Below are 57,671 nucleotides of genomic sequence, written 5' to 3'. Positions count from 1 at the left end.
CAGACTGAAATTGTGGACCCCGGAGTGCGCTGGCAAGCTGATTTTAATGCGGGGAAACCCCGTTGCACGGCGCTGCAACGCCAACATACGCTCATCAGGGCGGTCCCCGACATCACAAGAAGAGATAGGACAACCGCATGATCGACAAGCTATCCCCCAGCGCCGCCGCCGCGCTGGCCGACATCCCCGACGGCGCCACCATCGCCGTGGGCGGCTTCGGCGGCGCCGGCATGCCCGAAGACCTGATTGACGCGCTGATCGCCCAGGGCGCCCGTGACCTGACCCTGGTCAGCAACAACGCGGGCCAGGGCGATACCGGCCTAGCCGCACTGCTCAAGGCCGGTCAGGTGCGCCGGATCCTCTGTTCCTACCCGCGAATGAGCGGCTCGTACGTGTTCGAGCAGCTGTACCGCGCCGGCAAGCTAGAGCTGGAAATCATTCCCCAGGGCAACCTGGCCGAACGCCTGCGCGCCGCCGGTTGCGGCATTGGCGGGTTCTTCACCCCGACCGGCTACGGCACGCTGCTCGCCGAAGGCAAGGAGACCCGCGAGATCGACGGCCGCCACTACGTGCTGGAGTCGCCGATTCACGTCGACTACGCGCTGATCAATGCCGAGGCCGGCGACCGCTGGGGCAACTTGGTGTACCGCAAAACCGCGCGCAACTTCAGTCCTGTGATGGCCATGGCCGCACGCCACACCATCGCCTCGGTCGGGCGCGTCTGCGAACTCGGCGAGCTCGACCCGGAGCACGTGGTCACGCCCGGCATCTTCGTCAAACGGATCGTCCAGCGCAACGTGCCGGCATCCCTTCAGCAGCAGGCGGGTTAATCGACATGGATAAAGAAACACGCAACGCCATGGCCGCCCGCGTGGCCCGTGACATTCCCGAAGGCGCCTACGTCAACCTGGGTATCGGCCTACCGACGATGGTGGCCAACCACCTGCCCGCGGACAAGGACATCTTCCTGCACAGTGAGAACGGCGTGCTCGGCCGCTGGACCGGTGCGCCGGTTGGCGAGGAAGACTGGGACATGATCAACGCTGGCAAGGAGCCGATCAAACTGGAACCCGGCGCGGCGTTTTTCCACCATGCCGACTCCTTCGGCATGATGCGCGGCGGCCACCTCGACATCTGTGTGCTCGGCGCCTTCCAAGTCTCGTCTAATGGTGACTTGGCCAACTGGCACACCGGCGCGCCGGACGCGATTCCCGCGGTCGGCGGGGCGATGGACCTGGCCATCGGCGCCAAGCGTATCTACGTGATGATGGAGCACCTCGACAAGCAGGGCCGCAGCAAGGTGCTGCCGCGTTGCAGCTACCCGCTGACCGGGCTCGGCTGCGTCAGCCGGGTGTACACCGACCTGGCCACGTTGGAGATCATCGCCGAGGGCGTGAAGGTCATCGAACTGGTCGGAGACATCAGTGCCGCCGCGCTGCAGGAAGTCACTTCCGTCCCGCTGGACTTCTCCGCCCTTGGCGAACGGGCACGGGAGCTCAGCCGCAGCGCCAAGGCCGCGCTGAACGTGCAGTGAGGAACTGACATGGGCATTGCCGTCAACGCCCGCGCCTGGGACCAGCGCGACCTCACCGAACTGCTTTCGCTCGAACACAACGGCCAGAACAGCTACCGCAGCGAGGTCTTCGACACCAACGCCAACGGCCGCGTATACGGCGGGCAACTGCTCGGCCAGGCACTGTGGGCAGCGGCACAGACCGCGCCAGGGCGCAGCCCTAGCATGCTGCAGATGACATTTCTGCAGGGCGCACGCCCACAGGACGGCATCGAGTACGCCGTGGAACCCTTGCAGGACGGCCGACGCTTCTCCACCCGCCACCTTTATGGGGTGCAAGGCACCGGGATGGTGTTCAGCGCGAATGCCTCGTTTCAGGTGGCCCAGGCGCACCCCGGCGATCCCCATCGCCTCAAGCGCCCGGCCCCCGCTCCAGAGGGCCTACCCACCTTGCGCGAGTTGGCGGCACGCTACCCGCAGCACAGCGAGGCGGTACAGCTGCGCTTCTCCGGCAGGCCTGTGCTAGACGTGCGGCCAATCCACCCGGAAGGCTATCTCGAACGCCCCGCCGAGCAGCACGAGATCGCCTACTGGATTCGTCTCAACCAGCCACTGGCTGGCGAAGGCTGTCTGCACCACGCCGCCCTGGCGTACATGTCTGACAGCTGGCTCAACGGCAGCCTGGCACCGCCGCTGGGCATGTTCGAGCTGTGGCAGCATTACTACATCAGCAACCTCAACCACACGCTGTGGTTCCATAGCCTCGAACTCAACGCCAACGATTGGCTGCTGTTCGTCAACAACGCCGTACGCAGCTTATCCGGCCGCGGCCTGGCGATGACGCATATCTATCAGCGCGACGGTCGTCTGGTCGCCAGCATGGCTCAGGACATGCTGATTTCTCCGCGCAATGCCTGATATCGGAGGAACTTAGCGCAGCCGAAAGGCGGGCTTTCGTAAACGCAAATGGGCGGCCGAAGCAATCTGCCGCATGCTCCGAATCGTTGCAAAAAGACACCGCGTACGGGCGCCTCGAAGCGCCCGACGCTCAGCCAGGACGGCACAACGCTCGGCACTGGCCGAGCTCGGAAACAAAACCAAACAGACGTCATGGTTGCCCTACGCCATGAGCCGACATCCAATAACAAGAAGGACGGTCAACATGTTCGAATGGTACAAAACCGGCTCCTCACGGGAGCGCAAGACTTTCTGGGCCTGCTTCTCGGGCTGGGCGCTGGATACCTACGACGCGCAGATGTTCAGCTTCCTGCTGCCCGCGCTGATGGCGGTCTGGCAGATATCCAAGGGCGAAGCCGGCGTGCTCGGCACTGCGGCGCTGCTGTCTGCCTCCCTCGGCGGCTGGGTCGCCGGCATCCTTGCTGACCGCTACGGTCGCGTGCGCATTCTGATCTTCACCATCTGCTGGTTCACCTTCTTCGGTGCGCTGGCCGGCTTCACCACCTCCTACGAGCAGATGCTGGTTGTGCGCACCCTGCAGGGCCTCGGCTTCGGCGGTGAGTGGGCAGTCGGTGCGGCGCTGATGGCCGAGGTGATTCGTCCGCAGCATCGCGGCAAGGCACTCGGTTTCGTGCAAAGCGGCTTTGCTCTGGGCTGGGCCCTGGCGGCCGTGATCATGACCGCGCTTCTGGCCTGGCTGCCGCAGGAACTGGCGTGGCGCGTAGCGTTCTGGGTCGGTGTGATTCCAGCTGGCTTCGTGCTGTTCATTCGCCGTCACGTCAAGGACCCGGAGATCTACAAGCAGGCCACTGCCAAGGTGCAGGAAAAAGCCTCGCTCCTTTCCGCCTTCCGCCCAGGCGTGATCCGTCTGACTCTGCTCGGCGCGCTGCTGGTGACCGGGCTGCAGGCCGCCGCCTACACCATCATGGCCTGGCTGCCGACGCTGATGGTTTCCGAGCGCGGCCTTACGCCCGGCCCGGTGATATTCACCATGCTGATCATGTGCGCAGGCGCCTTCGCCGGCTTCGTCGTCACGGCCTGGCTGGCCGACCGCTACGGTCGTCGTCCGGCACTGCTGCTGTTCAGCGTCGGCGCGTGGATCTTCACCGTGGTTTACATGATGGTGCCGATGAGCACCAACCTGCTGATGACTATGGCTTTCCCGGTCGGCGCCTTCGCCACTGGTATCTTCGCGGTACTCGGCCCATTCCTGAGCGAGCTCTTTCCCACCCATGTGCGCACGACCTGCATGGGCTTCTCCTACAACCTTGGCAAATCGCTCGGCGCGCTGTCCATAGCCGGTGTCGGCGTGCTCTCCGAGCGCATCGGCCTGGCCCAATCGATCGGCACCTTCTGCCTGGTTGCCTACGCCCTGTCGGTTACCGCCGTCCTGCTACTGCCAGAAACCCGCGGGGTACGCCTGGAAGACATCGACGCCAAGGTGCTCGGTGATACCGACGATCCTGATACCCCACTCACCGGCCAACTGAGCCAGAGCAAGATCTGACCCCTGAACAGGAGAGCGACATGCTGTATTGCGTAAAGATGGATGTGAACATTCCACGCGACATCCCGTCGGACGAGATCGACGCCATCAAGGCCGCGGAAAAGGCCCGCGCCATCGAACTGCAGGAGGCCGGCAAGTGGCCGCACCTGTGGCGCGTGGTCGGCCAATACTCGAATGTGAGCATCTTCGACGTGGAAAGCAACGACGAGCTGCATTCCTTGCTGTCCAGCCTGCCACTGTTCCCATTCATGACGATGCAGGTCACGCCGCTGGCCAAGCACCCTTCGTCCATCGTCTGACCCTCGGGTGGTGGCCATCCGGCCACCGCCTCCTCCCCCAGAATCTTTCGCGGCAGGCATTCGCCAGCCGCGCCTTCGCCACGAGTTCGCCATGGCCATGCTGCTGCAGCCCGACACCTTCGATCTGTCCACCCTGATCCGCCGCGGCGACACGGTGCTGTGGGGCCAGGCCAATGCCGAGCCGCTGCCGCTGACCCAGGCGCTGATGGCGCAGCGCCATCGTATCGGGCGTTTCCGGGTAATGCTCGGCATCGCCAACAGCAGCACCTGCCGCCCCGAACACGCCGACTGCGTAGACTTCCTCGCCTACTGCGGCGCCGGTGCCAACCGCGAACTGGACAATGCCGGGGTGCTCGATATCCTGCCCTGCCACTATTCGCAACTACCGGAGATGATCCACAGCGACACCCTGCGCATCGACGTGCTGCTGCTGCAACTCGCCCCTGCCGACACCAATGGCCGCTACAGCCTGAGCCTGGCCCACGAGTATCTGCTGCCAGCCCTGGACAGGGCCCGCGTGGTGATCGCCGAAGTCAACCAGCAGGCGCCGCGTATCCATGGTGAACGCACCCTTGGCCCCGATGACATCAATGCCATCCTCTACACTGATCGCGCGCCCTTGGTGAATCCATCCAGCCGCATCCGCGAGGTGGATGCACAGATCGCCCGGCACATCGCCGGCCTGGTCGAAGATGGTGCCACCCTGCAGATGGGCATCGGCGCAATTCCCGACGCAGTCCTCGGCGCACTCGCCGATCACCAGGATCTCGGCGTGCATTCCGGCAGCCTCGGCGATGGAGTCGCCAGGCTGATGCAGAGCGGTGCCATCACCAACGCGCGCAAGAGCCTCGACCGTGGTGTCAGTGTCGGTGGCATCCTTCTAGGCAGCCGCTTGCTGCACGATTTTGCCCATGAAAATCCGGCGGTCATGCTGCGCTCCACTGCATACACCCATAACCCAGATGTTCTCGCCAGGCAGGAACGCCTGGTGGCGATCAACTCGGCGGTGGAAGTCGACCTGAGCGGGCAGATCAATTCCGAAGTGGCGGCCGGTAGCTACATCGGCGCGGTCGGTGGCGCCTTGGACTTTCTCCGAGGCGCACAGCATTCGAAAGGGGGTTTGCCCATCATCGCATTACCTTCTACGGCAGGCGAAACCAGTCGTATTGTCGCTCGCCTGAATGGGCCGGGCACGATTCCACGCAGTGATGCCGGCCTGATAGTTACCGAGTTTGGTATTGCTGATTTGCGAGGCAAAACCATGAGGCAGCGCATACAGGCCATGCTGGACATCGCTCATCCGGCGCATCGTGATCGCCTGGAGAGCGAGCTGTTTTAGACTGCCCACCCAGAATCTGGTAACGAACCAATCAGGGCTACACAACAGGCATGAAAGCGAGAAGCACGACTCGACGCGCGTGCGCAGGCTTTTTCAGCTTCAGCTGCTTTTCATGGAGCGTATTGCCGGCCTGGGCTGGCCAATGCCTGCACGCGATTCGAGATGACGGACCGCGACCCAGATCCGCTGACGAAATCGGAGGTCGAGGATCTGCTGCAGAAAGGCTGCCTGCATCCCATGGATCGTGCCGCCGTGACGCTTGCGGTCTACACCGGCCTGCGGCCAGGCGAGCTGTGCGCGCTGGCTCATGAGGACGTCGACTTGGTGAGAGGCGTGATCCACGTTAACCGTGCGATCACCAGTTCCGGCACATTCAAGCTGCCCAAGACAGGAAAGAAGCGCACCGTAATGCTCTTTCCGCCGGCTCTGGAAGCCTGTCGCGAGCTGCTGACGTTCAAGCACAACATCGAGCCTCAGACCATTACCGTCCAGCTCACTCGGCACGAATCGATTCAGGAAACCGTCACGCCGTTGATCACGCCAGTCGTCCAGGCGCGCAAGAAGCACGTCAACGTGGTTCATCCCTTCCTCATGGAATTCGAAGTGGGCGAACATCCAACGCCGCGCACAGATCCGCCACCGTCGCCCATACCAGGCCCGGCACACCTACGCCTGCTGGTGCCTGGTAGCGCGTGGTAACCTTGCGTTCATTGCCAAGCAGATGGGGCACAAGGACTTCACGATGCTTGTCCAGGTCTACGCCAAATGGATGGGCGACGAGCCCCCAAACGAGCTGCAGCACATCTGGGCAGGCATGCAAAAGGCAGCGTGAGCTGCCCCAAATTTGCCCCAAAAAATTCGCCACCTCGCTCTAAGTAACTGATGAATAAAGCAATTTCCGACCTGCCTCAGCATACCCCGATGATGCAGCAGTACTGGAGGCTCAAGCGCGAGCATCCGGACCAGTTGATGTTCTACCGCATGGGGGACTTCTACGAACTGTTCTACGACGACGCCAAGAAGGCCGCCGCGCTGCTCGACATCACCCTCACCGCACGCGGTCAGTCGGCGGGCACCGCGATTCCGATGGCGGGCATTCCCTTCCATTCGGCAGAAGGCTATCTCGCGCGCCTGGTGAAGCTCGGTGAATCGGTGGTGATCTGCGAACAGATCGGTGATCCGGCCACCAGCAAGGGACCGGTGGAGCGCCAGGTGGTGCGCATCATTACCCCCGGCACGGTGAGCGACGAGGCACTGCTCGACGAGCGCCGCGACAACCTGCTGGCCGCCGTGGTCGGCGACGAGAAGCTGTTTGGCCTGTCGGTGCTGGACATCGCCAGCGGCCGCTTCACAGTGCAGGAACTCAAGGGCTGGGAAACCCTGCTCGCCGAGCTGGAGCGTCTGAGCCCGGCGGAGCTGTTGATCCCCGACGACTGGCCCCAGGGCCTGCCGCTGGAAAAGCGCCGTGGCGTACGCCGCCGTGCACCCTGGGATTTCGATCGCGATTCGGCCTTCAAGAGCCTTTGCCAACAGTTCGCCACTCAGGACCTCAAGGGCTTCGGCTGCGAGAACCTGACGCTGGCCATCGGCGCCGCCGGCTGTCTGCTGAGCTACGCCAAGGAAACCCAGCGCACCGCCCTGCCCCACCTGCGCAGTCTGCGCCACGAGCGACTCGACGACACGGTGATACTCGACGGTGCCAGCCGCCGCAACCTGGAGCTGGATGTCAACCTCTCCGGTGGCCGCGAGAACACCCTGCAGTCAGTCATGGACCGCTGCCAGACCGCCATGGGCTCGCGCCTCTTGACCCGCTGGCTGAATCGCCCATTACGCAACCGCGAGGTCCTCGAAGCGCGCCAGGATTCGATCACCTGCCTGCTCGAGTATTACCGTTTCGAACAGCTGCAGCCGCAGCTCAAGGACATCGGTGACCTGGAACGCATCCTCGCCCGGATCGGCCTGCGCAATGCCCGCCCACGCGATCTGGCGCGCCTGCGCGACGCCCTTGCGGCGCTGCCGCAGTTGCAGGCCGGCATGCAAGACTTGGTGGCACCGCATCTGCACGAACTGGCGAAAAGCATCAGCACCTACCCGGAGCTGGCCGAACTGCTGGCCCGCGCAATCATCGACAACCCGCCGGCGGTGATCCGCGACGGCGGCGTGCTCAAGACCGGTTACGACGCCGAGCTGGATGAGCTGCAATCGCTTTCCGAGAATGCCGGCCAGTACCTGATGGACCTGGAAGCCCGCGAGAAAGCCCGCACCGGGCTGGCCAACCTGAAGGTCGGCTACAACCGCGTGCACGGCTACTTCATCGAGTTGCCGAGCAAGCAGGCCGAATCGGCCCCGGCCGACTACATCCGCCGGCAGACCCTCAAGGGCGCCGAGCGCTTCATCACCCCGGAGCTCAAGGAGTTCGAGGACAAGGCGCTGTCGGCCAAGAGCCGCGCCCTGGCCCGCGAGAAGCTGCTCTACGACGAGCTGCTGGAGATGCTCATCGGCCACCTGGCACCGCTGCAGGAAAGCGCTTCGGCATTGGCCGAGCTGGACGTGCTGAGCAATCTGGCCGAGCGCGCGCTGAATCTCGACCTGAATCGCCCGCGCTTCGTCGAACAGCCCTGCATGCATATCGAGCAGGGCCGCCATCCGGTGGTCGAGCAGGTGCTGGAGACGCCCTTCGTGGCCAACGACCTCGGCCTCGACGATGCCACCCGCATGCTGGTTATCACCGGGCCGAACATGGGCGGTAAATCCACCTACATGCGCCAGACCGCGCTGATCGTGCTGCTGGCACAGATCGGCAGTTTCGTTCCGGCGGCAGCCTGCGAGCTGTCGCTGGTCGACCGCATCTTCACCCGCATCGGCTCTTCGGACGATCTCGCCGGCGGGCGCTCCACCTTCATGGTGGAAATGAGCGAAACCGCCAACATCCTGCACAACGCCAGCGACCGCAGCCTGGTGCTGATGGACGAGGTGGGCCGCGGCACCAGCACCTTCGATGGACTGTCGCTGGCCTGGGCGGCGGCCGAACACCTGGCGAAACTGCGCGCGTTCACCCTGTTCGCCACTCATTACTTCGAGCTGACCGTGCTGCCGGAAAGCGAGCCGGTGGTGGCCAACGTTCACCTCTCGGCCACCGAGCACAACGAGCGCATCGTCTTCCTGCATCACGTGCTGCCGGGGCCGGCCAGCCAGAGCTACGGCCTGGCGGTGGCGCAACTGGCCGGCGTGCCGGGCGAAGTGATCCAGCGTGCGCGCGACCATCTGTCGCGCCTGGAAACCACCAGCCTGCCCCACGAAGCGCCGAGAATGGCGCCCGGCCAGCCGGCACCGCCGATGCAGAACGACCTGTTCGCCAGCCTGCCGCATCCGGTGATCGAGGAATTGGGACGGATCAATCCCGATGATGTGACGCCGCGCCAGGCGCTGGAGCTGCTATACAGCTTGAAATCGCGCATTTGATACGCGCAGAAAGCTGCTAGAATCGCGCGCATTTTTTTGATAAGCGGCATTTTGCCTGGTGCCGCCTAAGCCGCAGGGGCGTCGCCGTAACGCCTACCTGACACGCCTGAGGAGATAGCTAGAAATGACCTTCGTCGTCACCGACAACTGCATCAAGTGCAAATACACCGATTGCGTGGAAGTCTGCCCGGTGGACTGCTTCTACGAAGGCCCGAACTTTCTGGTGATCCATCCGGACGAGTGCATCGATTGCGCCCTGTGCGAGCCGGAGTGCCCTGCCCAGGCGATCTTCTCCGAAGACGAAGTGCCTGAGGATCAGCAGGAATTCATCGAACTGAACGCCGATCTGGCGGAAGTCTGGCCGAACATCACCGAGAAGAAAGACGCCCTGGCCGATGCCGAAGAGTGGGATGGCGTTAAGGACAAGCTGCAGTACCTGGAGCGCTGATCGCTAGCCGCGCCCCGACAAAAAAATGCCCGCAGCGATGCGGGCATTTTCTTTTCTGCTGCAAAAGGCAGCGGTGTCAGGCTTTGTCGACGCCCTTTTTCAGAGTGTCCTTGGCCTCACCCTTGACCTGCTGGGCATCGCCCTTGACCTCCTGGCGCTGGCCCTCGCCTTTCAGGCGCGAGTTGTCGGTGGCTTCGCCGACGCCCTGCTTGATCTTGCCGACGGCCTCGTTGGCATTGCCCTTGACCTTGTCTCCAGTGCTGCTCATGGCTGACCTCACTTCGTTGATTTCATTGGTGACACAGGAGTGGACCGGGCAAGCGAAACGTTAGTTTCGCTCCGACCATCGGATCAGGCCTGGCGCGAGCGCAGCAACCGGCCCAGCAAGGGGCGGCCAGCCAGGTGCAGGAACAACGGCGCGCCGACGATCAGATAGAAGTAATAGGTAACGAAACGCCAGATCAGAATCGCCGCCGCAGTCGTCGACTTGCCCACCATGGGGGTCAGCAGCGCTGCCGAGGCCAGCTCGGCGCTGCCAGCGCCACCGGGCAGCAGGCTGAGTTGGCCAGCGGTCAATGCCAGCAGTTGCACGAGGAAGGTCCAGGCCCAGGCCAGTTCACTGCCCAAGCCTCGCAGTGTCAGATAAAGCACGCTAAAGCGCAGCAGCCAGTGCATCGTGGTCAGCACGAACACCACGAGCAGGGTCCGACGCGGCAACCGGAAGCAGTCGACCAGCGCATTGCGAAAGCCGAGTATTTTGCGCGCCCAGCGGCGCTTGCGTGATTCCTTCATGCCCAGCCGGGTCACCAGCCAGCCATTGAGCAGGAATACCTGCCGATGAAAGCGTCCGAGCAGTCCCAGCAGCACCATCACGCCGATCAGCAGCGCCGCACTGAACCCCAGCAGGCTGGCGATGTAAGCGTTCAGCGCATGGGTCAGTGCGTAGAACAGCACACCGACCAGCGCGCAGGCGAAGAACAGCAGATCGCTCAGTTGCTCGACCGCATAGGTTGCGGTGCCCTTGGCCGGCGCCACGCCCTGACGCATGAGCAGCGCCATCAGCGTCAGCGGCCCACCGGCACCGCCCGGCGTGGCACAGATGGCAAATTCGGTGGCCACCACGATGCCGAAAGCACGGCGCTGGTCCAACTGCTGGGCGCGCCCCAGCAACAGGCGCAGCCGCAGTGCATTAAGGTTCCAGCCAACTAACACCATGCCGAGCATTGCAGCCAGCAAGCCACCGGGGAAGTGCCATAACCGCTCGAACAGACCGCTGCCGCCAAGCAACAATGGCACCAGCGCAGCGGCAAGCAGGGCAGCCGCCAATAACCACCAGCGCCGGTTCACGCTACCGCACCCAGCGATTGCTGTTCGCGCAGCCAGTCGATCTTGGTCACAGGCCGCCTCCCCTCACTCAGCAGCCGGACCAGCACGTCGAGCCAGTAACGCCGGGAAAACCCGTGGCGCATGTCCACCGGATGCAGTCCAAGGCGCAACAGGGGCGCCTGTCGATAGCGGCGCAGATGATGTTCGCTGACCAGCCGGGAAACACCGCGCCGCCAGGCGCTGCGAGCGCTCCAGACCAGGCCTGGGGCGACGATAGGCGCGAACTCGGGAAGCAGATAGAGGTGCCCGGGATCGCTGGTGTAGAGCAGTCCGCTGTCGGCCAGCGCGCGACGTGTGCCCTGACTCATCAGCCAGGCCGGTGCGACAAACCCATGCAATGGCCAGCGATGGCGTCGAAAGAGGTCGATGCCACGTTCCAGCCGTTCGCACGCGGCCGATTCGTCAAGGTCATAGAACTCGCCCTCATGGGTATAGACGCGGCGCATGAACCAGTCCCTGGCCGACGTCGGAGCCGGCTCGAGGTCGGCGTGATAGCAGCCGTGCAACACCAACTCGTCACCACGCTGCAGGCGCCGGTCGAGCAGGTGCCGAAAATCGGCCTGCTGGTCGAGCGGATTGCGCCGGTGGAAGTTCGGCACCACCAGCCAGGTGATGGGTACGCCCCCCATGGCGTCCACGGCTTCGACGAACGGTCGGTAATCCGCCCAGGTTTCCTCTGCCACATCATGCAGCACCAGCGCAAATGCAGGCTCAGCCATGCACGGCTACCGGTAGATCGGCCGTGCCCAGCACCGCGTGATAATGGGCGAGCAGCCCGGCGACCACGGCATCCCAGGCATGGTGAGCCTCTACGTGCTGACGCGCCTGCTGCCCGAGCAGCCGGGGATCGTCCTCGAACAATTCGCGTACCGTGTGAGCCATCGCCCTGGCATCCAGCGGTCGGCAGAGCCGACCGCTGTAGAACGGCACCAGTTCCGGCAGTGCCCCCGCCCGCGCAGCCACCACCGGTATTCCGCAGGCCATGGCTTCAAGCACGACCAGACCGAAGGTTTCCTGATTCCCCGCATGCAGCAGCACATCACTACTGGCCATGTAGCGCGCCACGTCGCTGGCCGGGCAGAAACGATCGATCACCGTGACGTTGTCCGGCACCCGTTGCGGCATGCTCGAGCCCACCAGCAGCAGGTGATAGGGCTTGCCTAGCTGACGCGCCGTTTCCAGCAGAATGTGAAGGTTCTTCTCCCGCGAGCCACGCCCGGCAAAGACCATCAGCCGGGTGTCCTCGGCCAGCCCCAGCTCGCGCCGCAGCTGCGGATCACGCCGTCCGGGGCAGAAGGTATCCAGATCCACCCCCAGCGGCTGCACGAACACGTTCTTCACGCCGAGATGGATGAGTTTGTCAGCCATGACCTCGCTGGGCGCCAGCACGCGATCGAAGCTGCCGTACAGGCGCGAGACGTAACCGTTGAGATTGGTGCCCAACCAGCTGCCAATACGGTTGCTGACCAACAGCGGCAAATCGGAATGATAGAAACCGATAACCGGCACGTTAAGCCGCCGCCCGGCATCGAGGGCGGCCCAGGCCGTCATATAGGGGTCACCAACCTCGATCAGATCGGGGCGCAGGGAACGCAACAGGTTGCACCACGGTGCCCGGCGGATTGGAAAGCGATAGCCCTTGCCGAACGGCAGAATCGGCGAAGGCACCTGATACAGTCCGTCACTGTGGCTATATGCATTGCCCGGCACCAGGATGCTGTGGCGAACCCCGGAATAGAGCTGCAGGCGCCTGTGCTTGGCCTCTAGGTAAGTGCGCACACCACCACTGGCAGGCGCGTAGAACATGGTCATGTCCGCGATATGCAAGGTACTTCTCCGTTCGGTCCCGTTGCAGAAATCCGGTCTTAGCCGGACGAGGTTGCCCATCGGCGAACCCGTTCCGCAGTCCCTGCGGAATAAATCTGTAATGAAATGAATGGACCGTTACGCTGGAGGGACGTTCGCGCCGGACGGCAGCTCAGGCATCGGGCACTTTGTCGCCGGGGTCCTTGCCCTCCACCGAGGCGTGTTCGATGACCGCATTGAGTTCGGCACCGAATAGCAGAACGGCGGCAGAGATATACAGATAGAGCAGCAGCACGATGATGGCGCCGATGCTGCCGTAGGTGGCGTTGTAGTCGGCGAAATTCTGTACGTAGATGCCGAACGCGATCGAGGCCAGGATCCACACCAGCACGGCCACCATCGACCCCGGCGTAATGAAGCGAAACTCCTGCTTCACATCCGGCGCCACGTAGTAAAGCAGCGCCACCACCAGCATCAGCATGATTACGATCATCGGCCAGCGCAGCCAGGTCCAGAGCAGCACGACGACATCCTTCAGGCCGACCTGCGAGGCGAGCCATTCGATCACCTGCGGTCCGATGATCATCAGCCCGGCCGACAGCAGCAACAGCACGGCCACCCCCACGGTATACGCCAACGAAAGAAGGATCAGCTTCCAGCTGGGCCGTCCCTCATCCACATCGTAGGCGCGGTTCATCGCATTCATCAGCGAGCGAAAACCGGCCGAGGCCGTCCATAACGCCACGACGATACCGAAGGACAGGAGCCCGGCTTTCTGCTCCTGCAACTGGTCTATGACCGGATTTATCTGCTCCATCGCCATCGGCGGCAAGGCCAGCTCCGCCTGCATGCGCAACCAGTCGAAGAAATTCTGCAGATCGAGAAAGCCGAGCAAGGCGATAAGAAACAGCAGGAACGGAAACATCGAGAACAGGCCGCGGTATGCCAGCGCCGAGGCATAGGTCGACATATCGTCGTTGCCAAATTCCTTGAACGTACGCTTGAGCAAGGTCACGGCCCCGATGCCGCGGGTGTCCAGCATGGCCATTGGCAAAATTCCCCGGTCAGTGAAGTGTGGTCTAGCAAATGGGACGACCGCACTGCCGCAGAAGTTCGCCACTAGCCGGGCTCGAGCGCCACCCGGATGTCGTCGTCACGCAGCGACGCTCGCCAGACACGCCCGTCGGGATGGCGCAATACGGCATCCGCCAGGACGGGCTCCAGCCGAACCCGCAACTGCCGCGCAAGATCCCGTGCGCCGAAGCGCGGATCATGCAACTGGCAGATCGCCTGCTTGACGGCGGCATCGACCTGCAACCGCACTCCCCGGCGCGCCAGGCGCTGCTCGAGCCTGGCCAGCTCGACCTCGAGCACGGCCATCAGGCGATCGCCTTCGATACGCGAGAAATGCAGGATTCGGTCGATCCGATTAAGGAATTCGGGATCGAAATGACGATGCAGCGCCCGCTCGACGATACCGCCAGCGCGGCGCCTGTTCAGCCAGGGCCAGCGCATGGCATGAGCAACCTGCTGTGCGCCGATATTGCTGGTCATGAACACCAGCGCATTGCGGAAATCCAGGGTTCGGTTACCCGCTGCCAGCGTAAGGCGTCCACTATCGAGCACATTCAGCAGACTGCGCACGACCTCCCGGCTGGCTTTTTCCAGTTCGTCGAACAGCACGATTCCAGGCCGATTAAAGGTCCCGGCAATGGCCTCGGCATCGAACAGGGTCGTGCCTTCCTTGCTGCCCACATAACCGGGCGGAGCCCCGGTGAGCGCGGCGGCATAGTGCTCCTGCGCCAGGGTATTCATGTCGATGCGGCAGAAGGCATCCGGTTTGCCGTGGATGGCCTGCGCCAGCAGGCGGACGATTTCGGTCTTGCCGACTCCGGTAGGCCCGAGGAACAGGTTGACGGTCAGGGGGCGTTCGGGGTCGCCGATGCCAGCCTTGACCACGCGAAGCATGGCGTCCATCTGGTCCAGCACGGCATCCTGGCCGACGATGCGGCTGCGCAGTAGGCTCATGACCTCAGCGGGGTCGAACAGGAAGCGCGAGGTCTTGGCCACCTTGGCACGAGTACGCTCGGCTTCCTGCCCGGCCTCGGCGCGGTTGTGTTCGATCAGATCGTTGACGAAGGGCATGGGAGATCCCGTAGATACAAGGTTGGGTTGAGGAGCGCAGCGACGAAGCCCAACGAGCGGATACCGTCCCAACTCCGAGCTGCGCCGAATGCGCGCCATGCCGGATGTACTGCAGTTTGTGGGCGTAGGGTGGGCTTCAGCCCACCCTACGTGCCCCCTGGATGGTGGGCTGAAGCCCACCCTACGCGGAACGCCGCCCGGCCCACCCTAAGGCGATGCGGCCTGGTCACCCCGCCGTTTTTTCCTTGCCTGCGTGCGGCAGCTCATACACCGGGCAATCGGCAACGCCAACGGTCTGGCGGGTGAGTTTCTCGACGTCCTCCTGCGCCTTCTCTGCATCCAGCACCCAGGTGCGGTAGAACTCGAACGGACAGTCGGCCACACCCTTGTCGCCATCGCCGGAGTTGTAGACGCCGGTGTAGCCGCGGTGCAGCAGCTTGAACAGGTGGTTCTGCGACTGGTCGTTGGCACGCGCGTCGCGGATCTGCGAGATGGACAGCTGGGCGTACTGGATGCCCATCTCCTCCTCGCCGCATTCGCCCAGGGTGCGGCCGTCGAAGCCGATGATCGCCGAGTGGCCGAAGTAGCTGTACACGCCATCGAAGCCCGCCGCGTTGGCTACCGCCACGTAGCAGTTGTTGGCCCAGGCCATGGTCTTGGACATCAGCACCTGCTGCTCCTTGGCCGGGTACATGTAGCCCTGGCAGCGCACGATCAGCTCGGCACCCTTCATCGCACAGTCGCGCCAGATCTCCGGATAGTTGCCGTCGTCGCAGATGATCAGGCTGATCTTCATGCCCTTGGGGCCATCGCTGACGTAGGTGCGGTCGCCTGGGTACCAACCCTCGATCGGGCACCAGGGGATGCACTTGCGGTACTTCTGGACGATCTCGCCCTGATCATTGATCAGCACCAGAGTGTTGTAGGGCGCCTTGGCCGGATCCTCGTTGCGTTCGCCGGTCAGCGAGAAGATGCCCCAGGTCTTCGCCTCGCGGCAGGCGGCGGAGAAGATCGCGGTCTCCTCGCCGGGGATGGTAGCGGCGGTTTCCATCATCTCGCCGGGGTCGTACATGATCCCCATGGTGCTGTACTCGGGGAACACCACCAGGTCCATGCCGGGCAGGCCGAGCTTCATGCCCTTGATCATCTCGGCGATCTTGCGCGCATTGTCGAGGACTTCCGCCTTGGTGTGCAGGCGCGGCATCTTGTAGTTGACCACGGCGACACCGACGGTGTCCGGGCTGCTTGAAATATCTCCGTGACGCATGGGAATTCTCCTTGGCTTATAGCTTGTCGCTGCTTTTAGTGGCTGATCATCCAGGGCCGGTTCGACGGGCTGGCCTTGAGTGCATGCGGATTGGCCTTGGTCGGCTCCACCGGCCTGCTCGGGCCGCAGCAGCTGCAGCCGGCCGGATGGCGCTTGCTGGCGGCGTACTCGGCGACCGTCTTGGGCGCATGGCTGGCGCGTTCATTGGTCTCGTGCGCCGCGCGGGTACTGCCGGCCATGGTTGCCAGGCCTGGGGCGGTGCGAATCACTCGCGGGCTGGGCGTGCCGCAGGCCGGGCAATCGCAGGGTTCGCTACGCACACTCATCGGGCGCAGCGCGGTGAAATCACCGCAGGCGTCGCAGTCGTATTCATAGATCGGCATCGCGTCATCCTCCGTGTCCCTCCATCCGGGCGGGCCAGGCCGCCGTCCAGAGCACCTGCCCCGCCCGGATGAACGAACTCATTTGTCGTAGGCGATCGGCAGGTCGATGCTGCCGTCGAGGAACCGGGTCGGCCCGGACGCGTTCGGGTGGATGTCGAACTCGAAGATCTCGGTCGGCAGCCAGAGCGTGGCGCAGGCGTTGGGGATGTCCACCACGCCGCTGATATGTCCCTGCACTGGCGCCGAACCGAGCAGCGAGTAGCCCTGTGCCGGCGTGTAGCCGAACTTGGTCAGGTAGTTGATGGCGTTCAGGCAGGCCTGCTTGTAGGCGATGTTGACGTCCAGGTAGTGCTGCTTGCCGCTCTCGTCCACCGAGATGCCTTCGAAGATCAGGTAATCCTTGTACGCCGGCACGATGGGGCTGGGCTTGAAGATCGGGTTCTTGATGCCGTATTTGGCCATGCCGCCCTTGATCAGCTCGACCTTCATGTGCACCCAGCCGGCCATCTCGATGGCGCCGCAGAAGGTGATCTCGCCGTCACCCTGGCTGAAGTGCAGGTCGCCCACGGACAACCCGGCGCCGTCGACATAGACCGGGAAGAAGATCTTCGAGCCGCGCGAAAGGTCCTTGATGTCGCAGTTGCCGCCATGCTCCCGGGGCGGCACGGTACGCGCGCCCTGGGCCGCGGCCTTGTCACGCGCCTCGCCGGTCAGCTTGCCCATGTGCGCGGTGGCGGCGAATGTCGGATTGGCCAGCGGCGGGACGCGGTTGGGATTGGTGTCGATCAGGCCCTGCTCGCGCTCGTTCCAGGTGGCGAGCATCTTGTGGTCCGGCAGGCAACCGATCAGGCCCGGGTGGATCAATCCGGCAAAGCGCACGCCCGGAATGTGCCGCGAGCTGGTGAACATGCCCTGGAAGTCCCAGATGGATTTCTGTGCATGGGGGAAGTGATCGGTGAGGAAGCCGCCGCCGTTCTGCTGCGAGAAGAATCCATTGAAGCCCCACAGCGAATCCTGCTTGGCGCCGATGTCGAGCAGGTCTACCACCAGCAGGTCGCCCGGCTCGGCGCCCTCGACCCCGACCGGACCGGATAGGTAGTGCACGGTGGTCAGGTCGACGTCGCGCACATCGGACGCGTCGTCATCATTCTTGATCGCGCCGGCGGTCCAGTCATATGTCTCGAGGATGAAGTCGTCGCCCGGCTTGACCCAGCAGGCCATCGGAATGTCCGGATGCCAGCGGTTGTGGATCTGCTCGTTCTCGGTGGCGGGCTGATTCAAATCGACTTTGATCAGGGTATCGGTCATGACGAAGCTCCTGGAGTGGTAGGAAGTCAGCGTTGCGCTGAGTACGGGCACTAGTCTTTGCCGCATCGGTCGGCGGGAAAATACGTTGGATGACGTATGCCGCAGGCCAGCGCTGACGGGGCTCCCGGCGGATTTCATGCAGACGGCCGAAAGCCGGTGCGCAGAGCCTGCGCACCGGCCCAAAGCTGGAAGGCATGGCGGACAGGGCTGCGCCGTTGTCCGCCCTACGGCCCTGCAGTAAGTAGGTTGGGCTTCAGCCCGCCAATCAAGCGGTCGCGAAGGACGCTGCCACCCTACGGCACTGTGGCTTGCAGCTTGCCGCTGCTGCTAAACCGACAGATACCGACTGATGGTCGCCTCGTCGGCATTGGCCGCACTTTCCTCCAAGACGAAGCGGCCCTTCTCGATGACCAGGAAGCGGTCGGCGATCTCCATGGTGAAGGACAGCACCTGCTCGGACACCACGATGGTGAGGTCGCGCAACGAGCGGATCTCCTTCAACGTGCGCGCGATGTCCTTGATGATCGACGGCTGTATGCCCTCGGTCGGCTCATCCAACAGCAGCACCTTGGGATTGGTCGCCAGCGCACGGGCAATGGCCAATTGCTGTTGCTGTCCGCCGGAGAGATTGCCGCCCTTGCGCTTGCGCATGTCGTGCAGCACCGGAAACAGCGCGTAGAGATCATCCGGTACCTTGCCGCCAGCGGCTGCCGGCAGTCCGGTCTGGATGTTCTCCAGCACCGTCATGCTGGGGAAGATCATCCGCCCCTGGGGCACGTAGGCCACACCGTTGGCGACCCGCTGATGGGTTTCCAGCCCGGCGACTTCCTGGCCGTCCACCTGCACGCTGCCTGCGGTCTGCGGGACGATGCCCATCAGCGTCTTGAACAGTGTGGTCTTGCCCATGCCGTTGCGGCCCATAACCGCGACGATTTCCTGCTTCTCGACCTTGAGATTGAGGTCGTGAAGGATCTGACTCTGGCCGTAGCCCGAGGCGAGGCTGCTGATCTGGAACATGCTGAACTCCTTTTTTACCTGATGGGGTGCGACACTCGTGGACATGCCTGCGGCGATGTCCACCCAACGGTGTGCGGGCCAGCCGTCGGCGTAGGGTGGATAACCGCGAAGCGCTATTCACGCCTGCCAGGGCCCGTACCGCCTCAATGCCCCAGATAAACCTCGATGACCTTGGGGTTGCTCTGCACCGCTTCCATGCTGCCCTCAGCCAGCACCTTGCCCTGATGCAGCACGGTGACCTTGTGGGCGATGCTTTTGACGAACTCCATGTCGTGCTCGATCACCAGCACCGAGCGGCCCTGGCTGATGCGCTTGAGCAGCTCGGCGGTCTGTGCCCGCTCGCTGACGCTCATGCCGGCCACCGGCTCGTCGAGCATCAGCAACTCCGGGTCCTGCATCAGCAGCATGCCGATCTCCAGCCACTGCTTCTGGCCATGGGAAAGCAGCCCGGCTTCACTGTGCAGCTGTTCGGCAAGGCCGATTTCCGCCGCGATCTCCGCCACCCGCGCGACGACCTCGGCGCTGCGCTTGAAGAACAGCGCACCGAACACCTTGCGCCCGGCCGGATAGGACATCTCCAGGTTCTCGAACACGCTGAGGTTTTCGTAGATCGACGGGTTCTGGAACTTGCGCCCTACCCCGGCGCGAACGATGTCGAACTCCTTCATCTTCGTCAGCTCGCGCCCGTCGAACTGGATCGAGCCGCCGGTGGCACGGGTCTTGCCGCAGATCAGGTCGAGCACCGTGGTCTTGCCGGCGCCATTGGGGCCGATCACCACGCGTACTTCGTTGCGGTCCAGATAGAGGTTCAGGTCGTCGACCGCCTTGAAACCATCGAAGGAAACGGTCAGGCCCTCGATGGCCAGCACCGGTTTGGGCATCTGAAATCCGCTCATGGGGTGCTCTCCAGTTGCTTGGCGGGAACCGCATCGATCGCTCCGGCTCTCGAGGCCGGCGGCCGCTCGGCTGGTTGCGCCGCCGCGGCCGGTGGTTGACGTCGGCTCGGCAGTCGCAGCCGTACCAGCCATTTGCTGGCATGGCTCTGCCAGAGGCCGGCCAGGCCGTTGGGGAAATACATGACCACGGCGATGAACAGGCCACCCATGAAGTACAGCCAAAGTTCGGGGAAGCTCTCGGAGAACACCGTCTTGCCGTAGTTCACCAGCAGCGCGCCGTACACCGCGCCGAGCAGCGACATGCGCCCGCCCACCGCAGCAAAGATCACCATCTCGATCGACGGCACGATGCCGACGAAACTCGGCGACATGAAGCCCACCTGCAGGGTGAACATCGCCCCGCCGATGGCCGAGAAGCTCGCCGCCACGCAGAACACGAAGATCTTGAAGCTGGCCACGTCGTAGCCGGAGAAGCGCACCCGCTCTTCCTTGTCGCGCATGGCCATCAGCAGACGCCCGAGCTTGGACGCAAGGATGAAGCGGCCGATCAGGATGCAGCCGAGCAGCAGCGCCGCATTGACGAAGTACAGGATGATCTTCGCCTCGTCGGTACGGATGTCCCAGCCGAGCAGGGTCTTCAGGTCGGTGATGCCGTTTACCCCGCCGGTCAGGCCCTGTTGGCCAATGATCAGGATCGTCAGGATCGCCGCGATCGCCTGGGTGACGATGGAGAAGTACACGTCGCCCACGCGGCGCTTGAACATCGCCATGCCGATGATCAGCGCGAGGATCGCCGGCACCGCGACCACCGCCAGCAGGGTGAAACCGAAGCTCTGGAACGGTTGCCAGAACAACGGCAGTTCGGTGATCTGGTTCCAGTCCATGAAGTCCGGGATGCCCGGCGTGGACTGGATCTTCGTACTTTCCGGGTCCGACGCCTCAAGCTTGAGAAACATGGCCATGCAATAGCCACCGAGGCCGAAGAAGATCCCCTGCCCCAAGCTGAGAATGCCGCCGTAGCCCCAGCAAAGCACCAGCCCCACCGCGACGAAGGCGTAGGTCAGGTACTTGCCCACCATGTTCAGGCGGAAGCTGTCGAGCAGCAGCGGAAACACCAGCAGGAGCAGCGCCGCGAGGATCAGCAGACCAATGCCGCCCTGCTTTCCGCCGAAGAATTTATCGAGTGTCGAGTTCATGCCTTGGCCCTCACGTCGTTTGCCATCGCCACCAAAAAACTGTTCATCATTTGCGCACCTTGGCCGTGAACAGCCCCTGCGGACGCAGCATGAGGATCAGGATCACCGCCGAAAGGGTCAGCACCTTGGCCATCGAGCCGCTGATGAAGAACTCGGCCATCGATTGCGTCTGGGCGATGGAGAACGCCGAAGCGATGGTGCCGAACAGGCTGGCCGCGCCGCCGAAGACCACCACCAGGAAGGTGTCGACGATGTACAGCGAACCGGAGGTCGGCCCGGTCGAGCCGATGGTGGTGAACGCCGCGCCAGCAACTCCGGCCACGCCGCAGCCCAGGGCGAAGGTCATGCGGTCGACCTTCTTGGTGTTGATCCCCACCGAACGTGCCATCACCCGGTTCTGCACGGTAGCGCGCACCTGCAGACCCCAGCGCGAGCGGTACATGAGGACGAAGATCGTCGTGGTGAGCAGCAGTGTCAGCGCCATCACGAACAGACCGTTGAGCGGAATGTCGATAGTGTCAGTGGGCATCCAGGACCCCATCAGCCAGTCCGGCAGCGTGGCGCTGACCTCGCGCGCCCCGAAGATCGAACGGAACGCCTGCTGCATCACCAGCGACAGGCCCCAGGTTGCCAGCAGCGTGTCCAGCGGACGGTGGTAAAGCTTGCTGATCAGCGCCCATTCGGCCAGCCAGCCCAGCGCCCCGGCAATCACGAATGACAGCACGATGGCGACGAAGAAGTAGTAGGGCTGCAGCTCAGGCAGGTACTTGAGCGTCAGCACCGAAACCAGATAGGTGGTGTACGCGCCCACCGTGAGGAACTCGCCATGGGCCATGTTGATCACGCCCATCTGGCCGAAGATGATCGCCAGACCCAGAGCCATCAGCAGCAGCACGCAGAACACCGACAAGCCGTTGAAACCCTGCATGGCCGCGATGGCACCAAACTCCGATAGCCATTCCATGATGATGTCTCCTGATGGCAAAAGAGAGCGCCGCGGGCCTGCCGGCACGCGGCGCAGGGAGGGTTACTGATAGCCTTTCGGGAAGGGATTCGGCTCGATCAGATCGGACTCGTAGACCACCTGGAACTGGCCGTCGGCCTGCACCTGACCGATGCGCGTCTTGCTCCACAGGTGCTGGTTCTCATGCACCTTCACGTAGCCTTCCGGCGCGGTGTTGAGCTCCAGCCCGGCGGAGGCGGCAACCACCTTGTCGACGTCGAAGCTGCCGGCCTTCTCGACCGCGGCCTTCCACAGCCATGGGCCGAGGTAGGCGGCCTGGGTAACGTCACCGATCACCGCGTCCTGGCCATACTTGGCCTTGAACGCCTTGACGAATTCGGCGTTGTTCGGGTTGTCCAGGCTCTGGAAGTACTTCATCGAGGCGTAGAAGCCGGCCATGTTCTCGCCGCCGATGCCGAGCAGCTCGTCCTCGGTGACCGAGAGGGTCAGCAGGGTCTGCTTGTCCGCGGTGATGCCAGCGGCCTTGAGCTGCTTGTAGAAGGCGACGTTGGAGCCGCCGACCACGGCGGCAAAGATCACGTCGGGCTTCTTCAGCTTGATCTTGTTGGTCAGCGAACCGAACTGGGTGTTGCCCAGCGGGTAGTACTCCTCGCCCACCACCTTGCCGCCGAGAACGTTCTCGATGTGCTTTCGGGCGATCTTCATCGAAGTGCGCGGCCAGATGTAATCCGAGCCGAGCAGGTAGAAGGTCTTGGCGCCCTTCTCCTTGGCGACCCAGTCGAGGCCGGCGAGGATTTGCTGGGTGGCCTCCTGGCCGGTGTAGACGACGTTCTTCGACTGCTCCAGGCCTTCATAGAAGGTCGGGTAGTAGAGCAGTCCGTTCTCGCGCTCGAAGATCGGCAACACGGCCTTGCGCGAGGCCGAGGTCCAGCAGCCGAACACCGCGGCGACCTTGTCGCGTTCCAGCAGCTTCTTGGCCTTTTCGGCGAAGGTCGGCCAGTCGGAGGCGCCGTCTTCCTGAATGACCTTGATCTGCCGACCAAGGATGCCGCCCGAGGCGTTGATCTGCTCGATGGCCAGACGCTCGGCCTGGATCGATCCGGTCTCGGAGATGGCCATGGTGCCGGTCGCCGAATGCAACTGCCCGACCATCACCTCCGTATCGGTGATCGCGAGGCCGGTGGTATTGACCTCGGCGCTGGCGGTCGAGGCGAAGATACTCATTGCCAGCATCGAGAGTGCCGCAGCCCCCTGCGCAAGCCGGCGGGGAAGGCGGCGTGACGAACCCGTCAGTTTTGAATCCATGATGATTGCTCCTGTCTCGGTGGGCCGTGCATGGCTTGCCGCAACATTGCTGCTGCGCGCCGGCATCGGGTCGGGAGCAAGAATGGGCTCGGCTGGCGGGCTGGGGTATACGCAGGATGACGTAAGCGGGTACGTCATCTGACGTATCCGCTGCGGGTGCTCTGCTGGTGCATCCTTGCGCCGGTATGGAGCACGCCAGCAGCCGGCAACCCTCGCCCCTGCCGATAACGGCAGCGCTGCGCCAGCATGCGTTCCGGCGCTCCGCCGGGGGTCATCAGCAGTGCCGAACGGGGGCACGGAAGTTGCTCAAACCAGGGACACGACAAACAGCCGGGGCCGCCAGCGTGCAATTCACGGGCACACAGCGCATCGTCAAGATTCGCCGCGACTACAACAGCTGGGTCGCCGACGAGACGCTGGAAGACTACGCCCTGCGTTTTACCCCCAAGTCGTTTCGCAAGTGGTCGGAATTCCGTATCGCCAACACCGCGCTCGGTGCAGTGTCGTTCCTGGCCCTGGAAGCCATCGGCGGCACGCTGGCCCTTTCCTACGGTTTCACCAACACCCTCTGGGCGATCCTCGCGGTGGCGCTGGTGATCTTCCTCACCGGGTTGCCGATCAGTTACTACGCGGCGCGCTACGGCGTGGACATGGACCTGCTGACCCGCGGCGCCGGCTTCGGCTACATCGGCTCGACCATCACCTCGCTGATCTATGCCAGCTTCACCTTCCTGTTCTTCGCCCTGGAAGCGGCGATCATGGCGCTGGCGCTGGAGCTGTACTTCGGCATCCCGCTGGCACTGGCCTACGTGGTCTGCTCGATCATCATCGTGCCGCTGGTGACCTACGGCATCACCCTGATCAACCGATTGCAGCTCTGGACGCAACCGGTCTGGCTGATCCTGCTGTTGCTGCCCTACATATTCGTCATCGCCAAGAACCCCGAGGCGCTGAGCGATCTGACCAGTTTCGCCGGACGCGAAGGCGACGGCGGCTCGTTCAACCTGCTTTCCTTCGGCGCCGCCTGCACCGTGGCGTTGGCGCTGATCACGCAGATCGGCGAGCAGGTCGACTACCTGCGTTTCCTGCCGGAAAAGACGCGGCAGAACCGCGTTCGCTGGTGGCTGGCGATGCTTGCCGCCGGCCCCGGCTGGATCATCCCCGGCGCACTGAAGATGCTCGCCGGCGCCTTCCTTGCCTTTCTCGCACTGCAGCACGAGATTCCGGTGGACAAGGCAGCCGAGCCGACGCAGATGTACCTGGTGGCCTTCAGCTATGTATTCGCCTCGCCGGAATGGGCACTCGGGGCGATGGTGCTGTTCGTCATCGTCTCGCAGGTGAAGATCAACGTGACCAACGCCTACGCCGGCTCGCTGGCCTGGTCGAATTTCTTCGCCCGCGTCACCCACAGCCACCCTGGCCGCGTGGTCTGGCTGGTGTTCAACGTATCGATCGCGCTGATGCTGATGGAGCTGGGCGTATTCGAGGCCATCGAGCAGGTGCTCGGGTTGTACGCCAACGTCGCCATCGCCTGGATCGGCGCATTGGTCGCGGACCTGGTGATCAACAAGCCACTGGGCCTTTCACCCAGGCATATCGAGTTCAAACGCGCGCACCTCTACGACATCAACCCGGTGGGCGTGGGCGCCATGCTGATCGCCTCGCTGCTGGCGATCCTCGCCCATAGCGGCGTGCTCGGTGCTCTAGCCCAGGCGGCCTCACCGATGATCGCACTGGGCACCGCACTGGTCTGCGCGCCGCTGATCGCCTGGCTCACCGGCGGCCGTTTCTACATTGCCCGTGAACGCCAGCCGCAGCTGCTATACCCCTACACCGAGCGTGGTAAAGTGGCGTGCGTGCTCTGCAGCAACGCCTTCGAAGAGCCGGACACCGCCTTCTGCCCCGCCTACGGAGCGCCGATCTGCTCGCTGTGCTGCTCGCTCGATGCCCGTTGCGGCGACCTCTGCAAACCCGACGGCCGGCTCTCGGCTCAATGGGAAAACTTTGTCCGCTGGGCCTTTCCACAGGTTTCGATTCCGCGCCTGCATACTCGGCTGGCGCACTACCTCGGTGTGCTCGGGTTGATCATCGGGCTACTCTCGCTGGCGCTCTGGCTGATCTACAGCCAAGTCTCGCTGAGCGTCGCGGCCAGCCCGCAGGGGGTTGGCGAAACGCTCTACCAGGCCTTCCTCAAAGCGTTCCTGGTGCTCTCGCTGTTCGCCGGCATCCTCGCCTGGTGGGTGGTACTGACCCGCGAAAGCCGCCACGTGGCCCAGCATGAGTCCGATCGCCAGACGCACCTGCTGATGCAGGAGATCGAAGCCCACCGCAAAACCGACGAGCAGTTGCAGAAGGCCAAGGAAGCCTCCGAGGCCGCCAATGCAGCCAAGAGCCGTTACGTCACCGGGCTGTCCCACGAACTGCGCACGCCGCTCAACAGCATCCTCGGCTATGCGCAGATCCTGCTGCGCGACAGCACTTTGCCGGCCCGGCACAAGGACGCCCTGGGAACCATCCACCGCAGTGGTGCCCATCTGCTTTCGCTGATCGACGGGCTGCTCGACGTGGCCCGGATCGAGGCTGGGAAACTCAACCTGGAACCATCGGAAATCGCCTTCCCGGAATTTCTCCAGCAACTACGCCAGATGATTGCCCCACAGGCAGAGGAAAAGGGCCTGCGCTTCCACTTCGAAAGCCAGGGACGCATTCCTGCCGTGGTGCGCGGCGACGAGAAACGCGTACGGCAGATTCTCATCAACCTGCTCGGCAACGCGGTGCGCTACACCGACGCCGGCAGCATCACCCTGCGCGCCAGCTACCTGCGCGAAACCGCGACCTTCGAGATAGCCGATACCGGCATTGGCATCGCCCCCGAACAGATCGAACGGTTGTTCCAGCCCTTCGAGCGCGGCAATCCATTGCGTCACGACAGCGGCCTGGGCCTCGGCCTGACCATCACCCGCATGCTCACCGCCTTGATGGGCGGCGAGCTGTCAATGAAGAGCGAACCAGGTCGCGGCAGCGTTTTCCAGCTACGCCTGTTCCTCTCCGAAGTTCGCGTGCCGCAGGCGGTCGTGCACGTCGAGCACGACATCATCGGTTATCACGGTCCGCGCCGCCGCGTGCTGGTGGTCGACGACCACATCGAACACCGCAAGGTGCTCGCCGGCATGCTCGAACCGCTGGGTTTCGAGATGCTCATGGCCGGCAATGGCCAGGAAGCACTCAGCCAGGTCTCGCTGCACAACCCTGACTTGATCTTGATGGACCTCTCCATGCCGCAGCTCGACGGCTGGCAGACCGCCAGGCTGATTCGCCGCTCGGTGGGTTCGACAGCGCCGATCATCATCATTTCCGCCAATGCCTTCGTCGACGGCGCGAGCGTCACCGCCGATTGCAGCGACTACCTGCCCAAGCCGGTACACGCCCCGGTGATGCTGGACAAGATTCGTCAGCAGCTGGGCCTGGACTGGCTCAGACGCGATGCGGGCACCACCGCCTCGATGGCCGCCGCTCTGCCGCTCGATGCCCTGCATGCGCTGCAGCAACAGGCTTCGCTAGGTTACGTGCGCGGCGTACTCGAACTGCTCGACCAGCTCGAAGGCGAGCTGCCTGCCGCTGCCAGGCAGCTCGAAGAACTGCGTCAGTTGGCCAGACGGTTCCAGATCAATGAACTGAGCCTGCGCCTGAACGAGGCAATACAGGGCACCGACATCCAGACCACCATGGAGGCACCCCATGCAACCTGATCATCCGCAAAGCCAGGGCATCGTGATGATCGTCGACGACGTTCCCGACAACCTCGCCCTGCTCTCTGGCGCGCTCGACCAGGCCGGCTACATGGTGCTGGTGGCACTCGACGGTTTCAGTGCGCTGGAGCGCATGCAACGAATGAAGCCGGACATCGTCCTGCTCGACGCCATGATGCCAGGACTCAATGGCTTCGATACCTGCCGCCGGATCAAGGCTTGCAGCGAACTGGAGGACGTACCCGTGCTCTTCATGACCGCCCTGACCGAGAGCGAGCATGTGCTCGCCGGTTTCGAGGCCGGCGGCATCGACTACGTGACCAAACCGATCCACCCGGAACAGGTACTGGCCCGGGTCGCCGCGCATCTGCGCACCGCACGCGCGCTGCAGGACGCACGACAGGCACAGGCACCAGCCGATGAACAGCAGATTCAGGCCACCTTGACCCAGCGCTTCCAACTGACCGGTCGCGAGGTGGAGGTGTTGCACTGGGTGTCCTGCGGCAAGACCAACCGTGATATCGGCGACATCCTCGGGCTAAGCCCACGCACGGTAAACAAGCACCTGGAACACGTCTACGTGAAGCTCGGCGTGGAAACCCGAACGGCTGCCGCCGCCATCGCCATGTCCGCCATTGGCCGCTGAGCAGCAGCTAGGCAAGCACACCCTGCCACTCGAAGGCAGCCGAGGATCGGTAGTTCACCCGACAAACTACCGCTTCGCTGGTGTGCAACATGGGCTTGAGCTATCCATCATCTGTAGCCCAGCCGGGCGCCAGCCGCTGCGCAGACAGCTGAAGCCGAGCGACATTCGCTGCCCCTGGCGCTTGCTCGCCAGCCAATGAACACCCCGGCACAGGTGCCGTCATCGTGACCGTCCATCGAACCGGGCCCAGGTGGACCAGTGGTGCACCCTGTAAGCCGCGCCAGCCGCGACCTCCCGAAGGTGCGACAAAAAAGCGCCCGATGGTTAAACCACCGCCGAAACTTTTTTTTACAACCTCACGTCCGACACAAAGGAGCTCAGGGGGATAACGGTCCACAGACCGCATTCCAAGCGAGCATCCGCAAGGGGCCGAGGATGGCGCGATGCCGGCGATGAAGGATGCCGGTAGGGCGACTGCAGTAAACGGTGGCCGAACAGGATGGATCGCCCCGCCTCGCAGGCGGCCTGGGCAGCGATGAACGTGCGCTGAGCAGGGAATAAGGGAAGATGCTTTTCAATTCAGTGGAATTCATCGCCGGTTTTCTTCCGGTGGTGCTGATCGGCTTTTTCGTGCTGACCGGATCGGGTCGTCAACGACTCGCGGTGATCTGGCTGACCATCGTCTCGCTGGTGTTCTACGGCTGGTGGAACCCGGTCTATGTACCGTTGCTGGTCGCCAGCATGCTGGTCAACTACCTGCTCGGTGGCTATCTGCGCCAGCATCCGTCGCGCCTGGTGCTGGGCCTGGCGGTCGCGGCGAACGTGCTGCTACTCGTCTACTACAAGTACACCGGTTTCCTGCTCGGCACCCTGGATGCGGCGCTGGATCTCGGCTGGCGAGTGGAAGACATCATCCTGCCGCTGGCGATCTCCTTCTTCACCTTCCAGCAGATCGCCTATCTGGTCGATGCCCATGACGGCGTGGTGGAGGAGCACGATTTCGCCAACTACTGCCTGTTCATCAGCTTCTTTCCGCAACTGATCGCCGGGCCGATCACGCATCACGGCGAGATGCTCGCGCAGTTCAACGACCGCGGCAGCTTCCGCGCGCGCATCGACAACCTGTCGCTGGGCGCGACGGTCTTCCTGCTCGGGCTGTTCAAGAAAGTGGTGATCGCCGACACCCTCGCGCTGAAAGCCACGCCGGTGTTCAACCTGGCCGCCGACGGCACAATCCCGGCGTTCTACGACGCCTGGACCGGCGCGCTGACCTACACCCTGCAGATCTACTTCGACTTCTCCGGCTACAGCGACATGGCCATCGGCCTCGCGCTGCTGTTCGGCATCAGCCTGCCGGCCAATTTCAACAGTCCGTTCAAGGCGCGCAATGTCATCGACTACTGGTCGCGCTGGCACATGACGCTGACACGCTTTCTCACGGCCTACATCTATAACCCCATCGTGCTGCGCGTGACCCGTGCGCGCATGGCCGCCGGCAAACCGCAGCCGCGACGCGGCAAGATGACAGTCGGCACCTTCTTCGCCCTGGTCGCCTACCCCACCGTGTTCACCATGTTCATCTCCGGCGTCTGGCATGGAGCGGGCTGGCAGTTCGTCGCGTTCGGCCTGCTGCATGGCCTGTATCTGGTGGTGGCTCACGGCTGGCGTGCCTGGAAGGTGCGCCAGGGCTGGAAGCTGGATAGCGACCTGTGGTGGCACAAGGCAGCGGCTATCGCCCTGACCTTTGGCTGCGTGGTCGTGGCGATGGTGTTCTTCCGTGCCAGCGACGTATCGGCGGCCCTGGCGATCCTCGGCGGCATGCTCGGCCTGAGTCCGACCAGCACGGCGATGGATCGCTCCGATTTCGTCTACATCGCCGCGCTACTGGTGTTTGTCTGGGGCATGCCGAACGTACAGCAGTGGATGGGCCACTTCCGCACCGCACTCAACTACCAGGCCCAGCTGCACTGGACTGAACGGCTACTGCCGATCAGCGCCTGGCGTCCGACGGCGATCCACGGCATGGCGGTCGGCGTACTCGGCTTCTTCGCCCTGGCGATCGCCTTTTCCATGGCGCCCACCGAGTTTCTCTACTTCCAGTTCTGACCACGAAAAGGAGTTCCAGGCATGCAACAGCTCACCTGGCTTGCTTCGCATCCGGACCTCTCCGGCGCGATCAGCCAAGCCAAACGCATCGAAGACCCGCTGCAGCGGCTGCTCGAAGCCGTCCGGCTGGCCGCCTTTCAACGGGATTTCACCCTGACCGCACGGCTGGACAAGTTGGCCGCCGCGGGAATCGAGGAGCATGCCGCGGCAGCGCGGCTGACTCCCCTGCGCGTGGCGCTGCTGGCCTCGCATACGGTCGACCACCTGCTGCCCGCCATTCGCGTCGCCGGGCTGCAGCGCCGCATGGCGCTGTCACTGCACGCGGCACCTTACGGCATGTACCGCCAGGCTTTGTTGGCCGACGATCCGGCACTGAGCGCCTTCGCACCTCAACTGATAGTGCTGGCACTGGATGCGCGCGACGCGCCGCTGCAGCTACCCCTGCAGGCGTCGCAGGAGCAGGTGGATACCGCTATCGATGAGCGTATCGAGGAGTTGCGCCTGCTCTGGCGCCGGGCCCGCGAGCGCTATGCCGCGCAAGTCGTGCAGCAGACACTTGTGCCAGCCGACCCACCGCTGTTCGGCTCATATGAGGCATTGCTGCCTGCCTCGCCCAGGGCACTGATAGAGCGCCTGAACGCGGCCATCCGCAACGCCGCTCGCGAGGACGGCGTGCTGCTGCTCGACCTCGCCTGGCAGGCTGCCGCGTACGGCAATGGCCTGGCCGACCCGGTGCGCTGGCACCAGGCCAAGCAGCTGATCAGCCCGACGGTGGCGCCGCTCTATGGTGACCAGTTGGCCCGGGTTGCCGCCGCCATCGCGGGGCTGTCACGCAAGTGCCTGGTGCTGGATCTGGACAACACCCTGTGGGGCGGCGTGATCGGCGATGACGGCATCACCGGCATCCAGCTCGGCCAGGGCAGCGCCAGTGGCGAGGCCTTCCTGGCCCTGCAACGCTACGCCACCCAGCTGGCACGACGCGGGGTGATCCTGGCGGTATGCAGCAAGAATGATCTACAGGTGGCCGAAGCGGCATTCACGCACCCGGAGATGGCGATAAAGCGCAGCGATATCGCAGCCTTCATCGCCAACTGGGAAGACAAGGCCGGCAACCTGCGGCGCATCGCCTCGATGCTGGATATCGGCCTCGACAGCCTGGTGTTCGTTGACGACAACCCGGCCGAGCGCGACATCGTTCGCCGCGAGTTGCCGGAGGTAGCCGTTCCGGAACTGCCCGAAGACGTGGCCGACTATCCCGCCTGCATCGCCGCGGCCGGCTATTTCGAAGCGGTGTCCTTCACCACCGACGACGCCGAGCGCGGTCGCAGCTATGCCTTGAACGCCGAACGCAAGGCTGCCCTGAGCCAGGCCACCGACATGGAAGGCTACCTGCGCGGGCTGCAGATGGTTCTGCGCGTCACGCGCATCGGTCCGGCCGAACTGGCCCGTGCCACACAGCTGATCAACAAGACCAACCAGTTCAACCTCACCACCCGCCGCTACACCGAGGCCGAGGTCGAGCGCATGGCCAGCGACCCGCAAACGATCGCGCTGGCCCTGCGACTGGCAGACAAGTTCGGCGACAACGGGCTGATCAGCGTAGTGCTGGCGCGACCGGATGCAGCCATCGCGGCGGACGAACTGCTCATCGACAGCTGGCTGATGAGCTGTCGCGTGCTCGGTCGCCAGGTCGAGGCCGCCGTGCTCGATGTACTGGCCAACGCCGCGGAGGCAGCCGGTTGGCGCGCACTGGTCGGCGAATACCGCTGCACCGAACGCAACGGCATGGTCGCCGAACACTATCCGCGGCTCGGCTTCGAGCTGCGCCCCGCCCCTGCCAACGCCACCACCGATGCAAGTTTCTGGCGCTACGAGCTGGCCTCGCGCGCTCCCATCAATCATCACATCCAGGTGCAAGCATGAATGAAATGGAAATTCTCCAGGCGCTGACCCAGGTCTTCCACGATGTGTTCGACGATGACGATATCGTCCTCACGCCGGAAACCACAGCCGACTACATCGATGGCTGGGATAGCCAGACCCATGTACTGCTGATCGTGGCTGCCGAACAACGCTTCGGTATCAAGTTCCGCACTGCCGAACTCGAATCACTGAAGAATGTCGGCCACTTCGTCCAGTTGATCCAGACCAAGCTCGGAGGACGTTGAATCATGAACAGAACCGTCGATACATGCCCGGGCGACGCTGTCGACCGGGCCGAGGCAGACCAACGGCGGGTACGAGCCGGATACCTGCTGGGTATGTTCGCCGGGCTGTTCGGGATGCTCGGCGGCTTCGCAGGCGTGCTCGCCTGGCTCAACCACACTGACAACCTGCCGCCGCCGGCCTTCGCCAACAGCCTGTGCGTGGACGAAAAGCTGCATTTCCTGCGGCACAATCCGATCGATCGACCGAACCTGTTGATCGTGGGTTCCTCGGTGGCCTGGCGCCACGTCGATGGCGACGTGCTGGTCGAGCAGACGCCCGGATTGCGCCCGCTCAATGGCGCGTTCTGCGGGCTGCACGCCAACCAGGCGGGCTATGTCGCCGACTGGCTGCTGGACCGCGAGCCGACCATTCGCCAGGTGGTAATGATCGTCGATCCGCAGGACTTCGCCGGTTGCTGGAAGGAGCCGGATGCAGTCTTCGACCGTGAGGATGTCGACCGCTACGTCTACCAGCAGGCCTCTCGCTGGGGTTACTACATGCGTTACTTCTCGCCACGCTCGCTGCTGCGCAACGCACGGACGGTCAAAGCGCAGCGTGCCAACGAGATCGAATGGGATCCGCTGGTATTCACCCGTCATGGCGACGGACCGCTGGAACCGCAGGCAGACCGGGGCCTGTTCTATGGCAAGCCGGACTCGCTGGACGACAGCTGTTTCGCCGCGTTGAGCAGGCTTTCGAATCGCCTGCAACAGGAGCAACGGCAACTGCTGCTGGTTTCCACGCCGCTGCATCCGCAGTGGAAGGCCGAGGTCGATGGCGACGGCAGCTTTCTCGCCCGCTTCGACGCCAAGCTGACCGACGCCATCGCCGGTAATGCCGGGGCGCAGTACTGGAATGCCGATCGCGAATGGGTCGCCCCGCCAGCCGCTTTCGTCGACGCCATCCATCTACGCTGGTCTGCCGTACAGGGCTTTTCCGAGGCGCTGGCCAAGCAGTTGCATGAGGCGGAACAGGCCAGGGTCGGCGGGTCCGTGCTGGCCGGAAACGGCGCTTATCGTGCGCCATGACCAGCAAGCGAAGCGCTGAGCGGAGACAGCCCGAGCCCTGACGCAGAGCGCGTGGCACGATTCGCCAACTCTGGGCAGCTGCTTGGCCCAGACACGCGCTTGGACGGCCATGCCCTCGACAGCCATTGCGGCAGCCGCGGGTCGGCGTACCGGCAGGAATGCTGCTCCGTTCGACTCGATCAGCTGCGAACTATGCGGCTGGCAAGGTCAAGTGCAGGCGTAGCCCCGGGTCGAGGTTTTCCGCCCACAGCTCGCCGCCCTGCAGCTGGACCATGCGCCGGGCAATGGCCAGCCCGAGGCCGAAGCCGTCGCCACCCGGACGCGCGGCGTTCAGCCGGGTGAACGGGCGAAAGATCAGCTCGAGTTGGTCATCGGGCACCCCAGGGCCGCTGTCTTCGATCCACAGGTGCCACTTGTCGCCATCGAGACGTCCGCCCAGGCACACGCAGCCCGCAACCGGCGAATGCCGGATAGCGTTGCGCAGGAGGTTCTCCATGGCCTGGGCGAAGCCATTGAGATGAGCACTAACCCGACAGCCTTCCGGCAGTTGGCATGGCAGCCGCGCAGGGTGCCAGCCCGACTCGAAACAGGCGTTGTCGCGCAGCACGTCCCATAGTGCCGCCACATCGACCTCCTCGCGCGGTAGCGAGGGACGTTCGGTATCCAGCCAGACTAACTCGAGAATTCCGCCGATCAACTGCTCCATGCCTTGCGCTTCCCGCGTCACCCGCTGGCTCAAGGGGCCAGTTGTGGGTTCTCGCTCGGCCGCGGCGCGTAGGCGACTGAGCGGCGCACGCAATTCGTGGGACAGATCGCGTAACAGCTGACGCTGAAAGCTCACGGCGCTCTGCAGGCGTTCGGCCATATGATCGAGCGCCCGCGCCAGCTCGCCCAGCTCGTCGCGTCGCGCCATCAGCTCGGCACAACGCATGCCGAGCTGGTCGGCCCTGAGGGCGTTGGCCTGAGCCTGCAGACGCACCAATGGATGAATCAACTGCCGGTAGATCAATACGCAGAGCAGCAGTGCCAGCAGTCCCGGTACGACGATATTGATCACCACCTGCAGCAGGAATCGCGACGTGCTGGGCATCAGTCGCTCGGGCAGTTGCATAATCAACTGCCCGGCATCCGGCGCCTCCGGGAACGGAACGCTCAGGTACGGCGTGTCGCCGCTTCGGCGGCTGACGCGCCAGTCGATGCCGCGCACCATTTTCAGTCGTGCGTAGTCGTCCGGCTGGAGCGTTTGGCTACTCAGTGATTGCAGATCCGGACCGACCACCGCGGCCCAGCGGCCCTCGCGCTGCCGGAAGTGCTCCAGCCAACGCTGCACACCTGGGCGCCCCCCGCTGCGCCAGGCACGCTCGGCTTCACCCGCGTAGTCCGTCAGCTGCACCCGCGAATCGTCCGCCAGGTAGCTACTGCGCTCGTATACGTATTGCGTCCAGGACTGGCTCAGCCAGATCATCGACAGGCAGAAGCCGATCTGCAGCAGCGCCAGTCGCCAGAACAGCGAGTGCCGCGAGGGCAGGCTCATCGCTCGCCTCGGGTCACCATATAACCCGCGCCCCATACCGTCTCCAGCTGGACCGTACTGCAGCCAAGCGCCTTCAACTTGCGCCGCACGTGGCTGACATGCATGTCCAGACTGCGGTCGTGGCTCGAATAGCCGCGATGCAGCGCCTGCTGGTAGAGAAACGCCTTGCTCAGCGTGCTGCCGGCATGTTGCCAGAGTACGACGAGCACACGGTACTCGCTGGGCGTCAGCCCGGCCCAGCGACCGTCCCGGCCGACATCCCGCCGCACCTCGTCGAAGCACAGCGGGCCATTGTCCAGCGACGACAGCTCACCGGAGCGCTCAAAGGCGACCCGCCGCAAGACCGCCTCGATACGCACGCTCAGTTCCCGCAGGCTGAAGGGTTTGGGCAGGTAATCATCCGCCCCCTGGCTGAAGCCGGTGATGCGATCCTGCTCGTTGCCAAGGGCGGACATCAGGATGACCGGCACCCCACGGCAGCGGCGCAATTGCTGGAGGATCTCCAGTCCGCTGGTGCCAGGCAACATGATGTCCATGAGGATCAGATCGAAGTCTTCCGCTTGCGCGCGGCGCAAGCCGTCCTCGCCATCTTCGCAATGGCTCACGGAATAGCCTGTAGCCTGCAGATGGTCGATCAGATGACTTGCAAAGACCGGATCGTCTTCGACGGCCAGCAGACGCGTGCCGGGGGCGGTGGTATCAGGCATGGTCAACGAAACCGCATTTAATGCGAGTGATTATTATCCAGCCTGGCCCCTAATACCAGTCGCAATCCTTTTCTCGAGCATCCACTTCGCCATACCACCGCTCTACGAACTATTTCGACCGTCTTCGGTACGATCGCCCTATCTGCAACGGATCCACCGCACTCCTTTCGACGTTGTCGACGACGATGAGCGTGAGTGGTCCAGGCAAATACGGATGCAGTAGTTAGCGACGACCAGGCGAAAACCGACAGCCTCCAGCGCTGCGCCGGCCAAGCGATCCGCTAGTGGACGAGAAAGGGAAAATTTCGCGGACACCGCCCCAAAAACAAAAGGGCTAGCCGAAGCTAACCCTTTGATTTCATTGGTGCCGGAGACAGGAGTCGAACCTGCGACCTTCGCATTACGAATGCGCTGCTCTACCTACTGAGCTACACCGGCGCCAGGCCGCGGATTATCGGAGGTTCTGCAGGCGGACTCAAGCCCGATCGCGTTATCCGCGATCAGGTTTCGTGCGACAGGGCCTAATGCGGTCGCGAGACAGGCTGTTCGTGATCGCGCTTGAGGTCCTGCTTGGCCTGGCCGGCGAGGTGCTCGCCTTCGGCAGTGGCCATCTCGTAGCCCTCCTTCGCCTTCTGGCTGAGCTTGTCGGTCAGTTCGTCGCTGGTCGCCCCCATCAGTTCATCCTCACGCCGGGTCGGCGGCACCGTTGCAGCCAGCAGCGCACCGAGGGCAATACCCATGGCACCGAGCGCCAGCGGCTGCTCGTTGAGCAACTGCGAGAAGCCGCCGCGAGCGCGGTCCGCCGTATGCCGCAAGCTGTCGGCGGCGTGCCGGCCGGTGTCGCTTACCCGATCACGGGCATTGCCCAGCGTGCTGGAAGTGTCTTGGCGCACCTGCGCGGCCTTATCTCTGATGCCGGTGCCTTGCTGCTTGAGGCCCGAAGCCTTGGCAGCCAGCTTGTCCGTCATCGACGGGCCGGCCGAGGCACTATAGTCCGGACGCCGATTCTGGCCGGCCATCAGCCAGACCAGGCCGATCGAGGTCAATAATGTCGGCACCGGATTGGCTTTCACCGTGTCGGTCAGGTTGTGCAGGAATTCGCCGCCGCCGCCCTTGGCATAGCCCAAGGCGGTGTCGATCATCTGGCCCGGAGACAGCTTGCTTTCCAGCGCGTGAACGATATTGCCGATTTCAGCGCGTTGCTGGTCGATTTCGCGTTCCAGCGTATCCGGGTCCTTGCGTGCTTCGACGTCCACCTGATTATTCGTACTCATGCGTGCCCCCTGACGACTTCTTTGTCCTTTTGCAGCGAATGGATGGTACGGTCGGGCTTGAAGGAAGAAGCTTCGAACTTCTTCTTGCCAGCCGACACCATGATCAGACCGATGACCATGACAACCACGCCGACGATCAATGCCGCGAGCCAGGGCTCCATCAACGTGGCAAGGAAGTAGACGGCAGACATCAAGAGGATGATGAAGCCAGCCAGCAGTACCGCGCCGCCGGTCGCCACGCTGGCTATGCCCGCTTTGGTGGCTCGGATGGATTCGCTCAACTCGGCCTTGGCCAGGGCCAGTTCCTTGGTGAACAGTGACGGCACTTCCCGGGTCAGCTGGCGCAACAGGCCGCCGACGGAGTTGTCCTGCTCGGAATGGAGTGGTTCGTAAGGCGAATTGAGGTCGGTTTTTTCGTTCATCGATTGAGCCCTCCATTTGTGCCTTTGCCATTGCTGCCAACGCCGCCGGTGCTGCCACTCGAGGTCATGCCTGCGTTGCTGACGCTGCCGACGCTTGCATCCGGAACGCCGCTGGAAATGCGCGAATCCAGTTCAGCCTGACTGGGCAAGGTTTCGGCGGTCACGTCGGCCGGAACGCCCAGCGGCGAGGTGGGATGGGGGCGAGCGGCCTCCGAATGGCCGTAGTCGGTGGTATGTTCGCGGGCTTTGGTCTCGCTGCGATGGCTCGATGCCCGGGCAAAGCGGGTAAGCCCGAAGCCCAGTGCAACGCTGCCGGCGATGAACAGCGCCGGATTGTTACGCGCCAGACGGCTGACTTCACCGACCAGCTCATCGACGCTCTTGCTGCGCATGTTGTCGGCGAAGTCGACCATGCCCTGCGCCATGTCCGATACGTAGTGCGACAACCCGGCACGATCCTGGCTCTCCAGTTCGGCCGCTGCCGCCTTGGCGCTCTGGGCGACCTTTTCCAGCTCATCGGCAGCGCTGCCTCGATAGCTGTCGAGTTGAGCTTTGCCCTGGTTCTTGATCTGCTCACCGGCCTCTTTGGCCTTGCTCTTCATCTCTTCGCTTATCTGGGCAGCGCCATCGGTTTGCATGGAGGGTTGGCCTGGCGAGCCGCCTGTCTGCGTGGAACTGGTCCTGGCTTGACCGCCGTAACCTGTGATCTCGTCATCGGGTGTCGTCATGTTGTCCACCTTAAATTGGGTCATAGGATTTGGCCGGATGACCACGGTCCGTGAAGCACGGCGATGCGGGGTTGCCGCGGCCGTGCAAGTTTCGGTGCGCACATAAATGGTGACCGGACCCAAAATTCTGAGTTCCATCACACTGGCCGGACGGTTCAAGGCTTTGACGCCGGATTACCGAGAATGCCGCGCTGCGGCCGCGCGGCAAGTTCGCGCCGCCGGCTGCTGGCCTAGTGCCTGGGCAAGGCATGCAGCAGGCATGAGCGCTGGGCTTCAGGACGGTGGCTGTCAGTAAGCAGAACGCAGGTGAAACGATTCTGGTGACTGCTCGGTCAGGCGAGACGCAGACGGAGCGACGACGACGGGCCGACGAAGTGCAGCACGAGTGAGGCGGGCCGAACGCAGAAACGGGCCCGAAGGCCCGTTCTGTTTACCTGGTTCGCTGGTTACAGCGGACCGACACTGGTGCAGCTGTTTGCAGCTTTGGCGTGCTTCTGCAGAACCGGCAGCTGCGGACGGTACTTGCCACTGCTCACGTCCAGCGACATGGCGTACTCACCCCACCAGGGACCGGCAGCCCAGTAAGTGCTCGGGATGCAGTTCTGACGCAGGTAGGCCAGCAGGTTATCGGTCGCGACGATGGCCGAGGGCGAGAAATCCGGTACGCCATGCTCACCGATGTAGCCGCGCAGTTTGTGCTTCTTGAGCCAGTCGACGAAAGGCTTGACGCGATTGACACCAATCATCGGGTCGAACTTCTCGGCCTTGTCGAAGTAGTTGCCCGAAAAATCCTTGTCCACGTACATGTGCGCTTCGTAAACCAGGTTGTTCTTCGGATCACGCATCCACGGGTTGGCGACGAGCTGCGTGTTGTAGTGCGGCCAGTGGAAGGCGCTCGACCAGCGATCGCCCGCTACGTAGATCCAGCGCTGGGCGTCTACGGTGCGGATTGCCTGAGCGGCGGCCAGGGCAGCTTGCGGCCAGAGCCCGTTAGTGGAGTGCGGCTCGTTCATCAGGCCGTAGCCCTCGACGGCAGGATGGTCGACCACCTGCTGCACGATCTGCCTCCACACTGCGGCGAAGGAACTGATGGGCACGTCTTTGGAGCCGATCAGCTTGCCGTAGTAACGGTAGTAGTTGTGCAGGTCGAGAATCACCTTGACGTTGTGCTTGTGCGCGAAGTCCAGCGACTGCTTCAGACGCGCGAACTCTTCAGTATTCAGCGGGGAATTCAGCTTGGGCTGAATGCGTTCCCAGAGGAACGGCAGGCGAACCAGCGGCATGCCCAGGTCGGCGTACTTCTTGTAGTACGACTCCGCCGGGTAGGTGTAGTTGGTGCCGTGCTTGCCCGGAACCACCGACGGACCGAAGCCGGCGCCGGACAGGTTGACGCCGACCAGCCGCGGTTTGCCATTGGTGGTGTCGGGTGCAGAGGGCGCCGGAGCAGGCGTCGGCGTGACGGTGGCCGGTGGCTCGGTCAGCGCCGGTGCCGAGGGCGTGCTGCCGGTGGACTGGCTAACCACGGAAACGGTTTTCGGATAGCCCAGACTGGTGCCATTGATGGCAGCGCCATCCAGGAACACGCTCATGTTGCTGCCGACCTGCTGAGCGCGAAGAATCTTGCGCACCTGCCCGTCGCCCAGCTTTACCGAAGCGCCGGCCTTGAAAGCGGCGATGTTGGCGCTGGTAGCCTGGATGGAAAAGCCCGGCGCCGCGCGGAACACACCATTTAGCCAATGGGTATTGGTGAAGTTGTTCAGATTGCTGGTTGCCACAAGCGCGGTAGTCGGGGCGCTAGTAGCCGGAGAACTGGTTGTCGGTGTACTTGCCGAGGCGGTGGCCAACGACAACTTGTTCGGCGCGCCGACCACGCTGCCATTTACCGCGGCGCCTTCCAGATAAACGCTCATGTTGGCGCCGACGACATGGACCTGGGTCACTTTGCGCATCTGGCCATCAGCAAGCTTGACCGAAGCGCCAACTTTGAACGCCGCTTTGTTGCCGTCGTTGGCCGGAATCGAGAAGCCAGGCGACTTGCGCCATACACCGTTGAGCCAATCGGAATTGGTAAAGGCGTTGATGCTGGTGGCGTGAGCGGTAGCGGTTACGGGAGCAGTCGGGGCCGAGGGCGTCGCCGGGGCCGTAGCAGCAGTGCCGACGGTGCTGACCGTCCGCGGCGCACCAACTCTGTTGCCGTCCAGCTTGGCGCCATTGAGGAAGATGCTCATGTTGCTGCCGACAACCTGCGCGCGACTGATCGTGCGTACCTGGCCGTCAGCCAGCTTCACCGAGGCGCCAGCCTTGAACGCAGCCCGGTTGGCCGATGTGGCCGGAATCGAGAAGCCGGCACCGGTACGCCAGATACCGTTCAGCCAATCCGAGTTGGTGAAGGCATTAATCTTTGCGGACAGGGAAGCGGCTGCCACGCTGGTGGATGCTGCAGCCTGAGGCGTCGTTACTACGGTTACACCGCCCATGAGGGCAGCCATGGCGATGGAGGCGACGAGTGCCTTGCGGGCACCGGAAAACAGGTTGGTGGACATTGAGTCTCTCCGGAACTTACTACTTCAAAGGCGGAGCCAGTGAAAAGTGACGGGAGGTCGATAAGTCGTGGGCGATGCTTTGAAAGGAAGCCGCGTTTTCACAACAAACGAACCGTTCAACAAGAAAATTTCCCGCCGTCCACCCCTTGAACAAACCGGTCAATCGTCTTGCATGGCGGCTTTATAATAGTTCCCAAAAAATAAATAAAATCTTTCTGTCAGTAATTGATCGCCAAAAAAACGCCACATAATCAGCTCTAATATTGAAGTGCCAGCACATATACCCGGCAAGATATCAAACTGATATTGCGTCAAACAGCTTTAGTTGGTGTTCTTGGCGCTTTATTGGCGACGGTTTTTTGAACCACACAAGTGCCGTCAGGTATTAATGCCTATGTTTTTGCCCCGACGAACGGCATATGAATAGTCGCTGTCTGCTGGAGGAATTAATACTTTTCCCGATAGCGGCCGAGCCGACCTTATCCAGCGAAGGACGGTCGAAAAAACGAATCCATAGGCAGAAAAGGAGGCCCTCATGAGCCAGCGCTTCAAGGTGGGCGACCAGGTCAGCTGGAATTCAGAGGTCGGGCGGGTTTCGGGGCATATCGTCCGCGTGCATAGCCGGGACACTGTCTTCATGGGCCGCACGCGCCGTGCGAGCCCCGAGGCGCCTCAGTACGAAATCAAGAGCGACAAGACCGGCCACCTGGCATTGCACAAGGGGTCGGCGCTCGAGAAACAGTGCTCATGACGCGGCCTTCGACGGTGTGGAGCATCGGCCATTCGACGCGCTCGCTGGAGCAGTTCATCGCGCTGCTGCTGCATCACCGCATCGAAGCCATCGCCGACATCCGCCGCTTTCCGGGATCACGCCGACTGCCGCAGTTTGGCCAGGCGGCCCTGCGTGAAGGCCTGGTTGCGCATGGGATGCGCTATTGCTGGCTGGAAGAACTGGGTGGCAGGCGTCGACCGCACAAGGAGTCGCCCAACCGGGCCTGGCGCAACGAGTCGTTTCGCGGCTACGCCGACCACCTGCAAAGCGCCGAATTCGACCGTGGCCTGCAGCACCTGCTGGAATTTGCAGCGCAACAGCGTACGGCAATGATGTGCGCCGAGGTGCTCTGGTGGCGCTGCCATCGCTCGCTGGTTTCCGACGTGCTGAAGCTTCGCGACATCGAGGTGCTGCACATCTAGGACGACAGGCCAGCGATCGCACACCCTTTCACCGCGCCTGCCCGCCTGGTCGACGGGCAGCTCAGCTACAGCGACGCGCGCGGCCAGCCACTCAGACAGGAGCCCCGCAGCGCCCAGATCGACCTGGGCCTGTAGCGGAGGATAGCGCCCGCGATCACTGCCACTGTGCTCAGGCGCGTTCGATGCGATCGGGATGGATGACGATACGGCCCTGCTTGTACAGCCCGCCGATGGCCTTCTTGAAGTTGCCCTTGCTGACGCCGAAGCGCCGGGCGATTTCCTCGGCCGGGCTCTTGTCGCTCACCGGCAGCGTGCCCTGATTCTCTTCGAGTTGCTGCAGGATCAAGGCCTGCAACGCATCGCCCGCCTCGTTACCCAGCGGCTGCAGGCTCAGACTGATCTTGCCATCGGCGCGCAGTTCCTTGATGTAGCCGCGCTCGCGCAGGCCGCCACGGAGGAACTTGAACACCTCGTTCTTGTGGATCAGTCCCCAGTGCTGGCCGTTGATGATCGCCTTGTAACCCAGGTCGGTCGCCTCGACGATCAGCAGGTCCACCGCATCACCGGCCTTGTAGGGCGCAGGCGTCTTGTCCAGGTGACGATCGAGCCGCGCGGTAGCGGTGATGCGACGGGTGCGCTTGTCGATATAGACGTACACCACGCAATAGTCGCCAACCTGCAGTGGCCGCCGCTCCTCCGAATGCGGAAGCAGCAGGTCCTTGGGCAGACCCCAGTCGAGAAACAGCCCGACGCGGTTGATCTCGACCACCTTCAGACTGGCGAACTCACCGACCTGCACCTTCGGCTTTTCGGTGGTGGCGATCAGTTTGTCCTCGCTGTCGAGGTAGATGAAGACGTTCAGCCAGTCTTCCACCTCGGTCGGCGTATCCTTGGGAATGTAACGGTTGGGCAGCAGGATTTCGCCGTCCGGACCGCCGTCCAGATAGAGGCCGAAACCGGTGTGCTTGACGATCTGCAGGCTGTTGTAACGTCCGATTGCGGCCATGTGGGCGGTCCCGAATATAAAGGCGGCGATTCTAGCGCCAGTTAGCGTGGCAATGCATAGGCGATCACCGAATCACCGGCTTTGGTGCCCAGCGAGCCATGCCCGCCGGCAACCACCACGACCATCTGCCGCCCCGAGCGGCTCTCGTAGGTCATCGGCGTGGCCTGGCCACCGGCCGGCAGACGCGCCTTCCATAGCTCGCGGCCGGTGCTGACATCGTAGGCGCGCAGGTAGTAGTCGAGCGTGCCGCTCAAGAACGCGACCCCACCGGCGGTGAGCATCGGTCCGCCAAGGCTCGGCACACCCATCCTGAGCGGCAGCGGAATCGGCGAACGGTCGCGCACCGTGCCGTTCTTGCGCAGCCAGTGCGTCTTGCCGGTACGCAGATCGGCGCCGGCCACGTAGCCCCAAGGCGGCGCGGTGCATGGCAGGCCGATGGGCGAGACGAACGCCTTCAGCTCAACGGCGAAGGGCGAGCCGAAGTTCTCGTTGAGGAACGGCTCCTGCTCCGACACGTACGTCGTCTCGGCGTCCTCACGGGGAATCAGTTTCGAGGTGAAGGCCAGATAGGCCGGCGTGCTGAACACCATCTGCCGAACCGGGTCCACCGCTACGCCGCCCCAGTTGAAGACCCCGAAATTGCCCGGATACACCAGGGTGCCCTGGGTCGATGGCGGCGTGTAACGCCCTTCGTAGCGCAGCGAGTGGAACTGGATGTGGCACATCATCTGGTCGATCAGCGTGGCGCCCCACAGGTCCTTGCCCTCCAGTTTCGGCGGCTCGTAGGACAGCGCCGACGCCGGCTGCGTCCTGGCGACCCAGTCGCCCTCCACCGCGCCCTGCGGCGCGGGCACCTCGCGCACCGGCAGGATCGGCGCGCCCGTGCGGCGGTCGAGTACATAGATGTCGCCCTGCTTGGTCGGCGCCACCAGCGCCGGCACCGGGCCCTCCTCGGTCTGGATGTCGATCAGGCTCGGCTGCGCCGGCACGTCCATGTCCCAGAGATCATGGCGCACGGCCTGGAATACCCAGCGCAGCTGGCCGCTATCCAGATCGAGGGCGACGATCGAGGAGGAAAAACGCTCGCTGTTCTCGCTGCGCTGCCCGCCCCACTGATCCGGCATCTGATTACCCAAGGGTACGTAGATCAGCCCCAGCGCCTCGTCCGCACTGGAAATGCTCCAACTGTTCGGGCTACTCGCACTGTAGGTCTGCCCGGCGGCGATCGGTGCCGTTTCGTCGGGATTGCCCGGGTCCCAGTTCCATTTAAGCTCGCCGGTATAGACGTCGTAGGCGCGGATGACGCCGGACGGCTCGTTGGCGCGAACGTTGTCATTCACCGCCCCGCCGACGATCACCAGATCACGCGCGACCACCGGCGGCGAAGTGGAATAGTAGAAGCCTTCCTTCACGTGGGGCATGTTCGCCCACAGATCCACCGCGCCGTTATTGCCGAAGCCGGGGCAGATCGCCCCGCTCTTCGCATCCAGCGCGATCAGCCTGGCATCGGCGGTCGGCATGAACAGGCGCTGCCGACAGGCCTGGCCCGCGGTTGCCGACGGTGCTGCATGGTAGGAGAGTCCGCGGCAGGTCAGGTGCTGGCGGTTGACCGAATGTGGCACCTCGGGATCGAAGCGCCAGCGTTGCTCACCGGTTTCGGCATCCAGCGCGATGACCAGGTTGTGCGGCGTACACAGGTACAGGCTGTCATCGACCTTGAGCGGCGTGACTTCGTAGGTGGTTTCATCCGGATCGTCCGGACCGCGCAGATCACCGGTCTGGTAGTGCCAGACCGGCTCCAGCCGTTCGACGTTGTGCGGCGTGATCTGCGCCAGCGGCGAGTAGCGCCGGCCCTGCTGGGTGCGGCCGTAGGCGGGCCAGTCGCCGTCCGGCACGGCATCGTCCATGGCAGGCGCTTCGGCCAAGGGCGGTGGCAGCATGCCTTTGATGTCGTGACTGTCGTGCCCAATTGCATACACCGCCGTTGCGCCCCAGAGCACGACTGCCAACATCAGCGGCAGCGCAGCGCCGCCCCAGGCGCGAAAACCGAAGTGCTGCCAGCCCAGCCGCTGCGCGATCCAGGGCGTCAGCAGCCACAACCCGAGCGGTGCGATGATGCTGCCGCGCGGCGCCAGCTGCCACCAGTCCAGCCCCACTTCGTACAGCGCCCAACCGAGCGCCCCGAGCATCAGCAGCGCATAAACCCACAGCGACGCACGGCGGCGCATCAGCAACAGGACCCCGGTCAGCAGAAATCCGCCCGCGACGATGGCGAAATACCAGGTACCGCCAAGGCTGACGACTTTCCCTCCCCCCATGCCGAGCGCGAGCCCGACGATGATGCAGAACACTCCGCTGATGACCACAGCCACGGCCTATCTCCCTCGATCTTGTTATTCACTGCGACGGCCAGCAGGCGGCCATCATGAGAGTGGGACAGACGACGAGCGGGAATGCTCCGTGCGCAGCGGAGATTGGCGCGATATGACTTGGCAAGACGGGGCCGGCAGCCCCGCCAGCGGAGGCTTACTGAGCGTCCAGCCCAACCTGGAGCAACTTGCCGTTAGCCGCATCGGTCAGCACATAGAGGTAACCGTCAGGCCCGACGCGCACGTCGCGGATGCGCGCACCCAGGTCCTTGAGCAGACGTTCCTCACCAACCACCCGATCACCGTCGAGCTGCAGGCGTATCAACGACTGATCCACCAGGGCGCCGATGAACAGGCTGTGCTGCCAGCCGGGGAAGCGCTCGGCATCATAGAACGCCATCCCGCTGATGCCCGGCGATTTCTCCCAGACGTGGTGCGGCGGCTCGGTGCCCTCGACCGTTTCACCCTCGGCTTCGGGGATCGGCAGCATGCTGTAGTTGATTCCGTGAGTCGCCAGCGGCCAGCCGTAGTTCTTGCCGGCCTGCGGAATGTTTACCTCGTCACCGCCACGCGGACCATGTTCGTGGGTCCAGAGCACGCCGCTCCACGGATTGAGTGCGCCACCCTGCTGGTTGCGATGGCCGTAGGACCATATTTCCGGCCGCACGCCGTCCTGGCCGACGAAGGGATTGTCCTCCGGCACGCTGCCGTCCAGGCCGAGGCGCACCACCTTGCCCTGATGCTTGTCGAGGTCCTGCGAGGTCGGCCGCTGATTGTTTTCGCCGAGCGCGATAAAGAGGTGTCCATTGCCGTCGAACACCAGCCGCGAACCGAAGTGCACTCCGGTGGAGAGCTTTGGCAGCTGACGGAAGATCACCTCGAAGTTCTCCAGCCGACTGGCATCGTCGCTCAGCCGGCCGCGACCGACCGCCGTTCCGGCCTTGCCCTGCTCGCCCGCTTCGGCGTAGCTCAGATAGACCAGGCGATCCTTGTCGAAGCCCGGCGACAATCGCACGTCGAGCAAGCCTCCCTGGGAGCGGGCGAAGACCTCAGGCACGCCGGCAAGCGGCTCGGAGCGACTGCCGTCCAGGCCAACCACACGCAGGCGACCGGGCCGTTCGGTCACCAGCATGCGCTTGCCGTCCGGCAGGAAGGCCAGCGCCCAGGGATTCTCGAGGCCGCTGGCGATCTCCTTGACCGTTACCGGGCCGGCCTCGCTGGAATGGCGTTCAGTGTCGGCGACAGCCTGCAGCGAAGCGGCGATGGCGAAACCACAAAGCGTGGTGCGAATGGCATGGCGCAGCATGGTCTTCCTCTCAGGTAGTGATTCGATGTCGGGAAACTTGTTTCGCGGCTAATTGAAGACCAGACGGCTCGCCGGGTGGTTGCAAAAACGCTTCAAGAAATGACGGCCAGCAAAAACCTGAACAAAAATTAACCAAATCTGTATAATGCCCGGTTCGACTGATTAAAGGAAAAGCGATCCATGGCCACCAAAACCACCAGCGCCAAGCGCAAACCCGAACCCGCCACCGAAACCAGCCAGTCCCTCGCTGCGCAAATGGCCGCTTTCATCAAGGCCGGCGGCGAAGTCCAGACCATCCCCAACGGCGTGAGTGGCCAGACCCAGGGCCCGTCCCGCCAGATCACCATCAGCAAGAAGTGATCTGAACCGCCTTCGGCGAGCCGGCTGTACATGGCTCGCCGCGTTCTATCCCTCCCTTTCTCGTCTCCGAGCGCACCATGACCGACCCCGTACGCCTTGCCAAACGCCTCGCCGAGCAACTCGGCTGTTCCCGGCGCGAAGCCGAGCTGTATATCGAGGGTGGCTGGGTAAAGGTCGACGGAGAGCTGGTGGAAGCGCCTTTCATCAAGGTGAGACCCGAGCAACGTGTCGAGCTGCAGGCCGGAGCCACCGCGAAGGAAATCGCGCCTGTGAGCCTGTTATTGCACAAGCCGGCCGGGCTGGTGATCGGCACCGATGTCGACAGTACGCGCCGCGTACTTCAGGCCAGCGAGCACTGGAGCGACGACCCCAGCCGCAATGAAGCGCTGCAGCGCCATCTGCTCCAGCAGAACCTGTTGTTGCCACTGGACGCCGACGCCAGCGGGCTGACCGTCTTCAGCCAGCAACGCGAAGTGATCCGCCTGCTCACCAGCACGCGCGAAAAACTGGAGCAGGAGTACGTCGTCGAAGTCAGCGGCGAAGCCGAAGAGAACGGGCTGGCGCTGCTCGCCAAGGGCATCGGCCACCGTGGCAAGATCCTGCCCAAGGCCAAGGTCAGCTGGCAGAGCGAGAACCGTCTGCGCCTGGTGATCAAGGAACCCGCGCCCGGCGAAGTCCGCCTGCTCTGCGAAGCCATCGGCCTGCGTGTGCTCGCCATCAAGCGCATTCGCATTGGCAGGCTGTCAATGGCCAAACTGCCGGCGGGCCACTGGCGCTACCTCGGCGAGCATGAGCGCTTCTAGACCCTGCCACCGCCCTGGCGCCATGAGCGCTCCGGTCGGCGGGGCGCACTTGCCTTGCAAGCGCCAGGGACGCACTCTTGGGCGGTGGCTGGTCGCGGCAATTCGCCAAGACGGCCTCACCAGCCATGGGATCGCGATGCGGAAACTCCTGCTCTTGCCCTTGTCCTGGTTCGCGCTGCATGCCCTGGCGGCCGAACCAGTCGCCGTATGGAACTATCAACCTTCCCCGCCCTTCGCTTCGGAGCAAACTCAGGGGCTTTCCGAAGCGCTGGTGCAACTGCTCAACGAGCATCCGACCAATCAGGGTCGCTATGACTTCCAGCTGAGTCAGCTGCCGCGAAAGCGACTCGATGCCCGGCTTGCCGCCAACGAGCCAGGCGTGCTGCTGTGGGCTTCACCCGAATTCTTTCCGCAACGCCTGACAGCCAGAGCCAGCTGGACGCACCCGTTGCTGTGCGACATCGAGGACGTGGTTTCCCGCCGCGCTGACCGCGTCGACTATGAAGGACCAGACTCGCTGCATGGCATGCGCGTGGGCGGCATTCTCGGATACCGCTATAACAACCTGCAGGGCGATATCGACAAGGGCCTGATCCAGCGCGAGGACGTCCACAACGACCTGCAGAACCTGAACAAACTGCTGGCCAAGCGCGTCGATGTCGTACTGATAGCCCGCTCCGCCCGCCTGTTCTACAGCCTGACCGAGATACCCGACGCGCCGCTGCACGTTTCGCCCGCCCCGCTGTATGTCTTCGACCGCCATCTGCTGATGACCGGTAGCCTGCCCGCCGAGGCCAAGCAATTCATGCAGCAGCTGATTGCCGACCTGCCATACAGTGCCCGCTGGCAGACGCTGCTCAGACGCTACGGCCTGCATGAGATGAGCGCCCCCTGCCCGCACTATTGAGCGAACGTAAGCACCACTGGCGGATCGAAGCTGCCACGGCTCATACTGGCCAAAAGAAAAATGGAGAAACGAGTCAGCCATGAAAAAGGCATTGCTGTTCGGCCTGCTGTTGACCCTCGGCGGCTGCGCCAGCCAATCCTGCGATCGCTCCTGGAGCGACAGCTGTCGAGCCGAGCGCCTGCTTTACCAGAACGACCTGATGCAGGCGAAGATCCTGATCTCGGTCGGTGACGAAGACGGCTACGAGCTGGCGCAGGCCCTGCTCGGTCGCAGTGCAAAGCTGGATCGGCGCGGCGAGACGGAGTTCTATCAGGCCGTGCTGCTCATCCGCCAGGGACCGGAGCCTTCGGAGGTGCTGCAGCTACTGGAAAAGGCCAAGCAGAAAGGCCATCCACATGCGGTCGCGCTGCTCTACAAGATCTACCAGGAGCCCTATCTGCTCAGCGAGGCCGATCAGCAAAAAGCGGCGCGCTACCGGCAGGCTTACGGCCAGCTGGATGTCGCGCGTAGCGGCTATCCGTCATTCGACAAGTCGCTGCAATTGGTCGACCAGCTCGTTGCACCTCCGCCACCGGCTGCCGCCTACCAGGCCCCGTGCCCACAGCACTGCCTGGAACAGTCGCGCAGATGACCATGCGCAGGCGCAACCTGGCATCTGCGCAAGCAAGCCCGGCGGCGCCCGCTCAGGGCGCCGGGGTCTGCGAGATACGCGGTTCCTGCTCGCCGTCCGCCACCGCCCGGGCCTCCTGCTCGCTGGCATAGGGGCCGCCGACGATGGTGCCGTCCAACTCGACGACCCAGCACACCGCCCAGGTCGGGCGCCAGGCTTTGGGTACGTCTTCGCCGCTGAGATGCTTGAGTTGAGTGGGCATGGCTATTCTCCATTGCTGCTGGGATGAGTCTGCCGCCGCGCTGCTGCATGACGGGCACGTATTGGGAAGACCACGCCTGCACCGCCTTTGCTCGCTCGCCACGACGAAATCGCCTCAGCGGACGAACCGCCGCCAGCACCCCGGCTCTACAGAACCGCTGCCGTACCGCGAGGAACAACGATGCGCATCACCGCCAGACTGCTTCTGCTGACGCTTCTGAGCACGACTCTACTGGCTGGCTGTAGCCGTGCCACGCTGGTCTATCGCAACCTGGACATGCTGGTTCCGTGGTCGCTGAACGACTACCTGGACCTGGATCGCGCCCAGCAGCGCGAGCTACGCGAACGGCTGCGCAATCATCTGGCCTGGCATTGCACTACCCAGCTGCCGCAGCTGCTCGCCAGCCTGCAACAGCTGGAACGCAAAAGCGCCAACGGCCAGCTCGACCATCACGACCTGAAACCACACTACCGGGCCGCACGCGAAGCCCTGCGCAGCATCGCCATCGAAGTCACGCCAACCGCCAGAGACCTGCTGCGCGCCTTGGACGACGAGCAGGTGCGGGAACTGCGCGCAGCGCTGCAAGAAAACCGCCGCGAGCACCGCGAGAAATATCTGGCGCCGCCGCTGTCGCAACAGATTCGCGAACGAGCCGAGCGGATGCAGGAGCGCCTGCAATTCTGGTTCGGCGAGCTGAACGCCGCCCAGCGCCAGCGCGTGCTGCTCTGGTCGCATGCGCTGGGCGAGCAAAATCGCCGCTGGCTGGAGAATCGCGAGCGCTGGCAAGCCAGCTTGCTCGGTGCCGTGGAACAGCGCCACGAGGAAGGCTTCGACGCCCGCATCGCCCAGCTGCTGCAGGACCGCGAAGCGCTGCTGAGCGCAAGCAGTCGCGCCGCGTTGCAACGCGCCGAGCAGGAAGGCCTGGCGCTGGTGAGCGATCTTTACGAGCTGGCCAACGAAGAACAGCGCAGGCACCTCACCGGGCAGTTGGCAAGCCTGCAGGCGGACTTCGCCAGCCTGAAATGCCTGCCGCCAGCGAACGCCTAGCGCCGCGGCACAGCCAGGAGCCGCCTCACCTCGCGCTGTTCGGTTTCGTCGAGCCGGACCAGCAGCTCCGGCTTGCCAGCGACCAGCTTCGCCAGCGGCACACCATCGCGGTAGAGGATGCGATTGCCCGCCAGTGCCGGAACCCTATCGCCGGGCAGCAACTGGCCCAGTTGATTCAACGGATCGACCGCCGATACAGATAGCAGCTCGCCGGACGGCGGCCGCCTGCGCACCTCCCGCAGCAGGCCGACCGCTTCCGGCAGGGCGAACTGTTCGCCCGCCACGCCAGCGACGAAACGCCCACCGCGAAGCTCGCCACGCGCCTCCAGCCGGTGATAGACCCGCAGCAGCTCGCGCCAGGGCGGTAGCCAGTCGGCCTCGCGCGCCAGCAATCGCCAGAACACCACACCGTAGCGCCGCAGCAGCACCCGGGCGATATGCTCCAGCGCCTCGCCATCGATCGTCGAGCGCCGGCCCGCGGACTCGTCGACCATCGCCGGCTTGCGCACCAGGGCCCAGCGGCCGGCATCGGCCATGCCGCCGATGAAGGCACCGCCGCGGGTTCGCCGGGCCGTGCGCGAGCGCTTGCTGGCGGGCGTCAGCAATGCACGCAGACCGGCGAAGCTGTCGGCGTTCACCAGCCCCAGCGCCACCAACTCGCCGAGCGCGTCCTCCAGCTCGCTGCGCAACAGGTGCGCTTCGTGTTGCAGCTCATCGAAGAACAGCGCGCCCTGTGCCTGCAGGCAATCCAGCACCCGTTGTCCTCGTGACGACAGTTCCGGCGCAGGCGCGTCGCCCACCAGGGAATTCCAGGTATTGAGCTGTCGACGTGGCAGCAGCACGATGGGCGTGCCACGCACCGGCCCGCCGCCGGTCTTCAAACGACCGGCCAGGCGCGTCCAGACGATACGGCCGGAGCGGCACAGCTCGTCCAGCCAGCTGCCGCCGTAGTCCTTCAGACGCGCTGGCAGCAGATCGCTTTCCCAGGCCGCGGCGGCCGCCTGGAAGCCCTCCAGCTGTTCGACCAGGGTGACCAGCGCCTCCCGCCCCTGCATGCGCGTGGCCGCGGACAGATGCTGCCAGTCACCGAGAAAGCGCATGAAGTCGGCACGCTCGACGGGCTCGATCTCCCGTCGCAAGCGCTTGACCGTGTAGCGATGGATACGCGCCAGCAAGTGCCGCTCGCACCACTCGTCTTCGAGCGTGCCGGACGTGAAGCGCCCACGCAGCACGTATCCCTGGCTTTCCAGGCGGGTCAGCGCCATCGCCACGGCGGAAGCCGGCAGAGCCAGCGGTCGCGCAATCAGCCCGACCGGTAACGGACCGAAACCACTCAGCCGGGCGCGGATCAGCTCCACCAGCGCAGCATCTTCCTCGAGCGGCTGATCCTGCCCTGCGGGCGCCAGCAGATGCGGCTCGAATGGCGCCTGCGGATAGACTGCCCGCAGCAGTGCCAGGCGCTCCAGCGGCAGCCACAGCGCGCGGTCGTGGGCGACCTGCATGCGCGTGGCACGCCGCCCCCTGGCCAGTTCAGCCAGCCATGAAAGCCACTGCGGCTGTGCCGTGGCCTCGGACTCCGCGACGCAGCCAAGCGCAGTCAGCGCCTCGTGCATTTCGTCGGCATTGCGCACGTCGGGCCAAGCCTCCTCGCGCACTGCGTCGATTGCACCCGGGTCCAGCGCCCCGAGATCGTCGCTCGACTCGGGATCGCTCCAGCGTCGGGCGAGCACCGCCTGGGTGCGCCGCTCCTCCAGCGGAGCATCATCGAGAAAGGCATAGGGCCGTGCGCCAAGGATCTCCATCGCCAGCGGCGACGGTGCCGGGAGGTCGCGCGCGAGCAATTCCACCTCGCCGCTTTCCATGCGTCGCAGCAGCGCCAGCCAGCCCTCGCAATCCATCGCCTCGTGCAGGCAGTCGTCGAGAGTCTGGCGCACCAGCGGATGCTCGGGGATCTCGCGCTCGCCGACGATGTTTTCCAGGCAGGCCACCTGATCCGGGAACACCGTCGCCAGCAGATCCTCGCTCTTCATGCGCTGCAGTTGCGGCGCCACCTTGCGCCCGCCGGCCATACGCGGCAAGGCCAGCGCGGTAGTGGCGTTCCAGCGCCAGCGCACGCCGAACAGCGGCGCATCCAGCAGTGCCTGGATCAGCACCTGCTCGGCGCTGGCCGAATGCAGGTAGCGCCAGACTTCTTCCAGCGCAAAGCTGTGGCTGGTGGACAGCGAGAGGATGATGGCGTCCTCGGTAGCCGCCGCCTGCAGCTCGAAATTGAAGGTGCGGCAGAAGCGCTTGCGCAGCGCCAGCCCCCAGGCTCGGTTGATGCGGCTGCCGTGGGGCGAATGGATGACCAGCTGGGTGCCGCCGGACTCGTCGAAGAAACGCTCCATGATCAGCCGCCGCTGGGTCGGCAATGCGCCCAGCGCCGAGCGCGCACGGGCCAGGTATTCGACGATCTGCCGGGCGGCGGCAACAGAAAGCTCGAGGCTGTCGACCAGCCAGGCGATGGCCGGCTCCAGCCGTGAGCCGGCTTTCGCCAGATCGGCATCGCTCAGGCGGCGGTCGATCTCGTCACGCAGCCGCGCGACCGCACAGGACAGCGCGTCGCTGCGTCCCGGGGCCTCGCCGATCCAGAACGGAATGCTCGGCGGCATGCCCTGGGCGTCCTCGACACGCACCCGCCCGGATTCGATCCTGAGGATGCGATAGGACGTGTTGCCCAGCTGGAACACATCACCGGCCAGGCTCTCCACGGCGAAGTCCTCGTTCACCGTGCCGATGTTCAACCCCTGCGGTTCCAGCAGCACCGCATAGTCGGCGTTGTCGGCGATGGTGCCGCCTGAGGTCAGTGCGGTCAGTCTCCCGCCGCGCCGGCCGCGCAGACTGCGCGTGACCATGTCCCGATGCAGGTAGGCGCCGCGCGACCCGTGGCGGGTGGTGTAGCCTTCGGCAAGCATCTGCAGCAGGGCCTGGTAGTCGGCATCGCCGAGCGTGGCATAGGGCATGGCGCGGCGGATCAGCGCCAGCAGTGCGTCCTCGCTCCACTCCTGGCAGGCCACCTCGGCGATGATCTGCTGGGCCAGCACGTCCAGCGGCGCCAGGGGAATCTTCAGCGTGTCGAGTTCGCCCCGGTGCACCGCATCGAGCAGCGCGGCGCACTCGATCAGGTCATCGCGGGAAGTGGGGAACAGCCGCCCCTTGGACACACCGGCTACCTGGTGCCCGGCGCGTCCGACCCGTTGCAGGAAGGCGGAGATCGAGCGTGGCGAGCCTAGCTGGCAGACCAGCTCCACGTCGCCGATGTCGATGCCCAGCTCCAGCGAAGCGGTGGCCACCAGGACCCGCAACTCGCCGCGCTTGAGCTTCTGCTCCGCCGTCAGTCGCTGCTCGCGCGCCAGGCTGCCGTGGTGGGCGGCGACGACGGCATTGCCCAGCCGTTCGGACAGATGCCGGGTGGTGCGCTCGGCCATCCGCCGCGTGTTGACGAATACCAGCGTGGTGCGATGCTCGCCAGCCAGCGCCGCGAGGCGGTCGTAGACCAGCGCCCAGACATCGTTGCTCATCACCGCCTCCAGCGGCACCGGCGGTACGTCCAGGGCCAGGTCGCGGGCGCGGCCATGGCCGCTGTCGACGATCTCGCACGGCCGTTCGGCGCCGACCAGAAAGCGCGCCACGGCCTCGATCGGCTTCTGCGTCGCCGACAGCCCGACCCGCACCAGCGAGCGACCGCAGAGTGCTTCGAGCCGCTCCAGCGACAAGGCCAGGTGGCTGCCGCGCTTGTTGCCGGCGACGGCGTGAATCTCGTCGACGATCACGCTCTGTATGTCGGCCAGCATCTGCCGGCCGGATTCCGAGCCGAGCAGCACGTAGAGCGATTCCGGCGTGGTGACCAGGATATGCGGCACGCGCTTGCGCATCGCGCTGCGTTCGGCCTGCGGCGTGTCGCCGGTGCGCACCGCGGCACGGATCTGCAGCGCTGGCAGGCCCAGGCGCGCCAGCTCCTCGGTAATACCGGCCAGCGGTTGCTCCAGGTTGACGTGGATATCGTTGGACAGCGCCTTGAGCGGCGAGACGTAGAGCACCCGCGTGGCGTCGGCCAGCCCGCCTTCGGCCAGGCCCTGCTGCACCAGCGCATCGATGGCGGCGAGAAAGGCCGTCAGCGTCTTGCCCGACCCCGTCGGCGCAGCCACCAACGTCGAACGCCCGCTGTGGATCAACGGCCAGGCAGCCGCCTGGGCCGCTGTCGGCGCCGGAAAGCTGCGGACAAACCAGCCCGCCACGGCAGGGTGGAAACAGCTCAGCGGATCGGTAGGGGACGTGGTCATGCCGATGAATATGGTGGTGCCCCGGTCGTTGTACAAGCGACAGCCGGTCGCCGAAGGGGAAACGGCGGTGGGATACGGCGGTCAACCACAGACATCCGCAACGCCACGGAGATGACCATGACCCCGCTCAGCCTCGATAACGCCATGCAACTGGCCTCGGCAGCCTTCCTGCCCTGCGGCTGCGTGACCAGCGCCAACCCCGAAGATGACAGCTTCGGCTTCACCGTCATGAACGGCAGCGGCGAAACACTCGCCCGGGTGCCGCAGGTACGCGACTACGCCGACCCGCTGCGCATGGCGCAGGTGCTCGAGCAGACCCGCCAGGAGCTGATCGACAAGGGCTGCACGCTGGAACCCTGGAGCATGCCGTTCATCACCGATGACAGCGCCATTCCGGAAACCACCCCGAACTACTGAGGAGGCAGCATGAGCGATCCCCTCCTGCTGATCACCGGGGCCTCCTCCGGCATCGGTGCCGCCACTGCGCGACTGGCGGCCGAGGCCGGCTATCGGCTGGCGCTCGCCGCCCGCTCCGAGGACAAGCTGCAGCATCTGGTCGATGAGCTCGGGGCACAGCGCGCCATCGCCATTCGCTGCGACGTGACCGACCACGCCGCACAGCAGGCCATGGTGCGACGCCTGCTGGAGCACTACGGCCGGCTCGACGCCGTCTACGCCAACGCCGGCATGCCGGGCAGCGAAGGCGGCTTCAGCGGCGCCGATCCCGAGGTCTGGAAACAGATGCTGCTGACCAACGTCTACGGCGTCGGGCTGACCCTGCGTTGCACGCTGGCCGCACTCAAGGCCAGCCGCGGACATCTGCTGCTCACCGGCTCGGCGGCCGGTCGTTTCGTCATCCCCGGCTCGATGTACAGCGCCAGCAAATGGGCGGTGACCGGCATGGGCCTGAGCGTGCGCGAAGAGCTGCGCGGCACCGGCGTGCGGGTCACGCTGATCGAACCGGGAATGGTCGATACGCCGCTGTTCGACGAACCACCGCCGTATGCCCTGCAGGCAGAGGATATCGGCCGCGCGGTGGTCTTCGCACTCAGCCAGCCGGCGCACGTGGACGTCAACGAGATTCTGGTCCGCCCGACACCGCCGTTGCAGGACAAGCAGTAAGCGCGGGGTGCGGCGCTCAGCGCGGATCGCTGCGCTGCTGCTGTTGCTGCAGACGGCCCGACTCGTTGATCTCCGCCGGCCCTGCTGCATCGCCATGACGGTGTTCGCCGGAGCCGCGCACGCGCTGCAATTGAATCACGTCGCCGTTTTCCCAGGCATTGGCCGCCGGGTCGACCGTTGGCTGCGGAATCGACTCGCGGCTGCGGCGAATCGCCTGGGTATCCACGCCGAGGCGCTGGTCACGAGCATGCTCCAGCGCCGGATCGAGCTGGCCGTCGGCGGTGAAGCCCATCATCAGTGCCGGGATTCCGTAAGGCAGCTCCTTGTCCCGGTCGGTGTGCCAGGTGTGCCAGGTCTTGCCATAGGTGTCGACCACCTGCTCCATCAGTCGCTGCTCCGCCACCTGCGGCAGGCCGGGCGCGACCAGCGTACCGGACTTCACTTCGTAGTCATGGCTGTGCCAGAGCTTCTTTTCGTCCTCCGGCAGGGTACGGAACAGCCGCGCGCTGATGATGTATTCGACACCCATGAGCTTGGCGTCGCGGCCATTGCCGTCGTAGATCAACGCCTGCATCACGTCCTCATTGAGACGCGTGACGTAGTGATGCGCCTCCATCTGCCCGTCCATATCGCCGTTGTAGAAGTGGAAGCCGTTCAGATAGGCGCTGACCGCATTCAGCGGCGCCTGGCCCTGCAACAGTTTGGCGCCGGCCTCCAGCGCTCGTGTCTCGGCGCTTTTCGGCGCACCGGCGGTATCGGTATAGGACGCCGTGTTGTGCTGACCGCAAGCAACCAGCAATGCCGCGCCCCCCATGATCAATGACCTTCGCATGGCTCGATCTCCTGCTCTGTTCCTACAGGGAGTGACCAGGCGAAGGCCGAGTTCAGGCCGGTCGGCAGAAACTTTGTACAGCGCACCGGGTCGCTATGAAAGGCCTGTTTCGGCCTGAAATTGCAAGGGGGACAGCCATGGGCAACCTGGCAGAGCAGCCATATCCGCAACCGCCGCTGGCCGAGCTCGAGCAATTGCTGCAGCGCTACCGACAGGTGCGCGCGACCAGCGAGGCGATCTGCGCTCCGCTGCAGGTCGAGGATTACGTCATCCAGAGCATGCCCGAGGTCAGCCCGCCGAAGTGGCACCTGGCGCATGTCAGCTGGTTCTTCGAAACCTTCCTGCTGCTGCCGTACCTGGGCGGCTACCGGCGACTGAACGAGGCCTACGACCACCTGTTCAACTCCTATTACCAGACCCACGGCCTGCCGTTTCCCAGGGCACGTCGGGGTGTGCTGTCACGCCCTGGCGTCGATGAGGTCTATGCCTATCGCCGGCATGTCGACCAGGCGCTGGGCGAGCTGCTGGCCAACCCGCCCCGCGAGCAGGCCGCCGAGATCGTCCGCCGCGTCGAACTGGGTTTGCAGCACGAGCAGCAGCACCAGGAGCTGCTGCTGATGGACATCAAGCACATCCTCGCGCAAAACCCGCTGCATCCAATCTACCGAGACACTCTCGGCAAGCCACTGCCGAGCGCCGCCGAACGTCCTCGCTGGTATGAATACACCGGCGGCGTACAGCACATCGGGCATGCCGGCCGCGACTTCGCCTTCGACTGCGAAACGCCGCGGCACCGCCAGTTCGTCGAGGATTTCCAGCTCGCCGAACGGCTGGTGAGCAATGGCGAATACCAGTCGTTCATCGCCGACGGCGGTTATGCGCGGCCGGAGCTGTGGCTGTCGGACGGCTGGGAGCTGATCCAGCAGGCCGGCTGGAACGCGCCGTTGTACTGGCTGCGCGAAGATGGCGCCTGGCACGAGATGACCCTCGGCGGTCTGCGCGTGCTCGACCTCGAGGCGCCGGTCTGCCACATCAGCTACTACGAAGCCGATGCCTATGCCCGCTGGGCTGGTGCCCGACTGCCGAGCGAGGCCGAGTGGGAGCTGGCCGCGGCCGAGCAACCGTTGTGTGGCAACTTCCTGGAAAGCGACTACCTGCAACCGGTTGCCGCACCGCCCGGTCACGAAGGCCCCAGGCAGCTGTTCGGCGATGTCTGGGAATGGACGGCCAGTGCCTACCTGCCTTACCCGGGCTTCCGCCCGCTGGACGGCAGCCTCGGCGAATACAACGGCAAGTTCATGTCGGGCCAGATGGTGCTGCGTGGTGGCAGCTGCGCCACCCCGCAAGCCCACATGCGCGTCACCTACCGCAACTTCTTCCAGCCGGCG

50 protein-coding genes, 1 tRNA gene and 1 pseudogene (1 of these 52 running past the window's edge) are annotated in these 57,671 nt (G+C 64.1%); 25 read left to right on the top strand and 27 right to left on the bottom strand.

Annotation, left to right across the window (positions count from 1 at the left end; all coding sequences use genetic code 11):
* Positions 1–137: 137 nt before the first annotated feature.
* From B597_RS44495 to fdxA, 9 genes are all read left to right on the top strand, one after another.
* The gene (locus B597_RS44495; RefSeq protein ID WP_003295635.1) at positions 138–830 is read left to right on the top strand and encodes a 3-oxoacid CoA-transferase subunit A; all 693 of its coding nucleotides are present in this window, start codon (positions 138–140) and stop codon (positions 828–830) included.
* Between the two features lie 5 nt (positions 831–835).
* Positions 836–1,534, top strand: a complete 699-nt coding sequence (locus tag B597_RS44490; RefSeq protein ID WP_003295637.1) for a 3-oxoacid CoA-transferase subunit B — start codon at positions 836–838, stop codon at positions 1,532–1,534.
* 9 nt (positions 1,535–1,543) lie between these two features.
* The gene (locus tag B597_RS44485) at positions 1,544–2,431 is read left to right on the top strand and encodes an acyl-CoA thioesterase (RefSeq protein WP_003295638.1); all 888 of its coding nucleotides are present in this window, start codon (positions 1,544–1,546) and stop codon (positions 2,429–2,431) included.
* 244 nt (positions 2,432–2,675) lie between these two features.
* A complete protein-coding gene (locus tag B597_RS44480; protein WP_003295639.1) occupies positions 2,676–3,977 on the top strand; it encodes an MFS transporter in 1,302 nt (433 codons plus the stop codon).
* A gap of 20 nt (positions 3,978–3,997) precedes the next feature.
* Complete coding sequence (gene catC / locus B597_RS44475; protein ID WP_003295641.1) at positions 3,998–4,276, top strand: muconolactone Delta-isomerase; 279 nt, start codon at positions 3,998–4,000, stop codon at positions 4,274–4,276.
* A gap of 91 nt (positions 4,277–4,367) precedes the next feature.
* Positions 4,368–5,615 carry an acetyl-CoA hydrolase/transferase family protein gene (locus B597_RS44470; RefSeq protein ID WP_003295643.1) on the top strand — a complete coding sequence of 416 codons (1,248 nt, stop codon included), beginning with the start codon at positions 4,368–4,370 and terminating at the stop codon, positions 5,613–5,615.
* Positions 5,616–5,777: 162 nt separating this feature from the next.
* On the top strand, positions 5,778–6,314 hold the full coding sequence (locus tag B597_RS44465) for a tyrosine-type recombinase/integrase (protein ID WP_003295645.1): 537 nt from the start codon (positions 5,778–5,780) through the stop codon (positions 6,312–6,314).
* A gap of 183 nt (positions 6,315–6,497) precedes the next feature.
* On the top strand, positions 6,498–9,077 hold the full coding sequence (gene mutS / locus B597_RS44455) for a DNA mismatch repair protein MutS (RefSeq protein WP_003295646.1): 2,580 nt from the start codon (positions 6,498–6,500) through the stop codon (positions 9,075–9,077).
* A gap of 124 nt (positions 9,078–9,201) precedes the next feature.
* Entirely contained in the window at positions 9,202–9,525 is a 324-nt protein-coding gene (gene fdxA / locus B597_RS44450) for a ferredoxin FdxA (protein ID WP_003285709.1), read from the top strand.
* Between the two features lie 76 nt (positions 9,526–9,601).
* On the opposite strand, the gene B597_RS44445 is transcribed toward fdxA, so the two are convergent.
* From B597_RS44445 to urtA, 14 genes are all read right to left on the bottom strand, one after another.
* Entirely contained in the window at positions 9,602–9,793 is a 192-nt protein-coding gene (locus B597_RS44445; protein ID WP_003295648.1) for a CsbD family protein, read from the bottom strand.
* 83 nt (positions 9,794–9,876) lie between these two features.
* The gene (locus B597_RS44440) at positions 9,877–10,872 is read right to left on the bottom strand and encodes a glucosaminyl phosphatidylglycerol flippase (protein ID WP_024162511.1); all 996 of its coding nucleotides are present in this window, start codon (positions 10,870–10,872) and stop codon (positions 9,877–9,879) included.
* Positions 10,869–11,630 (bottom strand): N-acetylglucosaminyl phosphatidylglycerol deacetylase, encoded by a 762-nt coding sequence (locus tag B597_RS44435; protein WP_024162510.1) that lies wholly within the window; start codon positions 11,628–11,630, stop codon positions 10,869–10,871. Before B597_RS44435 ends, B597_RS44440 begins: the two co-directional genes overlap by 4 nt.
* Positions 11,623–12,738, bottom strand: a complete 1,116-nt coding sequence (locus B597_RS44430; RefSeq protein WP_003295651.1) for an N-acetylglucosaminyl phosphatidylglycerol synthase — start codon at positions 12,736–12,738, stop codon at positions 11,623–11,625. Before B597_RS44430 ends, B597_RS44435 begins: the two co-directional genes overlap by 8 nt.
* Before the next feature lie 151 nt (positions 12,739–12,889).
* Positions 12,890–13,765 (bottom strand): YihY/virulence factor BrkB family protein, encoded by an 876-nt coding sequence (locus B597_RS44425; protein ID WP_003295653.1) that lies wholly within the window; start codon positions 13,763–13,765, stop codon positions 12,890–12,892.
* 71 nt (positions 13,766–13,836) lie between these two features.
* On the bottom strand, positions 13,837–14,862 hold the full coding sequence (locus tag B597_RS44420; RefSeq protein WP_003295654.1) for an AAA family ATPase: 1,026 nt from the start codon (positions 14,860–14,862) through the stop codon (positions 13,837–13,839).
* A 226-nt stretch (positions 14,863–15,088) separates the two neighbouring features.
* Complete coding sequence (locus B597_RS44415) at positions 15,089–16,129, bottom strand: aliphatic amidase (RefSeq protein ID WP_003295656.1); 1,041 nt, start codon at positions 16,127–16,129, stop codon at positions 15,089–15,091.
* A 35-nt stretch (positions 16,130–16,164) separates the two neighbouring features.
* Positions 16,165–16,512, bottom strand: a complete 348-nt coding sequence (locus B597_RS44410; RefSeq protein ID WP_003295658.1) for an FmdB family zinc ribbon protein — start codon at positions 16,510–16,512, stop codon at positions 16,165–16,167.
* A 78-nt stretch (positions 16,513–16,590) separates the two neighbouring features.
* Positions 16,591–17,820 carry a formamidase gene (fmdA, locus tag B597_RS44405; RefSeq protein ID WP_003295660.1) on the bottom strand — a complete coding sequence of 410 codons (1,230 nt, stop codon included), beginning with the start codon at positions 17,818–17,820 and terminating at the stop codon, positions 16,591–16,593.
* A gap of 327 nt (positions 17,821–18,147) precedes the next feature.
* Positions 18,148–18,837, bottom strand: coding sequence for an urea ABC transporter ATP-binding subunit UrtE (gene urtE / locus B597_RS44400; RefSeq protein WP_003295661.1), 690 nt, complete (start codon positions 18,835–18,837; stop codon positions 18,148–18,150).
* Positions 18,838–18,980: 143 nt separating this feature from the next.
* Positions 18,981–19,733: an urea ABC transporter ATP-binding protein UrtD gene (gene urtD, locus B597_RS44395; RefSeq protein WP_003295662.1), complete on the bottom strand. Its 753-nt coding sequence runs from the start codon at positions 19,731–19,733 to the stop codon at positions 18,981–18,983.
* Positions 19,730–20,929: an urea ABC transporter permease subunit UrtC gene (gene urtC / locus B597_RS44390; RefSeq protein ID WP_024162509.1), complete on the bottom strand. Its 1,200-nt coding sequence runs from the start codon at positions 20,927–20,929 to the stop codon at positions 19,730–19,732. The genes urtD and urtC overlap by 4 nt, the downstream gene beginning before the upstream one ends.
* A 46-nt stretch (positions 20,930–20,975) precedes the next feature.
* Positions 20,976–21,893 (bottom strand): urea ABC transporter permease subunit UrtB, encoded by a 918-nt coding sequence (gene urtB / locus B597_RS44385; RefSeq protein WP_003295665.1) that lies wholly within the window; start codon positions 21,891–21,893, stop codon positions 20,976–20,978.
* 63 nt (positions 21,894–21,956) lie between these two features.
* Entirely contained in the window at positions 21,957–23,126 is a 1,170-nt protein-coding gene (gene urtA / locus B597_RS44380) for an urea ABC transporter substrate-binding protein (RefSeq protein WP_419184911.1), read from the bottom strand.
* A 416-nt stretch (positions 23,127–23,542) separates the two neighbouring features.
* Here urtA and B597_RS44375 point away from each other — a divergent pair, with 416 nt between their 5' ends.
* The 6 genes from B597_RS44375 to B597_RS44350 all read left to right on the top strand — a co-directional run bounded on the left by B597_RS44375 (position 23,543) and on the right by B597_RS44350 (position 32,935).
* Positions 23,543–26,947: a hybrid sensor histidine kinase/response regulator gene (locus tag B597_RS44375; protein WP_003295669.1), complete on the top strand. Its 3,405-nt coding sequence runs from the start codon at positions 23,543–23,545 to the stop codon at positions 26,945–26,947.
* Complete coding sequence (locus tag B597_RS44370) at positions 26,937–27,593, top strand: response regulator (RefSeq protein WP_003295671.1); 657 nt, start codon at positions 26,937–26,939, stop codon at positions 27,591–27,593. Before B597_RS44375 ends, B597_RS44370 begins: the two co-directional genes overlap by 11 nt.
* A 567-nt stretch (positions 27,594–28,160) precedes the next feature.
* Positions 28,161–29,699 (top strand): MBOAT family O-acyltransferase, encoded by a 1,539-nt coding sequence (locus B597_RS44365; RefSeq protein WP_003295673.1) that lies wholly within the window; start codon positions 28,161–28,163, stop codon positions 29,697–29,699.
* 21 nt (positions 29,700–29,720) lie between these two features.
* Positions 29,721–31,622 carry an HAD-IIIC family phosphatase gene (locus B597_RS44360; protein WP_003295675.1) on the top strand — a complete coding sequence of 634 codons (1,902 nt, stop codon included), beginning with the start codon at positions 29,721–29,723 and terminating at the stop codon, positions 31,620–31,622.
* A complete protein-coding gene (locus B597_RS44355; RefSeq protein WP_003295677.1) occupies positions 31,619–31,867 on the top strand; it encodes an acyl carrier protein in 249 nt (82 codons plus the stop codon). Before B597_RS44360 ends, B597_RS44355 begins: the two co-directional genes overlap by 4 nt.
* A gap of 3 nt (positions 31,868–31,870) precedes the next feature.
* On the top strand, positions 31,871–32,935 hold the full coding sequence (locus B597_RS44350) for a hypothetical protein (RefSeq protein ID WP_003295678.1): 1,065 nt from the start codon (positions 31,871–31,873) through the stop codon (positions 32,933–32,935).
* A gap of 190 nt (positions 32,936–33,125) precedes the next feature.
* On the opposite strand, the gene B597_RS44345 is transcribed toward B597_RS44350, so the two are convergent.
* The 7 genes from B597_RS44345 to B597_RS44315 form a co-directional block, all read right to left on the bottom strand.
* The gene (locus B597_RS44345) at positions 33,126–34,469 is read right to left on the bottom strand and encodes a HAMP domain-containing sensor histidine kinase (RefSeq protein ID WP_003295679.1); all 1,344 of its coding nucleotides are present in this window, start codon (positions 34,467–34,469) and stop codon (positions 33,126–33,128) included.
* Complete coding sequence (locus B597_RS44340) at positions 34,466–35,176, bottom strand: response regulator transcription factor (protein ID WP_024162506.1); 711 nt, start codon at positions 35,174–35,176, stop codon at positions 34,466–34,468. Before B597_RS44340 ends, B597_RS44345 begins: the two co-directional genes overlap by 4 nt.
* A gap of 362 nt (positions 35,177–35,538) precedes the next feature.
* Positions 35,539–35,614 (bottom strand) — tRNA-Thr (locus B597_RS44335).
* Between the two features lie 83 nt (positions 35,615–35,697).
* Complete coding sequence (locus B597_RS44330; protein ID WP_003295680.1) at positions 35,698–36,450, bottom strand: DUF3618 domain-containing protein; 753 nt, start codon at positions 36,448–36,450, stop codon at positions 35,698–35,700.
* A complete protein-coding gene (locus B597_RS44325) occupies positions 36,447–36,872 on the bottom strand; it encodes a phage holin family protein (protein ID WP_003295682.1) in 426 nt (141 codons plus the stop codon). The genes B597_RS44330 and B597_RS44325 overlap by 4 nt, the downstream gene beginning before the upstream one ends.
* Positions 36,869–37,600: a hypothetical protein gene (locus tag B597_RS44320; protein ID WP_024162505.1), complete on the bottom strand. Its 732-nt coding sequence runs from the start codon at positions 37,598–37,600 to the stop codon at positions 36,869–36,871. The genes B597_RS44325 and B597_RS44320 overlap by 4 nt, the downstream gene beginning before the upstream one ends.
* A gap of 446 nt (positions 37,601–38,046) precedes the next feature.
* On the bottom strand, positions 38,047–40,143 hold the full coding sequence (locus B597_RS44315; RefSeq protein ID WP_003295685.1) for a glycoside hydrolase family 5 protein: 2,097 nt from the start codon (positions 40,141–40,143) through the stop codon (positions 38,047–38,049).
* A gap of 535 nt (positions 40,144–40,678) precedes the next feature.
* Between B597_RS44315 and B597_RS44310 the strand changes: the two genes are divergently transcribed.
* A complete protein-coding gene (locus B597_RS44310; protein WP_003295687.1) occupies positions 40,679–40,894 on the top strand; it encodes a hypervirulence associated TUDOR domain-containing protein in 216 nt (71 codons plus the stop codon).
* Positions 40,891–41,472, top strand: a pseudogene (locus B597_RS44305) (DUF488 family protein). The gene B597_RS44310 and the pseudogene B597_RS44305 overlap by 4 nt, the downstream one beginning before the upstream one ends.
* A 34-nt stretch (positions 41,473–41,506) precedes the next feature.
* On the opposite strand, the gene B597_RS44300 reads toward B597_RS44305, so the two are convergent.
* The 3 genes from B597_RS44300 to B597_RS44290 form a co-directional block, all read right to left on the bottom strand.
* Entirely contained in the window at positions 41,507–42,343 is an 837-nt protein-coding gene (locus B597_RS44300; RefSeq protein WP_003295691.1) for a CvfB family protein, read from the bottom strand.
* Between the two features lie 41 nt (positions 42,344–42,384).
* Positions 42,385–44,715: a glucose/quinate/shikimate family membrane-bound PQQ-dependent dehydrogenase gene (locus B597_RS44295; protein WP_024162504.1), complete on the bottom strand. Its 2,331-nt coding sequence runs from the start codon at positions 44,713–44,715 to the stop codon at positions 42,385–42,387.
* A 154-nt stretch (positions 44,716–44,869) separates the two neighbouring features.
* Complete coding sequence (locus B597_RS44290) at positions 44,870–46,018, bottom strand: PQQ-dependent sugar dehydrogenase (protein WP_003295692.1); 1,149 nt, start codon at positions 46,016–46,018, stop codon at positions 44,870–44,872.
* Positions 46,019–46,198: 180 nt separating this feature from the next.
* On the opposite strand from B597_RS44290, the gene B597_RS44285 reads away from it, so the two are divergent.
* The 4 genes from B597_RS44285 (at position 46,199) to B597_RS44270 (ending at position 48,719) form a co-directional block, all read left to right on the top strand.
* Positions 46,199–46,378, top strand: coding sequence for a hypothetical protein (locus tag B597_RS44285; protein WP_003295693.1), 180 nt, complete (start codon positions 46,199–46,201; stop codon positions 46,376–46,378).
* 77 nt (positions 46,379–46,455) lie between these two features.
* A complete protein-coding gene (locus tag B597_RS44280) occupies positions 46,456–47,181 on the top strand; it encodes an RNA pseudouridine synthase (RefSeq protein ID WP_003295694.1) in 726 nt (241 codons plus the stop codon).
* Between the two features lie 136 nt (positions 47,182–47,317).
* Entirely contained in the window at positions 47,318–48,088 is a 771-nt protein-coding gene (locus tag B597_RS44275) for a type 2 periplasmic-binding domain-containing protein (RefSeq protein WP_003295696.1), read from the top strand.
* Positions 48,089–48,167: 79 nt separating this feature from the next.
* Entirely contained in the window at positions 48,168–48,719 is a 552-nt protein-coding gene (locus B597_RS44270; RefSeq protein ID WP_003295697.1) for a hypothetical protein, read from the top strand.
* A gap of 52 nt (positions 48,720–48,771) precedes the next feature.
* Here B597_RS44270 and B597_RS44265 read toward each other — a convergent pair whose 3' ends face one another.
* Positions 48,772–48,960, bottom strand: a complete 189-nt coding sequence (locus B597_RS44265) for a hypothetical protein (protein ID WP_003295699.1) — start codon at positions 48,958–48,960, stop codon at positions 48,772–48,774.
* Between the two features lie 180 nt (positions 48,961–49,140).
* On the opposite strand from B597_RS44265, the gene B597_RS44260 reads away from it, so the two are divergent.
* A complete protein-coding gene (locus B597_RS44260; RefSeq protein ID WP_003295700.1) occupies positions 49,141–50,007 on the top strand; it encodes a DUF6279 family lipoprotein in 867 nt (288 codons plus the stop codon).
* Here B597_RS44260 and B597_RS44255 read toward each other — a convergent pair.
* Entirely contained in the window at positions 50,004–54,329 is a 4,326-nt protein-coding gene (locus tag B597_RS44255; protein ID WP_024162503.1) for a DEAD/DEAH box helicase, read from the bottom strand. The genes B597_RS44260 and B597_RS44255 overlap by 4 nt on opposite strands.
* Positions 54,330–54,440: 111 nt before the next feature.
* Here B597_RS44255 and B597_RS44250 point away from each other — a divergent pair, with 111 nt between their 5' ends.
* Both B597_RS44250 and B597_RS44245 read left to right on the top strand, forming a co-directional pair.
* Positions 54,441–54,746 carry a hypothetical protein gene (locus tag B597_RS44250; protein WP_024162502.1) on the top strand — a complete coding sequence of 102 codons (306 nt, stop codon included), beginning with the start codon at positions 54,441–54,443 and terminating at the stop codon, positions 54,744–54,746.
* A 9-nt stretch (positions 54,747–54,755) separates the two neighbouring features.
* Positions 54,756–55,451, top strand: coding sequence for an SDR family oxidoreductase (locus B597_RS44245; protein ID WP_003295702.1), 696 nt, complete (start codon positions 54,756–54,758; stop codon positions 55,449–55,451).
* Between the two features lie 16 nt (positions 55,452–55,467).
* Here the strand turns inward: B597_RS44245 and B597_RS44240 are convergent, their stop codons facing one another.
* The gene (locus tag B597_RS44240; RefSeq protein ID WP_024162501.1) at positions 55,468–56,283 is read right to left on the bottom strand and encodes an OBAP family protein; all 816 of its coding nucleotides are present in this window, start codon (positions 56,281–56,283) and stop codon (positions 55,468–55,470) included.
* Between the two features lie 137 nt (positions 56,284–56,420).
* On the opposite strand from B597_RS44240, the gene egtB reads away from it, so the two are divergent.
* Positions 56,421–57,671: the 5' portion of an ergothioneine biosynthesis protein EgtB gene (egtB, locus tag B597_RS44235; RefSeq protein ID WP_003295705.1), read on the top strand. It continues 45 nt past the right edge of the window; 1,251 of the gene's 1,296 nt are visible here — the first part of the coding sequence; the start codon lies at positions 56,421–56,423; its stop codon lies off the right edge, out of view.

The sequence above is a fragment of the Stutzerimonas stutzeri KOS6 genome (assembly GCF_000307775.2).
GTDB lineage: Bacteria > Pseudomonadota > Gammaproteobacteria > Pseudomonadales > Pseudomonadaceae > Stutzerimonas > Stutzerimonas stutzeri_B.
The sequence above is the reverse complement of the archived record's forward strand: the minus strand, read 5'-3'. Positions and strand labels throughout refer to the sequence as shown.

Coding starts and splice junctions, on each gene's coding strand:
- B597_RS44245 (WP_003295702.1), top strand. CDS start 54,756: ATGAGCGATCCCCTCCTGCTGATCACCGGGGCCTCCTCCGGCATCGGT.
- B597_RS44275 (WP_003295696.1), top strand. CDS start 47,318: ATGCGGAAACTCCTGCTCTTGCCCTTGTCCTGGTTCGCGCTGCATGCC.
- B597_RS44410 (WP_003295658.1), bottom strand. CDS start 16,512: ATGCCGATCTATGAATACGACTGCGACGCCTGCGGTGATTTCACCGCG.
- B597_RS44370 (WP_003295671.1), top strand. CDS start 26,937: ATGCAACCTGATCATCCGCAAAGCCAGGGCATCGTGATGATCGTCGAC.
- B597_RS44260 (WP_003295700.1), top strand. CDS start 49,141: ATGCGCATCACCGCCAGACTGCTTCTGCTGACGCTTCTGAGCACGACT.
- B597_RS44425 (WP_003295653.1), bottom strand. CDS start 13,765: ATGGCCATGCTGGACACCCGCGGCATCGGGGCCGTGACCTTGCTCAAG.
- B597_RS44280 (WP_003295694.1), top strand. CDS start 46,456: ATGACCGACCCCGTACGCCTTGCCAAACGCCTCGCCGAGCAACTCGGC.
- B597_RS44310 (WP_003295687.1), top strand. CDS start 40,679: ATGAGCCAGCGCTTCAAGGTGGGCGACCAGGTCAGCTGGAATTCAGAG.
- B597_RS44490 (WP_003295637.1), top strand. CDS start 836: ATGGATAAAGAAACACGCAACGCCATGGCCGCCCGCGTGGCCCGTGAC.
- B597_RS44495 (WP_003295635.1), top strand. CDS start 138: ATGATCGACAAGCTATCCCCCAGCGCCGCCGCCGCGCTGGCCGACATC.
- B597_RS44360 (WP_003295675.1), top strand. CDS start 29,721: ATGCAACAGCTCACCTGGCTTGCTTCGCATCCGGACCTCTCCGGCGCG.
- B597_RS44330 (WP_003295680.1), bottom strand. CDS start 36,450: ATGAGTACGAATAATCAGGTGGACGTCGAAGCACGCAAGGACCCGGAT.
- B597_RS44250 (WP_024162502.1), top strand. CDS start 54,441: ATGACCATGACCCCGCTCAGCCTCGATAACGCCATGCAACTGGCCTCG.
- B597_RS44325 (WP_003295682.1), bottom strand. CDS start 36,872: ATGAACGAAAAAACCGACCTCAATTCGCCTTACGAACCACTCCATTCC.
- B597_RS44480 (WP_003295639.1), top strand. CDS start 2,676: ATGTTCGAATGGTACAAAACCGGCTCCTCACGGGAGCGCAAGACTTTC.
- mutS (WP_003295646.1), top strand. CDS start 6,498: ATGAATAAAGCAATTTCCGACCTGCCTCAGCATACCCCGATGATGCAG.
- fmdA (WP_003295660.1), bottom strand. CDS start 17,820: ATGACCGATACCCTGATCAAAGTCGATTTGAATCAGCCCGCCACCGAG.
- B597_RS44300 (WP_003295691.1), bottom strand. CDS start 42,343: ATGGCCGCAATCGGACGTTACAACAGCCTGCAGATCGTCAAGCACACC.
- B597_RS44415 (WP_003295656.1), bottom strand. CDS start 16,129: ATGCGTCACGGAGATATTTCAAGCAGCCCGGACACCGTCGGTGTCGCC.
- B597_RS44485 (WP_003295638.1), top strand. CDS start 1,544: ATGGGCATTGCCGTCAACGCCCGCGCCTGGGACCAGCGCGACCTCACC.
- B597_RS44315 (WP_003295685.1), bottom strand. CDS start 40,143: ATGTCCACCAACCTGTTTTCCGGTGCCCGCAAGGCACTCGTCGCCTCC.
- B597_RS44435 (WP_024162510.1), bottom strand. CDS start 11,630: ATGGCTGAGCCTGCATTTGCGCTGGTGCTGCATGATGTGGCAGAGGAA.
- urtB (WP_003295665.1), bottom strand. CDS start 21,893: ATGGAATGGCTATCGGAGTTTGGTGCCATCGCGGCCATGCAGGGTTTC.
- fdxA (WP_003285709.1), top strand. CDS start 9,202: ATGACCTTCGTCGTCACCGACAACTGCATCAAGTGCAAATACACCGAT.
- urtD (WP_003295662.1), bottom strand. CDS start 19,733: ATGAGCGGATTTCAGATGCCCAAACCGGTGCTGGCCATCGAGGGCCTG.
- urtA (WP_419184911.1), bottom strand. CDS start 23,126: ATGCTGGCAATGAGTATCTTCGCCTCGACCGCCAGCGCCGAGGTCAAT.
- B597_RS44340 (WP_024162506.1), bottom strand. CDS start 35,176: ATGCCTGATACCACCGCCCCCGGCACGCGTCTGCTGGCCGTCGAAGAC.
- B597_RS44240 (WP_024162501.1), bottom strand. CDS start 56,283: ATGCGAAGGTCATTGATCATGGGGGGCGCGGCATTGCTGGTTGCTTGC.
- B597_RS44255 (WP_024162503.1), bottom strand. CDS start 54,329: ATGACCACGTCCCCTACCGATCCGCTGAGCTGTTTCCACCCTGCCGTG.
- B597_RS44270 (WP_003295697.1), top strand. CDS start 48,168: ATGAAAAAGGCATTGCTGTTCGGCCTGCTGTTGACCCTCGGCGGCTGC.
- B597_RS44445 (WP_003295648.1), bottom strand. CDS start 9,793: ATGAGCAGCACTGGAGACAAGGTCAAGGGCAATGCCAACGAGGCCGTC.
- B597_RS44285 (WP_003295693.1), top strand. CDS start 46,199: ATGGCCACCAAAACCACCAGCGCCAAGCGCAAACCCGAACCCGCCACC.
- B597_RS44345 (WP_003295679.1), bottom strand. CDS start 34,469: ATGAGCCTGCCCTCGCGGCACTCGCTGTTCTGGCGACTGGCGCTGCTG.
- B597_RS44470 (WP_003295643.1), top strand. CDS start 4,368: ATGGCCATGCTGCTGCAGCCCGACACCTTCGATCTGTCCACCCTGATC.
- B597_RS44420 (WP_003295654.1), bottom strand. CDS start 14,862: ATGCCCTTCGTCAACGATCTGATCGAACACAACCGCGCCGAGGCCGGG.
- B597_RS44265 (WP_003295699.1), bottom strand. CDS start 48,960: ATGCCCACTCAACTCAAGCATCTCAGCGGCGAAGACGTACCCAAAGCC.
- B597_RS44465 (WP_003295645.1), top strand. CDS start 5,778: ATGACGGACCGCGACCCAGATCCGCTGACGAAATCGGAGGTCGAGGAT.
- B597_RS44365 (WP_003295673.1), top strand. CDS start 28,161: ATGCTTTTCAATTCAGTGGAATTCATCGCCGGTTTTCTTCCGGTGGTG.
- B597_RS44290 (WP_003295692.1), bottom strand. CDS start 46,018: ATGCTGCGCCATGCCATTCGCACCACGCTTTGTGGTTTCGCCATCGCC.
- urtC (WP_024162509.1), bottom strand. CDS start 20,929: ATGAACTCGACACTCGATAAATTCTTCGGCGGAAAGCAGGGCGGCATT.
- urtE (WP_003295661.1), bottom strand. CDS start 18,837: ATGTTCCAGATCAGCAGCCTCGCCTCGGGCTACGGCCAGAGTCAGATC.
- B597_RS44350 (WP_003295678.1), top strand. CDS start 31,871: ATGAACAGAACCGTCGATACATGCCCGGGCGACGCTGTCGACCGGGCC.
- catC (WP_003295641.1), top strand. CDS start 3,998: ATGCTGTATTGCGTAAAGATGGATGTGAACATTCCACGCGACATCCCG.
- B597_RS44320 (WP_024162505.1), bottom strand. CDS start 37,600: ATGACGACACCCGATGACGAGATCACAGGTTACGGCGGTCAAGCCAGG.
- B597_RS44355 (WP_003295677.1), top strand. CDS start 31,619: ATGAATGAAATGGAAATTCTCCAGGCGCTGACCCAGGTCTTCCACGAT.